39 protein-coding genes and 2 tRNA genes are annotated in these 45550 nt (G+C 48.2%); 4 read left to right on the forward strand and 37 right to left on the reverse strand.

Translation table 11 applies throughout. The features are described from left to right. Nucleotides 1-354: 354 nt before the first annotated feature. The 12 genes from T497_RS0110890 to T497_RS0110945 all read right to left on the reverse strand — a co-directional run bounded on the left by T497_RS0110890 (nt 355) and on the right by T497_RS0110945 (nt 20779). Nucleotides 355-1887 carry a hypothetical protein gene (locus tag T497_RS0110890; RefSeq protein ID WP_028515651.1) on the reverse strand — a complete coding sequence of 511 codons (1533 nt, stop codon included), beginning with the start codon at nt 1885-1887 and terminating at the stop codon, nt 355-357. Further along, nucleotides 1884-2483 carry an RNA polymerase sigma factor gene (locus T497_RS0110895; protein ID WP_028515652.1) on the reverse strand — a complete coding sequence of 200 codons (600 nt, stop codon included), beginning with the start codon at nt 2481-2483 and terminating at the stop codon, nt 1884-1886. Before T497_RS0110895 ends, T497_RS0110890 begins: the two co-directional genes overlap by 4 nt. Nucleotides 2484-3012: 529 nt before the next feature. Further along, entirely contained in the window at nt 3013-3969 is a 957-nt protein-coding gene (locus tag T497_RS0110900) for a TIGR03943 family putative permease subunit (protein ID WP_028515653.1), read from the reverse strand. A gap of 18 nt (nt 3970-3987) precedes the next feature. After that, nucleotides 3988-5163 carry a GTP-binding protein gene (locus T497_RS0110905; RefSeq protein WP_028515654.1) on the reverse strand — a complete coding sequence of 392 codons (1176 nt, stop codon included), beginning with the start codon at nt 5161-5163 and terminating at the stop codon, nt 3988-3990. 424 nt (nt 5164-5587) lie between these two features. After that, nucleotides 5588-6664, reverse strand: a complete 1077-nt coding sequence (locus tag T497_RS0110910; RefSeq protein ID WP_028515655.1) for an alpha/beta hydrolase family protein — start codon at nt 6662-6664, stop codon at nt 5588-5590. A gap of 62 nt (nt 6665-6726) precedes the next feature. Further along, nucleotides 6727-8808 carry an elongation factor G gene (gene fusA / locus T497_RS0110915; protein ID WP_028515656.1) on the reverse strand — a complete coding sequence of 694 codons (2082 nt, stop codon included), beginning with the start codon at nt 8806-8808 and terminating at the stop codon, nt 6727-6729. A gap of 108 nt (nt 8809-8916) precedes the next feature. Then, nucleotides 8917-10461 carry a polysaccharide biosynthesis C-terminal domain-containing protein gene (locus tag T497_RS0110920; RefSeq protein WP_028515657.1) on the reverse strand — a complete coding sequence of 515 codons (1545 nt, stop codon included), beginning with the start codon at nt 10459-10461 and terminating at the stop codon, nt 8917-8919. A 531-nt stretch (nt 10462-10992) separates the two neighbouring features. After that, the gene (locus tag T497_RS0110925) at nt 10993-11751 is read right to left on the reverse strand and encodes a zinc ribbon domain-containing protein (RefSeq protein ID WP_028515658.1); all 759 of its coding nucleotides are present in this window, start codon (nt 11749-11751) and stop codon (nt 10993-10995) included. Between the two features lie 313 nt (nt 11752-12064). Next, nucleotides 12065-12808, reverse strand: coding sequence for a type 1 glutamine amidotransferase (locus tag T497_RS0110930; RefSeq protein WP_028515659.1), 744 nt, complete (start codon nt 12806-12808; stop codon nt 12065-12067). Beyond that, nucleotides 12805-14142, reverse strand: a complete 1338-nt coding sequence (locus T497_RS0110935) for a Mur ligase family protein (protein ID WP_037324952.1) — start codon at nt 14140-14142, stop codon at nt 12805-12807. Before T497_RS0110935 ends, T497_RS0110930 begins: the two co-directional genes overlap by 4 nt. A 19-nt stretch (nt 14143-14161) precedes the next feature. Further along, entirely contained in the window at nt 14162-19930 is a 5769-nt protein-coding gene (locus T497_RS0110940; protein WP_028515661.1) for a DUF3320 domain-containing protein, read from the reverse strand. Between the two features lie 183 nt (nt 19931-20113). Further along, a complete protein-coding gene (locus T497_RS0110945; protein WP_028515662.1) occupies nt 20114-20779 on the reverse strand; it encodes a UDP-N-acetylglucosamine pyrophosphorylase in 666 nt (221 codons plus the stop codon). A gap of 201 nt (nt 20780-20980) precedes the next feature. Here T497_RS0110945 and T497_RS0110950 point away from each other — a divergent pair, with 201 nt between their 5' ends. Next, entirely contained in the window at nt 20981-21883 is a 903-nt protein-coding gene (locus tag T497_RS0110950; RefSeq protein WP_028515663.1) for an SGNH/GDSL hydrolase family protein, read from the forward strand. 74 nt (nt 21884-21957) lie between these two features. On the opposite strand, the gene hisE is transcribed toward T497_RS0110950, so the two are convergent. The 24 genes from hisE to pyrH all read right to left on the reverse strand — a co-directional run bounded on the left by hisE (nt 21958) and on the right by pyrH (nt 43615). Further along, entirely contained in the window at nt 21958-22296 is a 339-nt protein-coding gene (gene hisE, locus T497_RS0110955; protein WP_028515664.1) for a phosphoribosyl-ATP diphosphatase, read from the reverse strand. After that, complete coding sequence (hisI, locus tag T497_RS0110960; protein ID WP_028515665.1) at nt 22296-22646, reverse strand: phosphoribosyl-AMP cyclohydrolase; 351 nt, start codon at nt 22644-22646, stop codon at nt 22296-22298. The genes hisE and hisI overlap by 1 nt, the downstream gene beginning before the upstream one ends. 17 nt (nt 22647-22663) lie before the next feature. Then, nucleotides 22664-23062, reverse strand: a complete 399-nt coding sequence (locus T497_RS0110965; RefSeq protein WP_028515666.1) for a cytidine deaminase family protein — start codon at nt 23060-23062, stop codon at nt 22664-22666. A 3-nt stretch (nt 23063-23065) separates the two neighbouring features. Beyond that, entirely contained in the window at nt 23066-23452 is a 387-nt protein-coding gene (locus tag T497_RS0110970) for an SdpI family protein (protein WP_028515667.1), read from the reverse strand. A gap of 23 nt (nt 23453-23475) precedes the next feature. Further along, the gene (hisF, locus tag T497_RS0110975) at nt 23476-24231 is read right to left on the reverse strand and encodes an imidazole glycerol phosphate synthase subunit HisF (protein WP_019678610.1); all 756 of its coding nucleotides are present in this window, start codon (nt 24229-24231) and stop codon (nt 23476-23478) included. A 14-nt stretch (nt 24232-24245) separates the two neighbouring features. Then, complete coding sequence (locus T497_RS0110980; RefSeq protein WP_028515668.1) at nt 24246-24449, reverse strand: hypothetical protein; 204 nt, start codon at nt 24447-24449, stop codon at nt 24246-24248. A gap of 1 nt (nt 24450) precedes the next feature. Continuing rightward, complete coding sequence (gene hisA, locus T497_RS0110985) at nt 24451-25176, reverse strand: 1-(5-phosphoribosyl)-5-[(5-phosphoribosylamino)methylideneamino]imidazole-4-carboxamide isomerase (protein WP_028515669.1); 726 nt, start codon at nt 25174-25176, stop codon at nt 24451-24453. 2 nt (nt 25177-25178) lie between these two features. Further along, nucleotides 25179-25712, reverse strand: coding sequence for a flavodoxin domain-containing protein (locus tag T497_RS0110990; protein ID WP_028515670.1), 534 nt, complete (start codon nt 25710-25712; stop codon nt 25179-25181). Nucleotides 25713-25716: 4 nt separating this feature from the next. Then, complete coding sequence (locus T497_RS0110995; protein ID WP_028515671.1) at nt 25717-26406, reverse strand: tyrosine-protein phosphatase; 690 nt, start codon at nt 26404-26406, stop codon at nt 25717-25719. Continuing rightward, complete coding sequence (gene hisH / locus T497_RS0111000) at nt 26403-27005, reverse strand: imidazole glycerol phosphate synthase subunit HisH (RefSeq protein WP_028515672.1); 603 nt, start codon at nt 27003-27005, stop codon at nt 26403-26405. The genes T497_RS0110995 and hisH overlap by 4 nt, the downstream gene beginning before the upstream one ends. Beyond that, on the reverse strand, nt 27005-27586 hold the full coding sequence (gene hisB / locus T497_RS0111005) for an imidazoleglycerol-phosphate dehydratase HisB (protein ID WP_028515673.1): 582 nt from the start codon (nt 27584-27586) through the stop codon (nt 27005-27007). Before hisB ends, hisH begins: the two co-directional genes overlap by 1 nt. A gap of 14 nt (nt 27587-27600) precedes the next feature. Beyond that, nucleotides 27601-28659: a pyridoxal phosphate-dependent aminotransferase gene (locus T497_RS0111010; RefSeq protein ID WP_028515674.1), complete on the reverse strand. Its 1059-nt coding sequence runs from the start codon at nt 28657-28659 to the stop codon at nt 27601-27603. 64 nt (nt 28660-28723) lie between these two features. Next, nucleotides 28724-30010 carry a histidinol dehydrogenase gene (gene hisD, locus T497_RS0111015; RefSeq protein WP_196243041.1) on the reverse strand — a complete coding sequence of 429 codons (1287 nt, stop codon included), beginning with the start codon at nt 30008-30010 and terminating at the stop codon, nt 28724-28726. Further along, a complete protein-coding gene (gene hisG / locus T497_RS0111020) occupies nt 30010-30639 on the reverse strand; it encodes an ATP phosphoribosyltransferase (RefSeq protein WP_028515676.1) in 630 nt (209 codons plus the stop codon). The genes hisD and hisG overlap by 1 nt, the downstream gene beginning before the upstream one ends. Continuing rightward, nucleotides 30636-31832 (reverse strand): ATP phosphoribosyltransferase regulatory subunit, encoded by a 1197-nt coding sequence (hisZ, locus tag T497_RS0111025; RefSeq protein WP_028515677.1) that lies wholly within the window; start codon nt 31830-31832, stop codon nt 30636-30638. The genes hisG and hisZ overlap by 4 nt, the downstream gene beginning before the upstream one ends. Nucleotides 31833-31905: 73 nt before the next feature. Next, on the reverse strand, nt 31906-36231 hold the full coding sequence (locus tag T497_RS0111030) for a PolC-type DNA polymerase III (RefSeq protein WP_028515678.1): 4326 nt from the start codon (nt 36229-36231) through the stop codon (nt 31906-31908). A 27-nt stretch (nt 36232-36258) separates the two neighbouring features. Beyond that, nucleotides 36259-37296 (reverse strand): flavodoxin-dependent (E)-4-hydroxy-3-methylbut-2-enyl-diphosphate synthase, encoded by a 1038-nt coding sequence (gene ispG / locus T497_RS0111035; protein ID WP_028515679.1) that lies wholly within the window; start codon nt 37294-37296, stop codon nt 36259-36261. A 110-nt stretch (nt 37297-37406) separates the two neighbouring features. Continuing rightward, nucleotides 37407-38321, reverse strand: a complete 915-nt coding sequence (locus tag T497_RS0111040; RefSeq protein ID WP_028515680.1) for a ribonuclease Z — start codon at nt 38319-38321, stop codon at nt 37407-37409. Between the two features lies 1 nt (nt 38322). Beyond that, complete coding sequence (locus tag T497_RS0111045; protein WP_028515681.1) at nt 38323-39387, reverse strand: M50 family metallopeptidase; 1065 nt, start codon at nt 39385-39387, stop codon at nt 38323-38325. A 26-nt stretch (nt 39388-39413) separates the two neighbouring features. Next, nucleotides 39414-40565, reverse strand: a complete 1152-nt coding sequence (locus T497_RS0111050; RefSeq protein ID WP_028515682.1) for a 1-deoxy-D-xylulose-5-phosphate reductoisomerase — start codon at nt 40563-40565, stop codon at nt 39414-39416. A 104-nt stretch (nt 40566-40669) separates the two neighbouring features. Continuing rightward, a complete protein-coding gene (locus T497_RS0111055) occupies nt 40670-41569 on the reverse strand; it encodes a phosphatidate cytidylyltransferase (protein ID WP_028515683.1) in 900 nt (299 codons plus the stop codon). Then, on the reverse strand, nt 41569-42318 hold the full coding sequence (locus T497_RS0111060) for an isoprenyl transferase (RefSeq protein WP_028515684.1): 750 nt from the start codon (nt 42316-42318) through the stop codon (nt 41569-41571). Before T497_RS0111060 ends, T497_RS0111055 begins: the two co-directional genes overlap by 1 nt. 10 nt (nt 42319-42328) lie before the next feature. Next, entirely contained in the window at nt 42329-42883 is a 555-nt protein-coding gene (gene frr, locus T497_RS0111065; protein ID WP_028515685.1) for a ribosome recycling factor, read from the reverse strand. Nucleotides 42884-42904: 21 nt separating this feature from the next. Then, a complete protein-coding gene (gene pyrH, locus T497_RS0111070) occupies nt 42905-43615 on the reverse strand; it encodes a UMP kinase (protein WP_028515686.1) in 711 nt (236 codons plus the stop codon). Between the two features lie 267 nt (nt 43616-43882). Here pyrH and T497_RS0111075 point away from each other — a divergent pair. The 3 genes from T497_RS0111075 to T497_RS0111085 all read left to right on the forward strand — a co-directional run bounded on the left by T497_RS0111075 (nt 43883) and on the right by T497_RS0111085 (nt 45187). Continuing rightward, a tRNA-Ser gene (locus T497_RS0111075) sits at nt 43883-43971 on the forward strand. Nucleotides 43972-44007: 36 nt separating this feature from the next. Then, nucleotides 44008-44097 (forward strand) — tRNA-Ser (locus T497_RS0111080). A gap of 136 nt (nt 44098-44233) precedes the next feature. Next, nucleotides 44234-45187 (forward strand): glycoside hydrolase family 5 protein, encoded by a 954-nt coding sequence (locus tag T497_RS0111085; protein ID WP_028515687.1) that lies wholly within the window; start codon nt 44234-44236, stop codon nt 45185-45187. A 133-nt stretch (nt 45188-45320) separates the two neighbouring features. Here T497_RS0111085 and T497_RS0111090 read toward each other — a convergent pair. Continuing rightward, the coding region (locus T497_RS0111090) for an IS200/IS605 family transposase (RefSeq protein WP_028515688.1) at nt 45321-45550 on the reverse strand (230 nt) is incomplete at its 5' end.

Genomic DNA, 45550 nt, shown 5'->3' on the forward strand with positions numbered 1-45550 from the left:
AATTATGGGGGAAACCTTTCTGAAGAAAGGTTCCTCTGACGGAGGCGCGCCCCTCTGTCACTGCGTGACATCTCCCCGCACTGCGGGGAGTCACCCCCATACCCCTTTCCAAAGACTTTTATCTGGTTTTTTCGCAGATAGGGCGCTTCTTAAATAAAAAAAGACCTGCAAAAATGCAGGTGCGCCCTATCTGTGAAAAAACAAAACGAAAGTTTTAGGGAGAGAGTTTGAGAGAAGCCCCTTTTTAAAAAGGGGTTCTCTCAATATTAAGCATAAAATTTCTACATGGGTATTATGGTTATTCACGTAGGGCTGTATATTTCTTTCTTTTGTTTTCAGCAAGCTGCCGTAAGCTTATTCTTGTTCTCCGCTCGAAAGTACAAATGACTGATCCGTGCTGAATATAAACGCATTATAAGGCTGACTTGTTTTTTCAGCAGCATTTTCTGCTTGTTTCCGTATCTCCTCTGATTCCAAAGCTGCCTCATGAATCTGTCTGTTTATTTCAGCATTCTTTTGCATCTGCTCCTGTTCTTCCGCGAAAAGGTCGCCGCTGAACTCTACATAATTTGTCGTTTTTTCTGTTTTTTTGCCAAGTTCAGCAAAATCGCCCTCGATATTGCCGCTATGAACGATTATATGCTCATCTCTCCCGTCGATACTGATATCAACAGTCGGATCGCTCTGCGAATCATACATAAAATGAGTGATATAAGGCTCATACATACGCATAGCAGCCTTTATACTGCTGTCAGCAGGCGTTTTAAATGTCTTGACAGCACTGTTTTCACTGAATCTCATGGTCTGCACCTTGTCATCAACAAGAGCTTCATCTGCCAGATTGTAAGGCTCATACCAGCTGAGAGTTTCAGTTAAGTCTTCATATTCTGCCGCATCTGCAAAGAAGTCCTTTCTGTTAAATGCAGACTTGTTCTCTTCAGGCATAGCGTCTGAACCGTCGTAATTCAGCGATGTTTTCCATAGCTTATCAGCTTCGGGAAGTATATATTCTACCAATCCGCCTAATTCTTCATCATAGCAGCTTGTCATCATATCGTAGTAATACTTCTCGCAATCCTCATCATAATTGCAGTACAGCACCTGAGTCTGCAAGGTCTTTACAACATCATCGTACTTGAAGATATGAACGTATGCGAACGAAGCAGCGGTTGCTCTTTTGCCGTCCTCGTCAACGAGCAATGCGTATTTGTCTCCCGTAAACGCATTGCAGGCCGCTCTGTACGCCTTGTAGTCATTGGCTTCAGTGCTTATATCTCCGATAGCCTCGATATCCTTATTTGTAAACTTGGCTTTTGACTCCGCAGCCGCAAGGAAGTTGGATTCATTGTAATCGCCTGTATACTCAACAGCATATATCTGATTTGTAAGAACTCCCTCTATCTCCCTGACGAACACACGGACATTTATATCGTCTGTGTTCTCTGCCTCAAAAGGACAGCTGTATAAAGGAGATATAAGAATATCGTCCTCGATGTACTCGCTGAGGGGCATATCGTAGACCTTATAATCATTGACCTCGGTCTCTCTCTGTATCTCGGAGATCATGTCACGGTACTTCCTGTTTGAATCCGTACCGAGATCAGCCATGAACTCCTGAAAGAAGACAGTCCTCGGCAGAACTCCTATGCAAACCACAGCCGCCGCAGCTATTGATACCCATTTCAATACGGGAACAGCCCTGCGTCTGCCCGTGACATTCTCAAGGTCGCTTACGGTCAGCTCGCTGTCTGAAAAATCCTGATCTGTCTCAGGAAAAGCTCTTGCGGAGATCTTTTCAAAGCAGTCAACGTTAGATGAAAGCTCCGACATCTTATTTCTGAGCTCCTTTTCAAGCTCATCCGCTCCGTTTATTCTGTTATCTTTCACTGCTGTTCACCTGCCTTTTCCTTTAATATGGATATTGCCTTTTGATATCTTGATTTTGCCGTAGTTTCAGGGCATTTCATTATTTTAGCTATCTGTCTGAACGTAAGCTCGGCACAGCAATGCAGTATCACCGTTTCCCTTTGCTTTTCGTTCAGATATTTCAGAAGCTGATTTATGTAAATACTGTCCTCCACAGTCTTTTCAGCCTCGCCGTAGCTCTGTATGATAAAATTCGAGACCTCTCGTTTATGTCTTCGGCGAAGCTCCAATGCAACGTTGCGTGCAATAGTGAGAATAAAGCCCTTTCCGTCGCCCTTTTTCGGCGAGAACTTTTTCACCTGCGTAAGTCTGACAAAGGTCTCGATGACGCAGTCCTCTGCAAGATGATAGTCCGATGTAATACCGAAGGCAACCGCAAAAACGCTGTCCTTGAACATGGTATAGAGAGTATTCAGGCTCTCCTTTGAATTTCGGCAGCTGATAATAAGATCATTTACTGTATTATCCTCTTCCGCAGGCATACTACGTTCCTTATTCAGTACATTAGTAAATATCGCTCCGTCACCTCCGCTTAGTAATTTAGTTTCGGCGTCCATTTTCCTCACTCCTTTCAAGTATCAGAGGCAGGGACAATGCCCTGACTTGCAAGCTCCTCTGAAGCTCCTGATGAAAGCTTTCATAAATAAGTGATTTCAGACGCCGAAAAAGACGAAATAATTTCAAAAAAATTTTCGAATTTTGTTAGCACATCAAAACAAAAATTCTTTTTACTATCCGCAACATGAATTATATCACTTACGCAAATAAAAATCAAGAAAATCATAATTTGTAGGGGCGGATATTATCCGCCCGTTGAAAAAATGTAGGGGACGGTGTCCTCGACGTCCCGTTTAGGGAACGCCTTCGTAACTGCGGGACTTTGCCCCCCCACCAGAGGCGCTGCCTCTGACCTTACCGGTACGTCCCCTCTGTCCTACGGACATCTCCCCATTTTATGGGGAGTCACTCCGCCAAAGGAACAAAGTCCCTTTGGAATCCCGTTCATGGGCTCGGCAAGTTTTTGTTTTAATTTATGATTTATTACAAAAAGCTCCGAAGCATAACCACTTCGGAGCTTTACTATTTTTAATAGAATGTAGCCACAGGCTGCTCGGGAGCCTCTGCCTTTCCGATACTTCTCACAAGAAGTACAGGACCTTTTCCGCGGTAGAGCTTGTGCTTCTGAACGCTTATCACGCCCGAAACAGTCACCCATTCCTTGTTTGCAGGCTCTGCCCCCTCCTCATACTGGGCTACCAGCCAGCAGTACTGGATATCCTCGACACAGCAGGTCATGATATGACGTCCCACCGCAAAGGTATTCACAGGGAACTTCTCATTCTTGGCAGTAAGCGCCTTGAATGTCATGGTCTTGCCGTCATATTTCATAGGCTCCTCCATGATATCTCTGTACCAAAGAGCGAAGTCCTTGTCCTCAAGGGTTATCTCGTCGGCTTCAACATCAAAGGGCAGCGGATCTTCGATATCGTCATAAGCAACCTTGCCGTCAGTATATTCGTAAACTATCTCGGCACGTCTGCTGACGCCTCTTACTACCTTGTGGAACTCATTGGGATCATAGCTCTTTTCAAAGCGGTTGAAAACCACCATTTCAGCGTTATTGAACTTGTCAACAACGAGACTGCGCATATTGGCGTTGTAGTTATTGAATGTAGTCGCGTCAACAAAGCACATTACCTGCGCGATAGTTGTCTCGTCAGGCATAGCCTTGAAGAAGTCGTCCATGAGCCACATACCGTTGTATTCAACGACTACGCGCTCAGCGCCGCTCTCTTTGAGTATCTTCGTAAAGTTCTCCATAGTGAACTCAGATTTATCGTCGATAACGTGAGTAATGACATTCTTCTTTGGCATACGGGAGATATCGTACTCCTCCACGCCCTCCTCACAGATAAGAAGAAGTGTCTTTTCGCCCTTGTTGAAGCGCTTATCCTCTAAGGTCTCCTGTATGAACTTGGTCTTTCCCGATTCAAGGAAGCCAAGGAACAGGTATATCGGGATCAGTTCGTCCTGATTAGGCACAGTCCATTCTCCTTTCTATCAAGCCTTGAAAAGCTCTGCAATAGCCTCTTCGTTTATCTTTGAGCCGATAACGCAGAGTCTGCCGATAGTGCCTGCACAGCCTGTGCGGACATCCGGCACACCGGGAACATAGTCATAGTGTATCCACTGACCGTCAGCACCTGCAACGATACCCTTTGCACGAAGTATCATGCCGTACTTCTCCTCGTTGCCAAGAGCCTCAAGAGCAGACTGTATCTCGTCCATAGTGTAAGTTCTTGTAGTCTCTCTGCCCCAGCTTGTGAATACCTCGTCAGCATGGTGGTGATGATGTTCGTGGTCATGGTCATGATCGTGGCAGCCGCAGGTGCAGTCAGGACCGTGATCGTGGTGGTGGTCATGCTCATCATGGTCGTGATCGTGATGATGATGTTCGTGCTCATCATGGTCATGATCGTGATGACAATGCTCATGCTCGTCATGATCGTGATGACAGTGCTCGTGCTCATCGTGGTCGTGATCATGGTGATGATGTTCATGCTCCTCATGATCGTGGTCATGGTGGTGATGATCGTGATGTGCAGCCTCTTCAAGGAGCTCCTTGAGCTCGTCATCAAGTGTATTCTTCTGTGTCATAGCGTCAACAAGCTGCTTGCCTGTGAGCTCGTCCCACTCAGTAGTAACTATAGGAGCAGCAGGATTCTTCTCGCGGAGGCTCTTTACGCACTCGTCCAGCTTATCCTGCGAAAGACCGCTTGTGTGGCTGAGAATAAGGCAGCTTGCATAGGTTATCTGATTGTCGAAGAACTCGCCGAAGTTCTTCATGTACATCTTGTACTTCTTTGCGTCTACAACTGTAGTGAAGCCGTCAAGCTCTACATCGTGAGCGTTGATGTTCTGAACAGCGCGGATAACGTCGCTGAGCTTGCCAACGCCCGAGGGCTCGATAAGGATACGGTCGGGAGCATAGTCTGCAAGGACCTTTTCCAGAGCCTTGCCGAAGTCTCCCACGAGACTGCAGCAGATACAGCCCGAGTTCATTTCGGTTATCTCAACGCCTGCGTCCTGCAAAAAGCCGCCGTCAATACCTATCTGACCGAACTCGTTCTCGATAAGCACCATCTTTTCGCCCTTGTAGCCCTCCTGAATGAGCTTCTTTATAAGAGTGGTCTTTCCTGCGCCCAGAAAGCCCGAGAAAATAGTTATTTTTGTCATGTAAAACACTTCTTTCTAAAAAATCGTTCAAAGAATATTATATCACGTTGACAAAAATAAATCAAGCCCTATTTAGGCACAAAACGTCTGCGTTTTACCATGATACTTATAAAGAAGTTTTATGCTTATTATTGAGAGAACCCCTTTTGAAAAAGGGACCCTCTGACGGAGGACGTCCCCTCTGTCACTGCGTGACATCTCCCCGCACTGCGGGGAGTCACTCTCAAACTCTCTCCCTAAAACTTTCGTTTTGTTTTTTCTCAGATAGGGCGCTTCATAAAATAAAGAGTCCTGCAAAATGCAGGAGCGCCCTATCTGCGAAAAAACCAGATAAAAGTCTTTGGAAAGGGGTTCGGGGGAGAACCTTTCCTCAGAAAGGTTTCCCCCGATAAATAACTATAAACTTCTGTATAAGCATCATGGTTTAACCCATGCATTTTGTGAAAAAGTCGTCTATAAGGTCGATAAGCTCCTGATTGAAGCCGTTATACAGCTCCTTATCCACAGAAGCATAATACTTTTCCATTTCCTCGTCGGGGATATCCTTGCCGTACTTCTCCTTTAAAGCCTCGTATTTCGGACTAAGCACGTTCTTCTTGTAATCCCTGTACTCGGGAGTATAGAAATAGGAATTATGTCCGTTCCTGCCCTCCTCGGTAAAGACCTTGTACTCGGCATCGGGATTGGTTATCTCATCCTTATGGGCGATAACAGCCGCCTCCTCATAGCCTATGGTCTCGTCATCATTGCCGTGTATAACAAGCACGGGAATATCAGCCTTGTTTATGCCGTCCACAGCCGACCATGAGGAATCCTTGCCGAACTTCATCTTGTTGTATGTCCAGACAAAGGGGTGAAGCAAGATACCTGCCTTGCCGTACATACTGTCGCAGGAGCTTGCCAGCTGCTCATAGGGCGTATTGTAGCCCGACATGGTAATGCAGCCCTTTATATCGTGGTCGAAGTTCAGTACTGCCGCCGCCGCATAGCCGCCCCAGCTGTGTCCCAACACATATGTATCCATTTTTCCAAGCTCGGGATCGCTTTCGGCGAAATCAAGCGCAAGGTCAAGGTCGATCACAGACTGAGCAAGCCCCTTGGAGCCCTCTCCCGCACTGTTTCCGCTGCCTGTAGCGTCATAGGCGAAGATTCGCCAGCCGTCGTCAACAAGCTTTGTCAGCAGCTTCAAGTAATATTCATGTCCGCCGCCTATGCCGTGGGCAAAAACAATAAGTCCCTTGTCGTTGCTGCCGCCGTAGATATAGCCTTTCAGCGTATTCTCACCCGACAAGAAGCTTACCTCCTGACGGGGATAATCGTTTTCATAGTGGTCATAGAAGTATGTAGCTGCAAATCGTCTTTCGGGATAATCGCCGCGTCCGAAATTCTTGTTCATCTCCACGCAGGTGATAACATAGCCTACAACGATAGAAATTATAATAAAAAGCGCTATAAATATAAGAATGGCTCGCTTTTTGCTCTTTTTACCGTTTTTACTCATATCTTTCTCCCCTTATATAAACCAAAACGGCTGCCGCAACCGCGGCAGCCGCCGTATTTTACTTATTCAACAGCACCGACAGATGAGATGACCTCAGTAAGCAGATTTGCAGGGAGCTGCTCATATCTTACGAAATCAAAGGTAAAGCTTCCCATGCCTCTTGTGGTCTGACGGAGATACATTGCGAAGTCGTGCATCTCACGCATAGGAACCTCTGCCAGTATCTGAGTGATACCGCTGCCGACAGGCTCCATGCCGAGAACTCTGCCTCTGCGCTTGTTGAGCTCGCCCATGATATCACCTGTGTTATCGTCGGGAGCTGTTACCTTGAGCTCGCCGATAGGCTCCAGCATTACAGGATCAGCCTGTCTGAGACCTTCCTTGTATGCGATAGAAGCGGCTGTCTTGAACGCCATTTCCGATGAGTCAACGGGGTGATAAGAACCGTCAACCAGTATAGCCTTCAGACCAACAACAGGACAGCCTGCCAGAACGCCCTTCTTGACTGACTCTTCCAGTCCCTTCTGTACTGCCGGGAAGTAGTTCTTAGGAACAGCGCCGCCGAATATCTTCTCCTCGAATACGAGGGTATCGCTTACGCATGGCTCGAACTCTATCCAAACGTCACCGAACTGACCGTGACCGCCTGACTGCTTCTTGTGGCGTCCCTGAACCTTTACCTTCTTGCGGATAGTCTCCTTGTAAGCTATCTTAGGAACTGTAAGGTTGACCTCAACGCCGAACTTGGTCTTGAGCTTAGCAGCTGCGACTTCGATATGCTGCTCGCCGAGACCGCTGAGTATCTGCTCCTTTGTAGTCTCGTCCTGCTCATATGTGAGGGTAGGATCCTCCTCGATAAGACGCTGCATACTTGCGGATATCTTAGCCTCGTCGCCCTGAGCCTTAGCCTTTACAGCCATTGAATAGCAAGGTCTCGGGAATTCCATTTTGCCGAACTCCACAACTCTTGAAGAGTCTGAGAGAGTATCGCCTGTATTTGCGGAGATCTTGGAAGCTACAACGATATCGCCTGCCATTGCTGCTGATACCTCTGTCTGCTTCTTTCCGCAGAGTGAATAGAGCTTGCCTATCTTTTCAGCTGTGCCTGTAGTGGAGTTCATAACGTCACTGTTAGCTGAAAGCTTGCCTGACATAACTCTTATAAATGACATTTTTCCTACGAACGGATCGGCAACTGTCTTGAATACGAAAGCTGAGAGCGGATCGTTCACGTCGCACTTTACCTCTACAACATCCTGTGTAGGAGTGTAAGCCTCGGCTGCGAATACCTCGTTAGGCGACGGGAGAAGCAGCTCTATCTCCTTGAGGAGCATATCTATACCGCCGAGGTCGGCAGCAGATGTGCATACTACAGGAGTGATGATACCTCTGTTCATACCGTCGTGGATACCGTCGATAAGCTCCTTCTGAGTGAAAGCCTCGCCCTCGAAGAACTTCTCCATAAGCTCCTCGGAAGTCTCGGCAACAGCCTCTGAAACAGCGGCTACGAGACCGTCGATACGATACTCGAACTTCTCGGATATCTCAGCTGTAGGCATTTCTGTCTCAACAGGATTGCCCTTAGCGTCGTATTTATAGCACTTCATCTCGATGAGATTAACGTACTCAACTATCTGACCGTTGCTTACAACAGGAACAACTACAGGGCAAACTGTAGGACCGAAAACGGTCTTGAGCTCTGTGAGCACGTTGAAGAAATTAGCGTCCTTGTCGTCAATCTTTGTAACGACGAACATCTTTGACTTACCCTGCTTTACAGCCTCCTCGTAAGCCTTTCTTGCACCTACCTTAACGCCCGACTTAGCGGAAACGGTTATCATAACAGTATCAGAAGCTCTGATACCCTCGATCATTTCAGCAGCAAAGTCAAACAGACCCGGTGTGTCAAGCAGATTAACTTTAAGATCGTTATATTCAAAGGAAGCAAGAGAAGTACCGATTGAAATCTGTCTCTTGATCTCTTCAGGATCGTAATCGCAAACTGTTGTGCCGTCAGCAGTCTTTCCAAGACGGTCGGAAGCTCCAGCCTTGTAGAGTATTGCTTCTGCAAGAGAAGTTTTTCCCGAGCCGTTATGGCCTGCAAATGCTATGTTTTTCACCTTGTTTACATCATATTCTTTCATGACAAAGTTTCTCCTCTTAAATGGTTTATCCGTCCGATATTCACGGCATACAAATATTATAATTCATTAATAAAAAAATTGCAATACTAACATAAAATTTTCTACATTTTATAATATGCGTTCAATAGTTTGTTGTGTATTTTTTACAAAAAGGTCTTCTCCGCATTTACTAAATAGCTTAACTTTCCCCAATGCGCAGAAAATCCCGAAATAAGCCGTCCCCCAGATAAGCCCGAAAAACAGCATAACAGCGAGCTTTTCGATACCGAGCCCGAAAACATGAACAAGAGCCTCTGCAGCCCACATAGTCAGAAATGCCAGTATTACGGGCAAAATCAATGTTCCACAAAGTGCCCGCCGAGCCTTTGCTGCTTTCGTTACCTTTACGAAACGCATACAGTTGCCGAAGATATTGCTTGCATAGTATGATACCACTATGCCGTAAAAGCCGATTTGCGGCACAAAAATAAGAACTGCCGCAATCCTTATGACGTACTCCGCAAGGTAATTCATTGACGAAAAGCTTTGGAGCCCCAGCCCTTTTATTATGGCTTCGAGAACAATCTCCATGTAGATAAACGGCACAACTGGAGCTATTATAGTTATCATAGTACCTGCCAGCTCTCCGCCGCCGAGAAGCTCCCCTATCTGACTGCCGAACCGCATGAGTACAGCCGCCGCAAATACGGAAAACATCAGCGTCCACGCCTTTATGCGCTCCGTAAGTATTTTTATCCGCAGGCTGTTTTTCGCCGCCTTTGCCCGGGCAGCTTCACTGACTATTATCCCCGACATGGAGCATAATACTACCGACGGAAAGAAAAGCGTAGGAATGACTATTGCCTCGAAAACGCCGAATTTTCCCAGAGCGTCCCCTGCTGAGTCACCGTACTGCCGAAGACATACGGGTATCAGCGCGTCATTGGTGCTGCTTAATACAGCCGTCAGAACGCTGCCGCCCATTATCGGAAAGGAAAAAGCGGCGTACTGCCTGAAGCTCAGCGAGCAACGTCCCGTTCCCTTGACTCTGAACCTTAGATAAGCAATGCTCAGAAACAGCAGAGACATGGTATTGCCTGCGATTATGCCACCTATCATAATCCCGCAGACAGCGTCCTCTGTGCAGTTTTTCACTGAACAGGTAGCAGCAATAATGACAGTGCATCTTGTGATAAATTCGGCTATATCGCCTGCTGCTGTGACCGCAGCCCTGCGTGCGGCGTTGAAATAGCCTTTAAGACAAGCCGCCACAGCTCCCGTAACAAGCGCAAAGGGCATGAGCCGCAGGGCTGCGGTCATATGGGCGCCGCTGAAGAAACGGCGGCTTATTGGCTCCGCCAGTAATATCACACCTGCCGATACAGCGGCGCTCAGCAGCAGGCAGAGCTTCACCCCATATCCGAGGATACGATTCACATCACCGCAGGGCTTGCCGAATTCCTCCGAAACAAGGCGGCTTGTGCATAGAAATGCGTTGCCGTTGGAGAGTATTCCTGCAAGTCCCAGAAAAGAGCCCATAAGGCTCAATATACCGATAGCAGACGTTCCAAGCTGTTTGTTTATGAATACGTTGAGCAGCAGTGCTGCGGAGTCGAGAAACAGCTGCATTGCCGTAAGCAGCAGCGTATCGCGGACTACCTTGCTTTTTATCATCACAGTTCCTCCGAGTTTTTTCTACATTTTATGGGAGAAAGACTGTAAAAATGACAAAACGGACGCGCAAGGGGAGCCCCCTTTGGCGGAATCGCAGGTTACCAAATATGAGCCGTTACTTTACGGCTCGGTAGCCCGCTTTTTCCGTTAAGGGGAGCAGCCTAATGTGCGTCCGTTTTTCCCGTTACAAATAAAACTTCCTTGCGTAGGGGGCGATGCCTACATCGCCCCGTTGGTTTACATAACAATTGGTAGGGCTGATGTGGGTGACTCCCTGTAGTACAGGGAGATGTCAGCAAAGCTGACAGAGGGTACGGGTGCCTGTTAGGCATCAGCCCCTACAGTGTGTCATTCGTCATTTTATCGAAATTGCGGTCGGATAATATCCGCCCCTGCTGATCACTATGCACTAATCACTAACTACTATACACAGAAACGTTTGTTCAATACGTAGAATCTCAAAATTATTTTTCTGAAATTCAACGTGTTCGCGTTGAAAAAATCCCCTTTTCGGAGTATATATGAAAGGCGTTATCTCTTTTTGTAGAGAATAAGCTCAGGCTCAGCGCCGTCCTTTCCGTAGGAAGCCACCATAAGAAAATCTGCGTTTGCCAGCACACCGAAGCACCTTCCGTTCTCAGCTTCAAGCTGATTGCCCAGATACGTAGCGTTGTCGTCCAGAAGCTTCACCACACAGCCGCTGGGCATAGGATAGGCAAGATTCACATAGCTGCCCACCAGAGCGTTAAGTTTCTCCACCTTTGGCATACCCTTGATATCAAGCGCATTGAACTCGTCAATGAGCTGCTTTTTGAATTCCTCAAATCTGCCGCCATCCTCGAGCTCCTTATGATTCTTCCAGTAATCAAGCTTTGGCAGCATATCCTTCATATGGACACGCGCCTGTTCCTCAGAAAAGCCATTGGCAGCCATATGCTTAACGCAAACGTTGATAAGCTCGTCCATATCGTGATACGTATAATTACCGTCGGCATAGCACCACTTGCAGTAATTCTCGTTGAAGCTGCCGTCGGTCTCCTTGCTGATAAGCTCGTCCTCAAGGGGCATACCGCAGCACTGACATATCAGCTTTCTCGGCGAGCCCAAAATAGTATTTATCGATACACCGAAGATACCCGACAGAAGCTTCAGCGTTTCCGTGTTGGGCACTGTATCCCCTGTCTCCCAGCGTGATACAGCCTGACGGGTAACGAATACCTTTTCGGCAAGCTCTTCCTGTGACAAACCGTGACTGTTTCTTAGTTCAAGTATAATATTTTTGGTTTCCATATCATCACCTCTGATGTTATTATAACATATCGTGAGAAAAAAACAAGCAACTGTCTGTTGCTTGTTTAAAAGTCATTAGATTATGTAGGGGCGCTTTCCGAGCGCCCGTTATTCCCGTTGCAAATAAAAATGCCATGTGTAGGGGCGAACAGTGTTCGCCCGAAACAAACGCGGTTTGTCATACACGGGCGCAGAGCCTGCGCCCCCTTGCCACGTTGCCGCTCGTAAACTCGCTCACTATTATCAACACCGATAATCGTACATCGCTTACAGCACATTACATGGGCGGATAATATCCGCCCCTACATTGTCCTTACTTTTTAAGAAGCCTGTCCAGCATTACCTGACGGCATTCCTTTTCGAGAGTATCATCGAGAGCTTCAAGAGCGATATGCTCGGTCTCTCCCCTGTTTATGCAATACTCTATCATGTAGTCCGATATCTCGGGATTTTTCGACAGACAGGGACCGTGGAGATAAGTTGCGATGACGTTTTTCTCGCAGTAGCCCTCGGCTTCGCTTTTGGAGCAGTTTCCGTTGCCGAAAAGCACCTTTCCGAAAGGAGCTTTTACTCCCTGAGTCTGACCGCCGTGATTCTCAAAGCCCACCACCTTCACAGGCTTTCCCGTGAGCTTGGTCTCGATGACGATATTGCCGATACAGCGCTTTCTGCGGCTGTTGGGAGCTACAGTGAAATAATCGAAAAGTCCCAGTCCCTTGATGTCGTTGCCGTCAGCGTCACGGTAGTATTTTCCCATGAGCTGATAGCCGCCGCAGATAAGGAACAGGAACGTTCCGTTCTTGTAAGCCTTGACGATACCGTCCCTGCATTTCAGCAGGTCTGCGGAGATATGCTGCTGTTCGAGATCGGCTCCGCCGCCGATGTAGATAAGGTCGTAGGCGCTGAAATCAGGCATTTCTGAATCAATGGAATACTTGTCTATCTGACAGTCGATACCGCGCTTTTTGCAGCGGAAAGCCATGACCTCCATGTTGCCGCTGTCGCCGTAAAGGTCAAGCATATCGGCGTACATATGAAGAATTTTTATAGTTTTCATTTGTTACCTCCATGCTTTGCGATATAGCGTTTCAGAGCCGCTCTTGTGGGCTGTACGGCAGTATAATTTGCGATGACGAACTTTCGGCTCTCGGTGTTCGCAAGCTCCTCGACAGCTTTGTCAAGGTCGGGGCGGACTACTATCTTCGCAGGATCGTATCCGGCAGTCTTTATGCGTACTGCGATATCATAGGCTCTTGTGCCCGAAGTAACAACTCTTGTCACGCGCTCGAAGATACTGAAATTGATATCATATATCCACGAAACGTCCAGACCGTCTGCGATATTATCGTTGAGCACGAAAAGAAGCTCCTTTTCGCCCTGCATTTCGTTCATTACACGGAGAGTCATATTGGCGCCCACAGGGTTTTTGGCAAGATTCAGCGTAGCCTTGCTCTTTCCCAGCATGAAGTTCTCCATACGTCCGTTTTTAACTGTGTAGCTGTTGATAACTCCGTCAACTATCTTCTGGTCTATGCTGTAGAGCTTAGCTGCTGCCGCAACAGCGGTCATATTGTAGACATTGTAAATGCTGTTGAGCTTAGGCGAATAGGTATGACCGCCAGCCGTGAATACAGGCTTTTCAAGGTCGATATCCTTTGCGGTGATGTAGGGCTGATAGTCTCCGAAGCCGCACTTCTTACAGATGAACTTTCCGATGTGGGAGTACTGATAGTACTCATACTCCAGCGGCTCGCCGCAGAACGGACAGAAGCGTCCCTCGGAAGCTTCAAATATCTTCTTTGTAGCAAAGGCATAAGGCTCTGCGTGGAAGTACTTAACGTTCTTGTTGTTAGGATTAGCCCTGCCCAGACGTGCTGTATTGGGATCGTCGCCGTTGAGGATAAGATTGCCCTCAAAGGTCTTGCAGAACCCGTTTATTTTCTGGATAAGAGTCTCCATTTCGCCGTTTCTGTCAAGCTGGTCACGGAAGAAGTTCAGCACCACAAGGGTATCCAGCTTCAGCTGTGAATACACTACAGGCACATGGGATTCGTCAGTCTCCAGAATGAGGTAGTCAGCCTTGACCTTTCCCGACATATCGCAGTATTTCAGCAGCATGGAGCATATTCCCGTATCGAGATTATTGCCCTCCTTGTTGATGATTATCTTCTTGCCGCTGCGCTCAAAGAGCTGTGCGATACAGTTGGTGACAGAGGTCTTTCCGTTTGTGCCTGTTACGGCGATTATGGGGCAGTCCACCTTAAACATTGACACTGCCTTGTGCCGTGACAGATGCCACAACACGATTCCGGGCAGATTTCCCGCATTACGGTGCATAAGCTGTAAAAGCTTGACTATTATCTTTCCTATTAATATCAAAAGTCGTTTCAATTTGATTTACTCCGTTAATTCAATTTCCTGTGTAGGACACTCTTCCGTCCTCGGAGAAGCCTACCCAGCCGCGGTTCTTAGCCGCCTTTATACCAAGAGACACCGATGTCTCCAGCGACGGTGTTATCCTTGTAAAGCCGAAGAGATGAGCTACCTCACGAAGCAGGTCTTCACGCGCCATAGCCACCTGACGGGACATTATCTCCTTTATGCCGACTGCTATCTCCTCGGGAGCAACATCGTCGATATCGCGCTTTTCGTCGTTCTTATAGACGGTGCGGCACTTGTCATACTCCTCGGGCTTCTGCGAGCTGAGCCATACGTACTCGTTCTCGCCTGCCTGAGTAACAGCCGCGTCTGCCTTTGCAAAAGCAGTATCGAAGAGTGCCTTCATATTAGCTCCGGGACGGGATATTCCCCAGCAAGAAAAGGTCTTTTTCGCAAGGACTTTCTTGTTCATTGGAGCCTCAGCCGCAAGTATATCATTGATACACTTGGTTATCTTTGCTGTTGCCGCCTCTGTAAAGTTCTCAGAATTTCCAAGTGCCTTTATCTTGAAGGACTTGAATTCGTCGAAGCTCTCTGCAAAGCCGCTGACTTCCTCGGCCTCGAAAACTATCTCCTGCTTCTTCTTTTCCTCAGCCTTTGGAGCTGAATCAGGATCGCGGAAACGCTCCACAGCCGCGTCAATCTCAGCCTTTATCTTGCCGAGCACCTTTTCCTTGTTATCAAGCCAGTCGATGATATAAACGCTCATAACGTTCCAGCCAAGACCTTTGAGCACACTCGGCTGAGACAGCGTTCTGTCGCTTGCTGTGCCGTTATGGAAGTTAGCTTCATTGCCGCAGTTTATGCCCATGATGTAGCTGTCAGGCTTGTCGGGATTTACAACTGCAACATCTATCTTGTAGTCCGAGCAGCCCACACTGCACTTGCAGTCGTAGCCAAGCTTTTTCAGCTCAGCCGCAACAACTGTCTCAAAGCCCTCGCTGCTGCTGTTTGAGCCTGCCCTTACAGGAAGAGCGCTTCTGCCCTTGGCGGCAAATTCAAGGAATCCCTTGAGTCCCTCAACGCCGTCTGAGCGTGTACGTGAAAGGTCTATCATATCGGGGGTGATGACAGAGAATACTATCATCTGGCACTTTGAACGTGAGATTGCAACATTAAGACGTCTCCAGCCGCCGTCACGGTTAAGAGGACCGAAGTTCATAGACACCTTGCCCTCCTTGTCGGGACCGTAGCCGATAGAGAACATGATAACATCACGCTCATCGCCCTGTACGTTTTCAAGGTTCTTGATAAGTATGGGCTCATACATCTCGTTGGCGTATTCTTCAAGCTTAGGCTCTGCGCGGTAAGCGTCCATGAGCAGGTCGTCGATAAGGTTCTGCTGCGGGAGACTGAATGTAACGACGCCGATACTGAGCTTTCTCAGCTTTTCGTCTCTCAGTCTGCGGCATATCTCCTCAACAACTGCCTGCGCTTCGGCTTTGTTTGTACGTGTGGAGCTCTTGTCGTAGTAGCCCTCAACGTGAACCCAGCTTACCTCCGAGACCTGATCGTCAGGGGACGGGAATGTGTAGAGCTTGTTCTCATAGTACTTGGAGTTGCTGTATGCGATAAGGCTCTCATGGCGTGAACGATAGTGCCAGAGCAGGTGCTTCTGAGGCATTGAAAGTGCAAGACAGTCGTCCAGTACGCTTTCAAGGTCTTCCTTTTCGTAATTCTCCTCGTCAACCTGATTTGACGCAAAGAAGCTTGTAGGCGGCAGCTGTTTCGGATCGCCGACAACGATGACATTCTCGCCTCTTGCGATAGCTCCTACAGCCTCGCAGGTTGGAAGCTGAGAAGCCTCGTCGAAAATGACAAGGTCAAATTTGGGGTAAGACGGATCTATATACTGAGCCACAGATATAGGGCTCATGAGCATTACAGGACACATTCTGCGGAGCAGATTTGGTATGCTGTCGAAAAGCTTACGGATAGACATCATACGTCCGCCCGACTTTATAGCCTTTTGCAGTATGCCTATCTCCGAGCTGTTAGCGGAGCTGCCGGGCGTCGGTATCTTAGCCGAAAGGTCAGCCGCAAGCTCCTTGATAGACAGTGTTGAGAAGTTGTCCAGTACCTCGCCGAATTTTCTGATAGTCTCCTCAAAGAGAGTTCCCTGAAAACGTGAAAGTACGCTGTTTCGTGAGATAGTACCTGTCACCATAGCCTTGCTGATATCGCAGTCAAAGGCAGGGATAAGCTGCTCCGTAGGCACCTCGCCGTTCATGTATGCCTCGGCAACATTGCCGATACCAAGCTCTCTGAGCCTGCTGCATATAGTGACGATACCCGTCCACTCCTTGAGCATTGGCAGCTCGTCGATAACGGCGTCCGCCTTCTGCTGAGCGTCGCTGCCCCAGTTTTCGCCTGTTATGAGCTTGTCCGTGTTGATACCGAAGCTGCCGCGGAGCTGTGAAGCCACATTTTCCAGAGCTGCATAATCCGCAGTTATCTTTGAAATATCGCCGTTTACGCCTGTTGTAAGACTTGCGCAGAGCTTCTGCTTTATCTCGGGCGAGAATGTTGAAGCCGCCACTCTTTCACCCAGCTCCGAGGAACGGGCAACTATGCCCTCTATTGCATTCCAGTCGGCATTCTCGTCAAGCTTCAGAGTACCGAAATACTTCACCAGCTCGGGCTGAGCCGATGTGACCTGAGCTTTGAGAGCTGCGAACTGATTTATCTTGTCGTAATACTGCGTTATATTCTCTTTGGTTACAGTTGAAGCCGATTTCGCATGAGCTGCAAGCTCCTTAACCAGCTTTTTGCTGCCCAATGCCTTGCCTATGAACCACTTGCCCTGTGCGGTTTTCCAGCGCACCAGAGCGTCCGAAGCATTGTAGCCGAGGACTGAGGGCTCGAACTTTTCGAGAAGCTCGTTCTTGACGCTCATAAGCTGCTTTCCCGTGCCCATAAGCGCCTGTGCAGGCTCCTTGAAGCCGTTCCAGCGGCTGTCGGCAATGATATCGGGGAGAAGCTGCTCGCCCTTTGCAGAAGCCGTCATTATCTCCGCAGCAAGTCTGCATTCCTCAAAGGTCATCTCGCTGCTGCCTGTGAATGCTGCTATCTGAGCTGTGTCGCTCTGTGCAGCTGCAAGAGCTGTTTTAAGCTCGCGGAGCTTCGCCTCCATAGCGCCCCTTGTTTCGGGAGTACACTCGGTAAGCTCGCAAACTCCGAGGGCAGTAGTTGTCACGTCGCCGAATTCACGACCTGCCGCAGCAAGGCTCTCCAAGGTCTCTCGCCATGTGGAATAGGAGGTCTCGCTCATGGCGTCAAGCTGTTCATTGGTGAATGTGAACTTGCCGCCGAAGCTGCTGTTATGCTCGTATCTTACAGCCGCGTCATACATGGAGCAGCCGAAGTTGCGCTTCTTGTGTATCTCCTCCATGGTGCCGTTGAGCTCTTTTCGCATTTCAGCTATCTTGTCAGCCTGAGCCTTGTACTCCGCAGGCTTCTTGATACGTCCTACGTTGAGTGTCTCTTCAAGCTGATTGAGCACGGCTCGCTTCTGAGCCTTGTTTGAATGGAGCTCGATACAGAACGGTCCCAGACCGACCTTGTTGAGACGCTTTTCAACAACTGAGAGCGCCGCCATTTTCTCGGCAACGAAGAGTACGGATTTTCCCTGATACAGCGCACTTGCTATCATGTTGGTGATAGTCTGCGACTTACCGCTTCCCGGAGGTCCGTGAAGCACGAAGCTCTTGCCCTGAGAAGCCGCATAAACTGCCGCAAGCTGTGAAGAATCGGCACTGAGGGGTACAACTAAATCAGTAGGAGCTACCTTGTTGTCAAGGTCAAGGGGAGATATGTACAGGTCGTCTCCTGCCCACTCGGTCTTGCCCGAGATAAGGCTTGCCACGACTTTGTTCTTTGCAAGCTCGTCAGCGCGGTTTCGGATATCGTTCCACATGATGAAACGGTTGAATGAGAACTGTCCGATGAAGGCATAGTCCACGATATCCCAGCGGGGCTGAGAAAGTATGCCCTGTCTTACGGTGTTAAAGATAAGCTGCAAGTCAACGCCGTTCTCGTCCTCGGGAACGGGATCAAGTCCCTTTATGTCGATACCGTAGGTCTGGCGGATATACTCCAGCATGGTGATGTTCACCTGTGTGTCCTCGTCGCGCATACGGATAACATAGGACTTCTCCTGTACCTTGCGGATAATATCCACAGGTATCAGCACAAGAGGCGCATAGCGCGGCTTGTCGCTCTTTTCGGTCTCGAACCACTTCAGGAAGCCAAGTGCCAGATATATGGTATTTACGCCGTTTTCCTCGATGCTCACCTTTGCCTGTCTATGGAGCTTCTTCATGGTCTTTTCAAGGTCTGTTTCAGATAAAAAGGTACGCAGGCGGTGACTCTTGAACTCCGACTGGGAGATATTGCTAATGAGGTCACGGTCGTTTTCTATCTCGAATATCTTGCTGTCAGACATCTGCAAGGTCATATCGTTGGGCATCGGCATTACCTTGAAGTCCTCGCCCTTTGATATCTCGTCCTCCAGTACGCCTAAGTCGCTTATCATCAGCTGAACGCTCATAGCTGTTGCACGGAAGTTAAGCAGGCTGTTACGCAGGCTGAGGTCAAGGAGCTTTCTCTCCCACATCAGCTGCTTTGTCACCTCTCTGCCCTCTGCGTTGGCAATGCCCTGCTGGGCTATCTCGTTGGGAGCCGAGGTTATCTCTGATTTCTTTCTTGCGCCGTAGTCCACAGCCTTGAATGTGCCGTTTTCCGATACCTTTGAGGGCACGGGACGGATTCCGCTGGAACGGGTACGGCTTATATCTATGGCAAAGCAGAACTTTGACTCGTCGTCAAGTGCCGATAAAGCATGGCTCTCGGCACTGTCAAAATCAGTGTTCTTACCTGCGGTAAAGTCGGTGCACTCCACAAGACTGAGGGCGTCGATTCCGTGAGCGGCTCTCTTTGTGACTGCCGACATATCGTATTGCAGGCAGTCCGAGAAGGTCTCCTCCTCAAGCCAGCAGCCTGCAAAGGCGTGTCCCTGTATCATTATGATGAGAGGGTTAAGTCCAACAGCTTCAAGGCAGGAAGTGTACAGCACTGCAAGGTCAAGGCAGGTTCCCTGCTTGGATCCAAGGACTGCGTCGGGCATACGTATGCGCTGAGCCTGCTCAAAGCTTGCAGGCGGCATAGCATAGGCGATGTTCTCCTCCTGTAATGCCGCATAAACTGCGCCCATTTGCTGCTTGACTATATTTGGGTTCTTGGACTGATAGCCCGTAAATGCAGGATCGCCGCACCATTTTTGCAGGTACTTTCCTGCCGCAGCCACTATCTCCTGAACCTTTGGGTGATTGGGCGAAACAAAGGCAGCAACGGTCTCGGGCATGAAGTTTATCCCCGACCACTGATCGTATGCAAGAAGCTCTATTGTACGCGTCTCCTCAGCAATGACCTCGTCCCCCTGCAAAGCCTCTATAGTAACACTGCCCACAAGCTTTTCAGTGAGACTGAAAAGATAGTCCGCGTTTAAGATGATATTTATGGGAGCTGTCTCAACGGGCTGAGACGGCTTCAGGTCTACAGGCACTGATTCAAAGGTCTTTGCAAACTCTGGTTCAAACCTTATCCTCAGCTTTACGCTTGTCAGTTCCTCGTCGGTGTTGTTGGTCATGACGATATTTCTGAAAACGGGAACATAGTTCTGCTGCATTGCGAAGTTTATCTGCGCGGTCATATTGCCGCTGAATGTGATCTTGTTCTCCATACGATCCTCCATTCTGCCCCTCGGCGAAAAAATATACACTATTATGATACCACATTTTGCTTTATTTTACAATATTTAACGCAAAAAAAATCAAACAAAAAAGCTCCCGAACGGGAGCTGAAAAAGCATCAGTTAGTCTTTATATCTTTAAAACAGTGTGAGATATCGCCGTCAGAAGCCAGATCACTGCTTGTGAACTATGACTCCGCCTGTCTTGTAAATGCTGTCTGAGGGGATAACTCCTCTTACGCAGCTTGTGGGATAGATGTTTGAGTTTCTGCCGATGATAGTTCCGGGATTGAGTACACTGTTGCAGCCTACCTCAACGAAATCGCCAAGCATTGCACCTATCTTCTTGATGCCTGTCTCTATCTTTTCATCGTCTGACTTTACCACAACATTGGTCTTGTCGGACTTTACATTTGAAGTGATAGAGCCTGCTCCCATATGTGACTTGTAGCCGAGGATACTGTCGCCTACATAGTTATAATGAGGAGTCTGCACGTTATCAAAAAGGATAACGTTCTTCAGCTCTACCGAGTTGCCCACAACACAGTTATCGCCCACAAGTGCGCTTCCTCTGATGAACGCGCCGTGGCGTACTTCGGTATTAGCTCCGATAATGCATGGAGCTCCCAGATATGCTGTGGGAAAAACCTTTGCGGTCTTATGTACCCATACGTTTTCGGAAGGGTTATCGTACTCGTCCTTGCTGAGCGACTTGCCCAGTGTGACTATAAATTCGCTGATACCCTTGAGAGCCTCCCAAGGATATGTGAACTTGCTGAGATAATCCTTTGCCGCTGTATGAGAGAGGTCATAAAGCTGGTTTATTTTTACATTTTCCATTTTTCCTGACTCCTATTCCTGTAATTATATACACAGATATAAATATTATACTCCCCTGCGCTGAAAATGTCAATATAGCAGGAAGTTTTTCTTCACGTTTTTCGTTTAAGCTTTACATTTCAGGAAAAATATGGTAAAATATAAGCGTTCCCTTTCAGGACATTTACTATGAAACTCCGCGTCAAACAGGAAGTGTTGACTATGAAATATAAAATTATCGGTCTGCTGAAAAGTCCTGTGACGGGTATGCTGATATTCCTGTCAGCTGTTCTTATGTTTTCCCTCACCGCCTCATTAGGACTGAATGAGGACTCGGAAGCGGCAGGAAAATTTGCAGTTGCCGCTGTCAGCGCTGCTGCGGATATCGTCAACGACGAGCTGACTACCTGTCCCGTAACTACCTGCACAACGACTACGACTACCACCACGGTTACTACCACTATTGCAACTACGACCTCCCCATATGAGGTCATACAGCCTGACCGCTCCGCAGGTACTTCGCCTAACAGCGCATTCTATCAGGAAAGACTTGCAGTCGCAGGAGATTCTCTTGCACTTGGCTTCTGCTATTACGGCTTCATACCCAAAATGCATAATATTGCGGCAGACTCCGTATCCATGTGGAATCTGGACTACTTCACGTTCAATCACGGAAACGGCGAGCTGGGCTTGGTGGATTCCATTGAAGAAGTCCGTCCGAGACTGCTGTATATGTCCGTGGGTATGAACGATATAAATATGAATTCCTCCGAGAAATACGTGAAGCGCTACCGTGAGGTCATCGACGAGATAATGAAGCGTATGCCCGAGATAAACATCGTTGTGGCAGGCATAACCCCTGTGTGCTCTGAGTGCACTGTGGTCAAGAACAGCATTATCCGCGAGTACAACACGGCTCTTGAAAAAATGGTAAAGGATATGGATTCGCCGCAGGTCGTCTATTTCGACGTTTATTCAGTGGTCTGCGACGATAAACAGGATCTCCGAGATGAGTATTCCTCGGGAGACGGTATGCACATCTATATCCCATGCTACAATGATATACTGACTGCTCTGTTTGATTTCCTCGATACTACGGATTTCAAAAAGCGGTTGGGAGGATAAGGTACATTAAACGGGCTGTCGAGGACGCCAGCCCCTACATAAAAAAGGCGTGATATGATATCACGCCTTTTTTATCATGTATTCTTGTCTACCTCGTGGAACTTCTTGAGGTTGCCGATTTTTTCGTTTCTCTCGTCGAGAACTCTCTCTACCTCAGACCAGTCAAGTCCCTGATTTGCACAGAGCACCATTACGTGATAAAGCAGGTCGTTTATCTCATTCATGAGCTCGTTGTTGTCGCCGTTCTTTGCAGCGATAACTGTCTCGGTAGCCTCTTCGCCTACCTTCTTGCATATCTTGTCAACGCCCTTTTCAAAAAGGTAGCAGGTGTAGGAATTCTCAGCAGCTGTACCGTTCTCGAACTGCTTCTTTCTCTCCTTGATAACTTCAAAAATTTCCTGATAAACTGTCATTATTCATTCTCCTCTGTATTATATATTTCGTTGAAAAAGCAGCTGTAGCTTCCTGTGTGACAGGCAACTCCCGTCTGCTCAACATTCACAAGCAGGGTGTCGTTGTCGCAGTCGCCGTAGATAGAAACTACCTTCTGCAAATGTCCGCTCGTTGCGCCCTTGTTCCAGTACTCCTGACGGGAACGGCTCCAGAACCATGTATAGCCTGTTTCGAGAGTCTTTTTCAGGCTCTCCTTGTTCATATACGCAAGCATAAGAACAGTTTTTGTGTTGACCTCGTAACATATCGCAGGGATAAGCTCTCCCTTTACGAAGAATTTGTCAAGGTCGTTCATGTCTATCTTTATCATTATTTTTACCTTTCGTTTCAATAATCTATCCACCACTCGGGAGTTATATCGCCGAGCTTTATGACCTTGCCCTTGCTGTAATCGAGCATTATCTCGATATCCTTATAGCTTTCAGGCATAAGCTGCACCATAAGCTCACGGCAGGCTCCGCATGGAGCGCCCTTGCCTTCAAAGGGTGGTATGCAAAGCACCTTGTCTATCTCGTTTTCGCCATTGGTTATCATGCTGAATATGGCATTTCTCTCAGCGCAAATACCAAGTGAGGAACAGGTATCAATACATACTCCCGTATATATTTTCCCCGATTTGCTCAGCACAGCTGCCGAGACCTCGCCTGCTGTAACATATTCGGATATGCGGCGCGGCGCAAGAACAGCTTTTGCAGCTGCATACATCTCCTGCCATATCTTGTCCATGGTTCATCGCTCCTCCTTTTCGACAGGTTTACCGTTTTCGTCAAAATTTGCACGGAGCTTCATCATAACTGTGGTCATTGAACAGCTCATAGCAAGCACGATGATAACTGTTGCTGCAAGCGAAACTATAGCTGCTGTTTTTTCACTTGCAAGAAATGCCGTATTCACAGCGGCTGTCGTCAGCACGATACCTGCGATACCTGCTCTTATCCAGTACTTGCCGCAGGTCTTGTTGGCAAACTCCCATGTGTCACGGCTCTTTTTTGCACTCTCAGTCAGCACTCCGATTTTCATTTCGGAATCCTGCGGAGCGTGGAACTTCATATAATAGCCGCCAAACAGAGCTGCCGCAGAGAAAATCACATCCAATATCAGAAAAAACCAAAGCATAGCTCTCACCTCACGTACAAAGCTTATCTGACTATTACGCCCTTACCGCGGCAGTAGTCCTTGACCTCGCCTACGGTGAGCTCCTTGAAGTGGAAAAGTGAAGCCGCAAGAGCTGCGGTAGCTCCTGTTTTTTCAAAAACCTCATAGAAATCGTTTATCTTGCCTGCTCCGCCGCTGGCGATAACAGGTATGGAGCAGTTGTCGCATACAGCCTTCAGCATAGGGATATCGAAGCCCTCCTTTGTGCCGTCTGCGTCTATGGAGTTAAGACATATCTCGCCTGCTCCCAGCTTTTCGATAGTGTGTACCCAGTCGATAAGGTCTATGCCCATGTCCTTGCGTCCGCCGTTTATATAGACTGTCCACTTGTTGTCGGCTATCTTCTTGGCGTCGATACCTACGCAGATACACTGGCTGCCGAAGATATCAGCTCCGTCTTTGATGAGCTGTGGATTCTGTACAGCCTGAGAGTTTACCGAGACCTTGTCTGCGCCTGCTCTCAGCGCCTCGCGGATATCGTCAACGGTCTTGATACCGCCGCCCACTGTAAGAGGTACGAATACCTTTTTCGCAGTATCTCTTACTACGTCGAGGAAAACTCCTCGTCCCTCAAATGAAGCCGTGATATCGTAGAATACTATCTCGTCAGCGCCCTGCTTGTTGTACTCCTCGGCACACTCAACAGGATCGCCTACATCACGGACTCCCTCAAAATTCACGCCCTTGACTACCTTGCCGTTTCTTACGTCAAGACAAGGGATTATTCTCTTTGCAAGCATTATTTCACTTCCTTTTATCCGTTCTTAGCCTTTATATACATTCTTATGGAGGTAAATACCATTACAGGCAGCGATATCAGCACGATAAGACCTAATATACGCCTTACCCAGTCATTGAGCTCAATTTCAGCCATTTTCAATAGTATAATGATGACTGAGCATATACTGCCTGCCAATAATGATATTATCCATGCTTTTGTCGGTTTTACATCATTCATATTACTTCTCCGCATATTCTACGGCTTCTCTCAGGTCGAGAGTGCCTTTGTATATTGACTTTCCGCAGATAGTTCCGTAAAGTCCCATTCCCTTGCAGGCGATTATATCGTCCATTGTGTGGACACCGCCGCTTGCTACGATATTGGCTCTGCCCTCGGTAGCGTCTGCAAGCTTTTTGAGCTGCTCACGGTTTACTCCCGAGAGTGTGCCGTCCTTGGATATATCGGTGAAAATGAAATACTTCACTCCTGATTCTATCATCTTGTTTGCAAGGTCGATATAGTGCACGTCGGAGCTTTCAAGCCAGCCCTCTGTAGCTACCATTTCGTTCATTGCGTCGATCCCAACGACTATCTTCTCACTGCCGAACTTTTCAACGGCTTCGCAGACAAGCTTAGGATCTTTCAGTGCTACAGAACCGAGGATAACTCTTGTGATACCCATATCGAGATACTCACGAATGGTCTGTATACTGCGGATACCGCCGCCAAGCTCTACTTTGAGGTCTGTCTTTTCGGCAACGTCTGTGTATATCTTTGTATTGACAGGTCTGCCCTCTTTTGCGCCGTCAAGGTCTACCATGTGTATCCACTGAGCGCCTGCTGCCTCGAAGCCCTTTGCAGTTTCGAGATAGTCTGAGGCTACCTTTTCAACTGTGGAAAAGTCGCCCTTGAACAGTCGAACGCAGTTGCCGTCCTTTATATCTATTGCAGGTAAAATTATCATTATTATTCTCCTTCTGCTCTGATAAGCTTCAGTAATGGATCCAGATTTTTCTTGTCCGTCCAGTCCACTTTCTTGTCCTTGACCTCCAGCATCGGACGGTCATATTCTTTAAGCTCCGCAGGATCTTTTTTCTCCAGCATTTTGATGTATAGCTTTATCATTGCCTTGTCGGAAAAGCCGAGAGCGTCCATGTTCCATGAACCGCGGTAGTAAAACAGCGGTATGTCTGCAAGCTCGCCGCCGAGATTCTTCTTTTTCAGTATATCCATTACCTCGCCGCTGTGTGGAGCAAGTCCGCAGCAATAAACGAATATCCTCTTGCCCTTTAGAGCTCCGATATTCTTTTTCAGAAATCCTATACCTGCTATCGCAGATGCATAAACGCCGCCGCCAAGAATTATCGTATCGTATTTTTCAACATCTTTTATGTCAGCTTTTTTTGTGTCGATGACCTTGAATCCTGTCTCCTCAGAGAGCCAATGTGCATACTTTGCAGAAGCTCCGTACTTAGAACGACAGAGTATTATTCCGTTCATTTTATTACCTCGTTAGTTTATTTCTTATTATTTCTGCGTATTCAGAGGAAAGTCCCATAGCTTCAAAATATTTTTCCACAGTACCGAAGCGCTCCGCGAAAAGGTCGATGAAGCAATTCATGCTCCTCGGATTGGCAAGAACTATGTTCCTGTCCACCTCGGGGTGAGCGCTGAGGAATGCCTCTAAGTTCTTGTGGTTGTACTCGCGGCTGACGACGTAATTTTCAACGATATCCTCACGCTCTGCGCCGCAGAGCAGAAGAATTATAGCTGACACGACTCCCGTTCTGTCTTTGCCTGCCGTACAGTGGAAAAGAACACCCTCTGCTGCTTCTGCAATGGTTTTCATCACCTTCGGCATACTATCAGCCGTTGCTATGTCCATGTAGGAAAGCGGTACAGCTTCAAGGCTCTCAGGTACGCCGCTGCCCTCGGTTATAGGGAAATGATGATACTCAAATCCCTCAATATCAGCAAGTCCGCAGGGCTTTCTAAGCCGCTCCTCTTCCGTGCGCATATCTATTATAGTTGTGATATGAGCAGCGCGGAGCTTCTCGGCGTCCTCTGCTGTTGGTGCCACAGGCACATCACTGCGCCAGAAAACGCCGCACTTTGTAAACCCTCCGTCAGACGTTCTTATGCCGCCCAGCTCCCTTGTATTACAGGTGCATGAAAGCAGGCTCTTGTATGTCATATAAGTCCTCCGAAGCTGCGAAGTATCTTAAGACCTGTTTCGCCGCTCTTTTCGGGGTGGAACTGTGCTCCGTAAACGTACTTCCCGTCGTAAACAAGAGCAGGAACACGTCCGCCGTACTCAACGTAGGCAGCGATATCCTTGTCCTCGCAGTGTGCCTTGTAGCTGTGAACGAAGTAAACATACTCGTTGTCGCTCACATTTGCAAGCAGCGGACAATCATTGAGCTTTTCAAGCTTGTTCCAGCCCATATGCGGGATTACAAGGTCGGGCTCTTCCATTTTGCGGACGCTGCCGCCGATAAGTCCCAGACCGTCGCACTCCTCGAACTCGTAGCCCTTGTCGAATATGAGCTGCATACCGAGGCAGATACCGAGGAACGGCTTTCTTGCGGCTTCTTCCTTGATAGTGTCCACAAGTCCTGTAGCTTCAAGCTTTTTCATAGCCGCAGGGAATGCTCCCACACCGGGAAGTATCACCGCGTCTGCTGCCTTTACGGACTCCTTGTCGCTGACGAGCTTACTTTCAAGTCCGAGGTAGTCCAGCGCGTTCTTGACGCTGAAAATATTGCCTGCGCCGTAGTCGATTATCGCTATCATCAGAGAACTCCTTTCGTGGAGAGCGTTGAGCCGTCCTTGTTCTCGGTAACGGCTGTTTTAAGAGCGTGTGCAACTGCCTTGTAGACAGCCTCTGCCTTGTGGTGGTCATTGCTGCCATAAAGCAGATTTATGTGCAGTGTCATACCCGAATTGAATGCGAATGCTCGGAAGAACTCCTCTGTCATGCAGAGGTCATAGTCTCCGCAGCTCTGATTTGTAAAATCACAGTTGAACACAAGGAAAGGTCTGTTGCTCAGGTCGAGACTTGCCATAGCAAGGGACTCGTCCATAGGGATATAAGCCGTACCGTAGCGGACTATGCCCGACTTTGTGCCGAGAGCCTGTCCCAGAGCCAGTCCCAGAGCTATACCTGTGTCCTCAATGGTGTGGTGACAGTCAACGTGCAGGTCGCCCTTTACCTTGACGGTCATGCTGATACCGCTGTGTACCGACAGCGCTGTGAGCATATGGTCGAAGAAGCCTACGCCTGTGTCGATATCAGCCTTTCCCTTTTCGTCAAGAGATACGGATATCTTTATCTGAGTTTCCTTGGTAACTCTTTCAATTTCAGCCTTGCGCATTGCAGCCGCCTCCTTTATTTTCTGAAGTAGTTTTCAAGCACTTCCATAAGACGTGCATTTTCCTCGGCGCTGCCCGATGTGATTCGTATAGCGCCCTTGAATTTTCTTATTGCGATTGAATTGTCCAGCATGAACTGATATATCTTGTCGCATTCATCTGTCTTTATGAATACAAAATTGGTGCATGGCTCATATACTTTATCAAAGCAGCCGTACTTCTTATCCAGTGCTGCGATGTCGCTGTAGAGCTTCTTTGTATTTGCAACTATAGTATTGCGGCAGTCCGCAAGATACTGCTTCTCGCTGAGTATATCCGCAACTATCGTCTGTGCCACTGTGTCGTTGTTGTATGGAGACTTGGCTGCGCGGATGGCATTGGTTATAGTCTTGTTTGCAACTGCAAAACCGAATCTTACAGCCGCCATGCCGATAGCCTTTGAGCAGGTCTTGAGGATAATAAGATTGCTGTAGTTGTTTACCTCGTCAAGGACAGACTGGTCCCAGAAGTCCATATAAGCTTCGTCAAGAATAATGAGAACGTCTTCAAGAGACTCGATTATCTTTCTTACAGAAGCTCTGTCCAGACCGAGAGATGTGGGGTTGCAGGGGTTCGAGAAGATAAGTCCCTTTGCGCCCTTTTCCTTGCAGAAAGCAATGAGCTTGTCAGGGTTTATTGTCAGGTCGGCTTCTTTCTGATAGGTCTCAACGTTTACCTCATAGAGCTGTGCGTAAAACTGATACATTGAGAAGTCGTAGGACACGTTCACTACTGTGTCCCCTGCCTCAAAGAAGCAGCCCTCGATAATGCTGATGAGCTCGTCGGAGCCGTTTCCTGCGCTGATAAGCTCCTCGGGTATGTTGTAGAGCTCCGCAAAAGCCTTTGTGGGAGCCTTTGCAAGGCAATCGGGATAGCGGTTGAAGTCTATCTGCGAAATGCTCTTTGCTATCTTTGCCTTTAAGCTGTCGCTTAAATTGAAACAGCTCTCGTTTGCGTCAAGTCTTATATCATAGTGTCCTGTTATGGGATCGTAGGGCACTAAATTTACAAGCTTTTTATTCAGTTTGTAACTCATATTTTATCCTTTCCAAAAAAACACCTATAGGGCAGCTGTATTCCAAGCCGCCCCATTGCGTGATTTAGTCTTCAAATCTTACCTTTATGGCATTGGCGTGAGCTGTAAGTCCCTCACGCTCTGCGATAAGAACGATGTCGTCCTTAGCCTTTCTGAGGGCGTCCTCAGTATAATATGTGTAAGCAGTACGCTTTGTAAAGCTTGCAACTCCGAGAGGAGAGAAGAAACGAGCTGTACCGCTTGTTGGAAGGACGTGGTTAGGTCCTGCGTAATAGTCGCCGAGTGGCTCGGAAGCATAGTGACCGAGGAATATAGAGCCTGCGTTGTCAAGGCTGCCGAGAAGCTCGAATGGGTTCTCCATAAGGACTTCAAGGTGCTCGGGAGCTATCTCGTTTGCCAGCTCTACGCACTTTTCACGGCTGTCGGCAATGATAACTGCGCCGTAGTCCTCAAGGGACTTCTCGATAATGCTCTTTCTGGAGAGATACTCCTTCTGACGGTCTATCTCCTTGATAGTCTCGTCAGCAAGCTTCTCGCTGGTTGTTACCATTATTGCAGAAGCAAGCACGTCGTGCTCTGCCTGTGACATAAGGTCGGCAGCTGCGAACTTGGGATTTGCTGTATCGTCAGCAATAACAAGTATCTCGCTTGGACCTGCTATCATGTCGATATCAACTACGCCGTAAAGAAGCTTCTTGGCTGTAGCTACATAGATGTTTCCGGGACCTACTATCTTGTCGCACTTTGGTATCTCCTCTGTGCCGTATGCAAGAGCTGCGATAGCCTGTGCGCCGCCCGAGAGGAACACTCTGTCCACGCCGCAGATAGCTGCCGCAACAAGGATATCCTTGTTCGGTGTACCGTCCTTCAGCGGAGGAGTTACCATGATTATCTCCTTGACGCCTGCAATTTTAGCAGGTATAGCGTTCATAAGAACGCTTGACGGATAAGCAGCCGTGCCGCCGGGAACATAGAGACCTACTCTGTGCAGTCCGCGGATACGCTGTCCCATTATAACGCCGTTATCCTTGGCAGAGATAAAACTCTGCTCCAGCTGTCTCTGGTGGAAATCGGCAATATTCTCCTGTGCATTCAGAAGAGCGTCAACGAACTCCTGGTCTGCCTCTGTGAGAGCGTCGTTGATGACCTCGCGTGGTACTTCGTAGTACTGGGGCAGATTGCCGTCAAATTTGAGAGTATAGCCCTTTACAGCTTCGTCGCCATTCTCCTTGACGTTCTCGATTATCTCGGAAACGACTTCTGTGACCTTCTTATTGGTCTCGCCGCTTCTCTTTTTAAGGTCACTGAGGAATGCAACTTCGTCAGTGCCGTTTGCAAATATCTTCTTCATCAGAGATTCTCCTCTATAAGTGTAATAAGTCTGTCTATTTCAGCGTGTCTCATTTTAAGGCTAACGGTGTTTGCGATAAGTCTTGCGGAGATAGGTGCAACGTCCTCGATGACTTCAAGTCCGTTCTCCCTGAGAGTAGTACCTGTCTCAACTATATCAACGATACCGTCAGCAAGTTCAAGAAGCGGTGCAAGCTCAACAGAGCCCTCTATCTTGATTATCTCGGTATCCATGCCCTTCTTCTCAAAGAAGCTTCTTGCTACATTCGGATACTTTGTAGCGATAGTCTTTATGCCGTAGCCGCTGTAGAAGTCGTAACCTTTTTTAGTTGCAAGAGCGAACTTGCATTTGCCGAATCCAAGGTCCACAAGCTCATAGAACTTGCCTTTCATCTCCATGATAGTGTCCTTGCCCACAACGCCCATGTCGCACACGCCATGCTCAACATAGGTGATAACGTCGTTTGCCTTGGCAAGTACGACTTCAAGATTTGCGTCAGGTACGGGAAGTATGAGCTTTCTGCCCTTTTCACGTACAGCTGTGCAGTCGAAGCCCAGCTTTTCAAGGAGACCAACTGTGTCCTTTTCCAGTCTGCCCTTTGTAAGAGCCATTCTTATAGGCTTGTTCATATGTTTACCTCCTTGCTCTCGCCGTCGATAACGACTACCTTTGCTATCTTCTTCTCCATAGCGTATTCACGGACACTTTCAAGGTCGTCGAAGAGAGCGTTCTCAACGATAAGTCCCTGCTCACGGAGCTCCTTTGCAGCCTTGAGAGCAGCTACCTCGCAGCCCTCCTCGGCAAATACGATAACGTCAGCCTTTGGCTCGGCAGGAAGAACGTCGCTCTTTTCCATGAGCTTTGCAACTGCGTTGATATTTACCGCAAAGCCGATAGCAGGAACGTCGTAGCCGAACTCGGAGATAAGCTTGTCGTAGCGTCCGCCCGAGAGAACCTCCTCGCCGTGTCCCTGTAAATAGCCCTTTATGATAAGACCTGTGTAGTAGTCGGTCTTGTTTACCAGTCCGAGGTCAACGGTGATAGTACCGTCGCCGCCGCAGAGCTCGGAAGCGTCTGCGTAAATATTTCTCAGCTCGTCAAGGATACGCTTGATATTGTCATCAGGCATAAGCTCCTCAGCCTTTTCAAATACTTCCTCGCCGCCGAAGAGCGCAGGAAGCTTCTTGAGGGCATTTGTAACAGGTGAATTGCCGAAGCTGTCAAGCAGGTCGTTGAGAGCAGGGAAATTCTTATTCTCGATGAGCTTTCTGATGTTTTCCTTGTCATTTTCAGAAGCGTCCAGCTTGCTGACAAGCTCCTTGAAAATACCGATATGACCGAGTTCAAGTGAGAACTCCATGCCGAAGGAGCTGAGCGAATCAACAGCTGTTGATATTACTTCAAGGTCAGCCATTTTAAGCTGAGAGCCGATAAGCTCGATACCTGCCTGTACTACCTCGTCGCTTCTGCCTTTAAGTGAGGGCTCGGTGGTGTAAACAGCCTGAGCGTAGCAGAGCTTCAGCGGAAGAACTGCGTCTCTCAGACGAGTCGCAACTATTCTTGCGATAGGCATTGTAGTATCGGGGCGCATAACGAGAAGTCTGCCCTTGCTGTCTGTCAGCTTGTACAGGTTCTCCTGCGGAAAATAGCGTGAATTAAGGTTGAATACGTCAAAGAACTCCAGACCGGGAGTGATAGTCTCACTGTAGCCGCTGCTTCTGAAAAGTCCCATGAGAGTATTCTCTATATTTCGTCTTACTATGCACTCTCCGAAGAGCAGGTCCTTTGTACCCTCGGGAGTGATAAGGTCGTAATTTTTCATAGTAACCTCCTTGGTAATCACTTTAGTCTGCTAACATGATAATATGATAACATATTACTAAGTAAAAGTCAAGTTAAAAGAAAGACATCTGTGTGGATTCGGGTAAATCACCAAACGCACCTATGCTTTTCAACATATCAATTGTAGTTTTTGACGCTCCGCTCTCGGACTGGAATTCCTCTATTGACATGAATCCGCCCTTTTGCACAGTCTCGTAAATGCCCTTGGCAGCGTTGTCTCCGACGCCGCTCATAGCTGAGAAAGGTATCCTCAGCTTACCGTCCTCTACAAGATAGTCGGTAGCGTGGGACTTGAACAGGTCGATAGGCAGGAACTCATAGCCGCGCGACATCATCTCGTTTGTAATGAGCAGGATATCGTAGAGTGCGCTGTCCTTGTTGGTCTTGTCGTTGCCCAGAGCCTTTATCTCCTCTATCTTGGCACGGACTGCGCCAATGCCTTTGACAGCAAGCTCTGCGTCGAAGTCCTCGCCTCTTACGGAGAAGTAGGTAGCATAATACTCCAGCGGCATATGGAGCTTGAACCAGCCCAGCTTGATAGCCGCGATAACGTAAGCCGCCGCGTGAGCCTTAGGGAACATATACTTTATCTTCAGACAGCTCTCGATGTACCATTCGGGTACGTTATGGTCGCGGAGCATTTGGATGATCTCAGGTGTGAACTGCTTTGGCGCTTTTCCCTTACGAGTCCACTCCATTATCTGGAAAGCCATTTTCGGCTCGACGCCCTTATATAATAAGTAGGTCATAATGGAGTCACGGGTTCCGATAACGTCGGAAATGGTGCATACGCCGTTGTCGATAAGGTCCTTGGCATTTCCAAGCCAAACGTCGGTACCGTGAGAAAGTCCCGATATCTGCAAAAAGTCGCTGAACTTAGTTGGTTTTGCGTCCAGAAGCATCTGTATGGTGAAGCCCGTGCCCATTTCGGGGATACCGAGACTTCCCGTCTTACAGTAGATGTCCTCTGGTGTAACTCCCAGCACGTCGCAGTTTGTACACATACGGATAACGTCGGGATCTGACGTGGGAACGTCCTTTATCTTGATACCCGTCAGGTCTTCAAGGTGCTTGTACAGGGTAGGAACAACGTGTCCCAGCTCGTCAAGCTTCAGTATGGTATCATGGAGGGAGTTGAACGTGAAGTGAGTTGTGATTATCTCGGAATCCGCAGTATCAGCAGGGTGCTGAACGGGAGTGAAGTCGTAAACGTCGTAGTCCGACGGTACAACGACCATTCCGCCGGGGTGCTGACCTGTGGTCCTCTTGATACCTGTACAGCCGATAGCAAGTCGGCTCATTTCCGCGTTGTTCAGCGTGATACCGTTATCCTCACAGTACTTCTTAACGTAGCCGTAGGCGGTCTTTTCCGCAACAACGGAGATAGTTCCCGCCTTGAAAACGTTGGATTTTCCGAAGAGCTTCTCTGTATAGCGATGAGCCCAGAACTGGTACTCATCGGAGAAGTTAAGGTCGATATCAGGCGCTTTATCGCCGTCGAAGCCAAGGAAGGTCTCGAAGGGGATATCGTGTCCGTCACGGTTCATGTCCTTGCCGCAGTCGGGACACTTTTTCGGCGGCAGGTCGAAGCCCGAGCCGTATACACCGTCCAGCAGGAACTCGCTGTGCTTGCAGTTGGGGCATACATAATGGGGCGGCAGAGGATTTACCTCCGAGATACCTGCCATTGAAGCCACGAATGAAGAACCAACGGAACCTCTCGAACCAACGAGATAGCCGTTCTCAACGGAGTTCCACACCAGCTTCTGGGCGATGATATAGAGCACGGAGAAGCCGTGCTTGATGATAGACGAAAGCTCACGGTCAAGGCGCTTGTCGACCAGCTCGGGGAGCGGATCACCGTATATCTCATGGGCTTTGTCGTGGGTTATCTTAACCAACTCCTCCTCTGCTCCCTCGATAGTGGGAGTAAAGGTTCCCTTTGGTATGGGGCGGACTACCTCTATCTGGTCGGCAATGGCATTGGTATTGGTGATAACTACTTCCTTTGCCTTGTCCTCGCCTAAATACGCAAACTCCGCCATCATCTCCTCGGTAGTTCTGAGGTAGAGAGGAGCCTGCTCCTCGGCGTCCTTGAAGCCCATGCTTGCAAGGATTATCTTACGGTAGATAGCGTCCTTGGGATCAATGAAGTGAACGTCGCAGGTAGCGCAGGTAGGAAGTCCCAGTCTGTCGCCCATTTCAACGATATAGCGGTTGAAATCGCGGAGCTCCTCGTCGTCCTTCGCCACGCCGTCGCGCACCATGAACTTATTGTTGCCTATGGGCTGAATCTCAAGATAGTCGTAGAACTTAGCAAGATCGTCGATGTAGTCCTGCTCGCGGATATCCAGCATAGCCTGGAATATCTCGCCGGCCTCGCAGGCGCTTCCGTAGATAAGTCCCTCGCGGTGCTCGATAAGTCTCGACTTAGGTATAAGGGGCTTTTTATAGAAGAATTCAAGGTTGCTAAGGGATACAAGTCTGTAGAGATTCTTCAGACCTGCCTGATTGCGGACAAGTATGATAAAATGGTAGCTTTTCAGCTTCTTTGTCTCTATCTCGTCCACAAGGATATTGAGCTGCTGTATGGACTTGAAGCTTCTTTCACTTTTCAGTCTACCGATAAGCTCAATGTATATCTTTGCCAGCATGAGAGCGTCGTCTGAGGCTCTGTGGTGGTCGAATTTTCCAAGTTTAAGCTGTTTTGCCACAAGGTTCAGCTTGTGACGTCCCATTTCGGGGAGCATGGACTGACACATGATAAGCGTGTCTACCCATGTGTATTCAAAATCAATGCTCTGCCTTTTGCAGACCTGATTTATCATGTTTGTATCGTAACGGGCGTTGTGAGCCACAAGAACAGGCTTGTCTCCGCAGAACTCCATGAACATACGGAGCGCCTCTGCTTCGTCGGGAGCATTTGCAACATCGGCGTCGCTTATGCCTGTGAGCTCCGTTATCCTCTCGGGAATATGAAATCCAGGGTTGACCTTGGTATTGAAGCTGTCAACTACCTGTAGATTTTTCAGCTTGACAGCGCCTATCTCGGTGAGCCTGTCGTTGCGGAAGCTGAGTCCCGTAGTCTCAACGTCGAATATGATTATCTCGTCATCAAAGGAGCGGTCATCACTGCCGTAAACTGCCATATCACGCTCTATATCGTTTACAACGTATGCCTCCATGCCGTAGATGACCTTGAAGTTCTTGGGCATATTGTACATACAGTCGGGGAAAGCCTGAACGTTGCCGTGGTCGGTTATCGCCATAGCCTGATGTCCCCAGCTTGCCGCCCTGTTGATAAGTGTAACAGGATCGGTAACAGCGTCCATAGCGGACATATTGCTGTGGCAGTGGAGCTCAACGCGCTTTTCGGGATAGTTGTCCATTTTGGGTATGCGCTTTACCTTGATAAGAGAATTTGCAGATATAACGATGTCTCGTGCATAGGAATCGTAGTCCAGCTTGCCCGATACAAGAAGAGTAGCTCCGCTCTTTATGGAGCCCAGCTTCATCTCCTCGACTTCCTCGTTCTTGGCAAATATCTTTATTTTAAGTGAGCCGCTGTAGTCGGTGATATCATAGGTGACAACGGTCTTTTCGTTGCGGACTTCTTTGAGCTCCGAAGCAAAAACGTCGCCCACAACGACAACCTTTTCGCCGAGGTGCTGTACAGCCTCGCATATCGGTATGGGCTTTTCGCGTATAGCCCTGCCCTTCACTATCTCGGCAGATTCCGCGTCGAAGTCCTTATCGAGAGCCGTAACGTCAAGTGTGGCTGTAGGGATAACGGACTTCATTTCCTCGTTCTTTATCTCGTCGGGAGTCTTATCGGGGATAAGCTGACTGCTGTAGTCGGGCATATCAGCTTCAAGGCGCTCTATCATCTTGTCGTACTGCTCCACGCTTACGGAGGTATCGCCGTCGAGGACTACCTTGACTCTTACGCCGAACTGATTGTATATCATTCGGGAAAAGCCTGTGCAGAAGTTGAACTTGTCCAGTATATCACGTCCACCGTGAACTATCCTTATGCGGAGCTCGCCGTTGCCGAGAGAAACGTCAGCGTCGTCGAGAAAGCCGTTCACCACAGGGATATCACGCTTTAACAGCTTTATGAGCTCGCCGTAGCAGTCCATGCCGAATTTCTCGGAGGGATAACGGCAGGCAAGACGCACCTGCTCCACCTTTATGGCAGCTTCCACTGCTTTTTCAAATGCGAATACATCATCACTGGGGACTACCTCGTCGAAATGTGCATGAAAACGGATAGATTCAAGATTTTCACTGTATGTGAGCTTGAAAATCTCTCCGTTCATTACGCTTTCGGGGAGCTCCGATATGTATTCCTTGAGAAATTCGGATATTTTTATCTGCATTATAAAACTCCAGTCCAAATGAATTGATCAAAGCTTGTCTATCTCCGCAAGAAGCTCGGAAACTATGTCCTCTTCCTTTATCTTACGCTGTGTCCCGTCCTTTTTGAATATGATAGCACAGCCGTCGCCGCCTGCGATACCTACATCGGCTTCGCGGGCTTCTCCGGGACCGTTTACTACACAGCCCATAACTGCAACTGTTATATCCTTGTCCATGTCCTTGACAGCTTCTTCAACCATTTTTGCAGTATTTATAAGATCGATACGTGTTCTGCCGCAGGTCGGACATGAAACTATCCTTACGCCGCCGCGCTTGCCGATACTTTTGAGGATATCCTTAGCGGCAGCTACCTCACGGACAGGATCGTCAGTAAGGGATACTCGGATCGTCTCGCCTATGCCGTCGCAGAGCAGAGAGCCGATACCAACAGCGGACTTGATAAGTCCCATGCGCTCTGTGCCTGCTTCTGTTACTCCGAGGTGGAGCGGATAATTACACTTCTGTGCAGCAAGTCTGTATGAAGCGATCATCTTGTTTACGTCAGATGACTTTATGGAAATAACTATATCGTTGAAGTCGAAACGCTCCAGCATAGCTGCGTGTCCCATAGCGCTCTCAACAAGAGCCTCGGGAGTAGGAGAGCCGTACTTGGCAAGTATCTCCTTCTCAAGTGAGCCCGAGTTTACGCCGATACGGATAGGAAGATTCCTTGCACGGCAGGCGTCAACTACTGCCTTTACTCTGTCCATGCCGCCGATATTCCCGGGGTTTATGCGTATCTTGTCAACTCCAGCCGCCGCGGACTCGATAGCCAGCTTGTAGTCGAAGTGGATATCTGCAACGAGAGGCATCTTCACAGCCTCCTTGATAGCAGGGATAAGCTTTACAGCCTCCATATTCGGGATAGCTGCGCGGATTATCTCGCAGCCTGCCTTTTCAAGCTCCACAGCCTGCTTAACGCTGCCCTCGATGTCGTCCGAGCGCATATTCAGCATGGACTGGATATATATATGCTTTCCGTCGAGGACGCAGTCCCCTACCTTTACAGGTCTGACATTTCTCATGATATCTCTCCTTACTATGTAATCGGTGAATAACGCTTAGTTGTTATTCTTGTGGTATTTCACGGGCGGCGGAACGCCGCCCCTACACTGCTTTCCAATAAAATTTACTCTCAAAGCGTGAGCTTTGCTCCGTCCTCAGTTATAACGACTTCGGGGAAAAGCTCCTTCAATTCTTCCTCATAGACAGAGGGCTCCTTTTCAGCAGGACTGTAATGCGTCAGCCACAGCCGCTTCACGTTTGCTTTTGCTGAAATGTCGCAGGCGTCCTGCATGAGCATATGACACTTTTCGTTCATGGACTCCTTTTTCTCGGGAAGTCCGTACATACCCTCACATATGAAAAGGTCGGAGCTCTCGGCAAAGCCTGCCAGCTCCGCTATCGGAAGTGTATCCGTGGTATAGGTTATCTTGATAGGAGCTCTCTTTTCTCCCGTTACTTCCTCGGGAGCTATGCTCCTGCCGTCATCAAGGGTGACAGTCTCACCTGCGTGAAGCCTTTTCCAGTACTCCACAGGGATATTCAGCGCCTTAGCGTTTTCAGGCAGGAAAGGGGGCTTTTTTTCAAGAATAAGGCTGTATCCTATACAGCCGACTCTGTGAGATAAGGGCAGAGTCCTTATTTTCAGCATGGGTTCTATCATATCCGCCGAAAACTCAGAGGGCTTGTCCTCGGGAAGTCCGTGGAGCCTTACCTCATAGGGCAGAGCTCCGCAGACGCTCATAAGACTTCGCAGAACAGGCAGACAGCTCTCAGGAGCGGCTATGTCAAGGGGCTCGGTACGGGAGCTGTTCCCGATAGAAAGCAGCAGTCCCGGAAGTCCCGTTACATGGTCTGCATGGCAGTGAGTAATGAGCAGGAGCTCTATCCTGCTCATTTTAAGTCCGTGCTTTGCAATGGCTACCTGAGTACCCTCGCCGCAGTCGATGAGGACTGCCTTTCCGTTATATTCGGCATACAGACTGGTTAGGAATCTGTCCTTCAAGGGCAGCATTCCGCCTGTTCCCAATAAGCAGATATCAGGCATTTCAACCTCCTGTAATAAGTCTTGCTATATCGTTGTAGGTTGCGAATATCATTACTCCGAAGAGGAGCACCATGCCTGCAAGATGTACGTAGCCCTCGTGCTCGGGCTTTACAGGCTTGCGGCGTACAAGCTCTATAAGGCAGAACAGCAGACGTCCGCCGTCAAGTCCCGGTATGGGAAGAAGATTGAATATACCGACATTGATAGTTATAAGCGCTGTCATGTATATCAGCTTGTAGATAGCGTCAACAATGGACTCGTTGTTCTTGGTCTGCTCGCTGATAGCCGTTACAACGCCTACAGGTCCCGAAACGTCCTCCTTGTGGAGCTGACCTGTCAGCATCTGTTTAAGTGACAGTCCAACGATATGACTCATAGACATGAAGATATCTCCCGAGCCCTTGATAACCGTGAGAGGAGTCTTATCCTTGTACACAACGCCGAAGTCGATAACTCCGCCGCCCTCAGCCTTATCCTCGAAGAATACATCGTTGAGAGTGACCTTCTTGCCGTCGCGCTTTACGACTACCTTGTGTCCCTCATTGCTTGTAATGGAATCGAAGATGTAGTTGAGGTCGAGGGTGCTGTATATCCTTGTGCCGTCAACGGAAATGAGCTTGTCGCCGTGACGGAGTCCCGATTCGTAGCTTTCGGCAAAATATGTCACTGTGCCGTCATCGTTGCGCTGACCGCTGAAGCCCTTGATAGTAGTTGTAGGCACCTGCTCCATCATGCATACAAGTATCATCAGCATGACGATACCCAGCACGAAGTTCATTGCCGCGCCTGCCACAAGAACTATCATACGTTTCCAGAGCTTTGCATTGCGGAAGCTTCGCGGATCGCTGTTGGTGGAATCCTCGCCCTCCATTGCGCAGTAGCCGCCTACAGGCAGAGCTCTCAGTGAATACTTGGTCTCGCCTTTCTGCTTCTGGAGAAGCTTAGGTCCCATACCGACTGAAAACTCCAGCACCTTTATGCCGCTGAGCTTGGCGCATATAAAATGCCCGAATTCGTGAACTGTAACTATTAGTCCGAATATAAGTATCGCAATAATAATACCCATGTTGCCTGTTCCTTTCTTAATACAGCTTATTCAGCCGCGATGCGCTCCCTGACGTATGCTCTTGCCGCAGTATCGGCTTTCATAACGTCATCATAGCTCTTTATCTCAGAGAGCCCGAACTTATCGAGAACCGACGATACCATTTCGCCTATCTCTATGAAGCGTATCTCGTCATGGAGAAATGCCTTTACTGCTTCTTCATTGGCTGAGTTTACCAGACATGGATAAGCTCCGCCGCGCTTTATAGCTTCGATAGCCGCTGACAGACACTTGAAGGTGTCGTAGTCGGGCTTCTCGAATGTGAGCTTTCCGTAATCCGTCAGTGAAAGACGTCCCGTAGGACAGCTCATTCTGTCGGGATAAAGAAGAGCGTACTGTATCGGTATCTTCATATCGGGAACGCCCATTTGTGCTATCACCGAGTAGTCGTTGTACTCAACTGCCGAGTGAACGACGCTCTGGCGGTGCACAACTATCTCTATCTGGTCGGGAGTGAGGTCAAAGAGCCATTTAGCCTCGATGAATTCAAGTCCCTTGTTCATAAGTGTAGCAGAGTCAATGGTTATTTTATTACCCATTTCCCAGTTCGGGTGGTGGAGAGCCTGAGCCTTTGTTACGCTTTTCAGCTCCTCGTAGCTTCTGCCGAAGAACGGTCCGCCCGAAGCAGTAAGGATTATCTTGCTGAGCTGTGAGCGCTTGTTGCCCTGTAAGCACTGGAATATAGCCGAATGCTCGCTGTCAACGGGGTATATCCTTACGCCCTTGTCAGCAGCCGCTTTCATTACAAGCTCGCCGCCTGCAACGAGTGTTTCCTTGTTTGCAAGTGCAAGGTCCTTTCCTGCGTCTATAGCTGTAAGTGTGGGAAGAAGTCCTACCATGCCTACAACTGAATTGAGGACGATATCAGCTTCATCAAGAGAGGCAAGCTTGCAAAGTCCCTCCATGCCGATGTAGAGCTTCACGTCAAGGTCGGAGATACGGCTTTTCAGCTCGCCGTACTTCTCCTCGTTATAGATACAAGCATATGCAGGACGGAATTTCCTTATCTGCTGCTCTAACGCCTCAACGCTGCTGTGAGCTGCAAGGGCAGCGACTTTGAGTCCGTGCTTCTCGCAGACCTCAAGGGACTGCGTACCGATAGAGCCTGTCGAACCGAGTATCGACACCGTTTTATTCATTATATTTTCCCCTTTTCACGGAAATAACTTCCGAATGGTTATTTTGTCAAAGTCCTTTATAAAATGCGAAAGGGACTATCCGTGAATAGTCCGTTTCAGAAATATCACTGTACGCCGAATATGGCGATAAATGCATAAAATGTAGGCAGCACGAAAAGAACGCTGTCAAAGCGGTCCATAAGTCCGCCGTGTCCCGGCATTATCTTTCCGTAGTCCTTGAAGCCTATCTGGCGCTTTACCATAGAAGCAGAAAGGTCGCCGACTGTGCCGATAACAGCACATACTATGCCTGTTACGCAGGCGATAACCGCACTCTTTACCGAAAAGCCATAGTAAACGGAGAATGCCACTGCATAAACAACAGCTGTAGTCACGATACCGCCCACAAGTCCTTCAATAGTCTTTTTGGGGCTTATCTCGGGACAGAGCTTATGCTTGCCTATGGCAACGCCTGTGAAGTATGCTCCAGTATCTGCTATCCATGCGCCGCAGAGTCCCATAATGAGCAGGAAAAGACCATCTTGGCTTCCAAAGCTGTCAAATTTGAGCATTGAAGTCATAGCCTGCGGTACAAGTATCATTACAGCAAGCACGAAGAATACCTGCTCATAGCGTATCTCCTTGTGCTTTCTGAGCCATGTTACGAATATAACGAACGCTGCCGCTAAAACAAAGCAGAACAGTATCAGACTATAGAATGTTTCAATTGAAGCGGACAATCCGCTTTCTGAAGTATATATTACTTCACTACGCAGATTCATAGAGTTCACTTTATACTCCGCCTCGCCGAAAACATAATACAGCATGGGTACGGCTATACCGCATAACTCGGCTGCAATAAGTATCGGGAAACACTTGTGGAGCTTTACCGCACGGATAAGCTCAAAGAGCATTACTGCTATGATAGCTGCAACTGCTATGGGCAGAACAATGGTGTCATGGAAATACAGCACTGCTCCCAGCAGTACAACGCCCACTGCTCCCGAAATGATTCGTGTAAGCATCAGACACCTCCGAAGCGGCGGTTTCTGTGAGCGTACTCGATGATAGCCTTGTCAAGCTCCTCGGGAGTGAAATCAGGCCATAAAACGTCGGTGTAGTAGAACTCCGCATAGGCGCTCTGCCATATGAGGAAGTTTGATATTCTCTGCTCGCCGCTTGGACGGATAAGCAAGTCAACATCGGGATAACCTGCTGTGTAGAGGTAATCCGAGATAGTCTGCTCTGTTATATCCTCGGGGCGTATCTCGCCCTTTGCAGCTCTTTCGGCAAGAAGCTTTGCGGCATGAGTTATCTCGTCACGTCCGCCGTAGTTTACAGCCATGAGAATGGTCATCTCATCGTAATCTGCGGAGTCAGCCTCCAGCTTTTCCATTTTTTCGCGTATATCGTCAGCGAAGGCGCTCTTGTCGCCGAGGAACACCATTCTTGTATTCTCGCTGAGGAAGTTTCTTACGTCTGCAAGATAGTCACGGAAAAGGTTCATGAGAGCTCCTACCTCTTCCTGTGAGCGCTTCCAGTTCTCGGTTGAGAACGCATAGAAGCTTATGGTTTTAAGTCCGATGTCCTTGCAGTGACGAACTATAGTACGGAAGTTCTTAGCTCCCTCACGGTGTCCGAGAGAACGTGGCAGACCGCGCTTCTTAGCCCATCTGCCGTTGCCGTCCATGATAAATGCCACATGGTCGGGGAGCTTCTCGGGGAGCACCAGTTCATTAGATTCAGATTTGTCTTTTTTTCCAAATAATGCCATATTTCACCAATTATACAGTCATGATCTCTTTTTCTTTGTCTGCTACCATCTTGTCAACTTCAGCACACATCTTGTCGGTAAGGTCCTGAACCTTCTTCTCGCAGTCCTTGAGGTCGTCCTCTGTGATCTCGGAGTTCTTCTTCATTGCCTTGTACTTCTCCATAGTGTCACGTCTGACAGAACGAACAGTTACCTTACACTCCTCGCCGTACTTCTTGATACTCTTGCAGAGCTCCTTACGGCGGTCCTCAGTGAGCTGAGGGAAAGCAAGACGGATAACGTTGCCGTCGTTTACAGGCTGGATACCGATATCTGAAGCCTGTATAGCCTTTTCGATAAGCTTCAGTGTGGACTTATCCCATGGCTGGATAACGAGAATTCTTGCCTCTGATACGGATACTGCTGCCATCTGGTTAACAGGTGTGGGAGCTCCGTAGTAATCTACCATTACCTTGTCGAGAACACCGGGGTTAGCTCTTCCTGCACGGATAGAAGCAAACTCGTTTCCGAGGGCATTGAGGCTCTTGTTCATTTTTTCCTTAGCGATGTTAAGCTGTTCTTTCATGATAGTGATTCCTTTCGTTTATCAGTCCTCGGATACTACTGTTCCGATATTAGCGCCCATTACGGCGTCATAGATATTGTCGGGACGGCTGAGATCGAATACCAGCATCTTCATGTGGTTGTCACGGCACATAGCGGCAGCAGTGCTGTCCATTACGCCGAGGTCTTCGCCGATGACCTGTGAGAAGGTAAGAGTATCGTACTTCTTGGCGTCGTCAAATTTATGCGGATCCTTGTCGTATACTCCGTCAACGAGAGTAGCTTTAAGGAGTATATCTGCGTCTATTTCAACTGAACGGAGAGCAGCTGCTGTATCTGTTGAGAAGAATGGGTTTCCTGTGCCGCAGCCGAAGATAACTATCCTGCCCTTGTCAAGATGTCTTACAGCTCTGTTGCGGATATAGGGCTCTGCAATAGCAGCCATCTGAAGAGCTGTCTGTACTCTTACTACACAGCCAAGTGATTCAAGTACATCTGCAAGTGCAAGTGCGTTCATTGTTGTAGCGAGCATTCCGATATGGTCTGCACGGGTACGGTCCATAGCTCCGCTGGAACGTCCTCTCCAGAAGTTACCGCCGCCGACAACTACAGCTACCTGAGCGCCTGCGTCAGCACACTTCTTTATGCTCTGACATATCTCTGTAACTACGTCATAGTTGAGACCTGTCTTTTTGTCGCCTGCCAGAGCCTCGCCGCTGACCTTTAATAAAATCCTTTTATACTTTGGTTCCATATAAGCACCTCACAAAAAAATATCTATAGTATATTTTACACTAATTTCATAATAATGTAAAGTATATTCTTTCAAAAAAATCATTTTTAACGAAAAATTTTACAGGAATTTTTCATTTTCAGCGGAGTATTTTTTCTCAACATATCCCATTGTATATTATGCACCAAAATGTTGAAAATTTATCGTCACGATTATTTTTTATTTTTTCTTGACAACTCCCCCTCACCGTGGTATAATATAAAAGCTGATTAATTCGGCAGTAAAAATGGAGAGGTATCGAAGCGGTCATAACGAGGCGGTCTTGAAAACCGTTTGACTTAACGGTCACGTGGGTTCGAATCCCACCCTCTCCGCCATTATTTTTTATCGGTGAGTTTCTCGCTCGTCGGTTTGCGGATTTACCCAAGTGGTGAAGGGGCTCCCCTGCTAAGGGAGTAGGTCGGGAAACCGGCGCGAGAGTTCAAATCTCTCAATCCGCGCCATACCTGCATTCTACGAATGCAGGTTTTTTATTATCTTAATTTCACCTCGTACATCATGAATTTATTATTTTTCACATAAAACAAGTATAGTTTTCATAGAAAATATGCTATACTCTTTTCAAAGGAGGCGATCAGCATGAAAAAAATGATCGGATTCAATAAGGGCGTAAACTTCGGCGGCTGGCTCTCACAGTGCGATTATTCAAAGAAGCACCTCGACACCTTTATTACTGAAAATGACTTTAAAATTGCTGCTTCATGGGGCATAGACCATATCCGCGTCCCATTTGACTATAATATCCTCGAAAACAAGGACGGCTCTTTCAGCGAGGAGGGCTTTGCTTACCTCACCATGGCTGTAAATGCCTGCAAGGCAAACGGACTCAACATTATCCTTGACCTTCACAAGACCGCAGGCTTCTCCTTCGACTACTACGGCGAGGACGAGCACGGATTCTTTGACAGCGAGCAGTATCAGGAGCGCTTCTATCGCCTTTGGGAAGAGGTCGCAAGACGCTACGGCAAGCTTGTTCCAAATGTGGCATTCGAGCTTCTCAACGAGGTAACTGACGCAGAATTCATCGACGCTTGGAACAGGATCGCTAAGGAATGTATCCGCCGCATAAGAGCTATAGCTCCCGATATCATCATACTTGTGGGAAGCTACTACAACAACAGCGCAAGCACAGTTCAGTATCTGGACGAGCCCTACGACGAGAACGTATTCTACAATATGCACTGCTATGAGCCCCTGAAGTTCACACATCAGGGCGCTTACTGGACAGACGCTATCATTCCCGAAGAGCGTATGGCTTTTGAGGCAAGCGAGACCTCTGAGAAATACTTCGAGGAGCTTTTCTCAACTGCTATAGCCAAGGCTGAAAAGCACGGCACAGGTCTTTACTGCGGAGAGTACGGCTGTATCGACGTTATCCCCCCTGAGGACACCGTCAAGTGGTACAGAACTATCAATGCCGTATTCAGAAAACACGACATTGGCAGAGCCGCATGGAACTACAAGCGCATGGACTTCGGTCTCTCAGATGACAGACTCAAGGGCGTACATGACGAGCTCGTTAAATTACTTTAATACAATCAAAACCACCCGTAAAACGGGTGGTTTGAGGAAGCCCTAGAAGGGCTTGATACGGACACTGCCCCTTAAGTGGGCTGAGAAAGGTCTGCCAACTGCATTTCATTCTCAGCTCCCCCTTAAGGGGTTTTTACTTCTTCTTATACTTTTCTCCAGTGAACGGGTCTGTTGTTTCAAACAAACTTAACTGGTCTGTCATAATATCTTCTTGCAGCTGGTTCTTTATATACTCTTCAATTTTCTTAGCATTCTTTCCTACTGTATCAACATAATATCCTGTACACCAGAAATGTCTGTTACCGTACTTATACTTCAGATTTGCATGTCGCTCAAATATCATCAATGAGCTTTTTCCTTTCA

The sequence above is a fragment of the Ruminococcus flavefaciens MA2007 genome, assembly GCF_000621845.1.
In the GTDB taxonomy this organism is placed as follows: Bacteria; Bacillota; Clostridia; order Oscillospirales; family Ruminococcaceae; genus Ruminococcus; species Ruminococcus flavefaciens_E.

Excerpts from the sequence above, each read along its gene's own strand:
- T497_RS0110895 (WP_028515652.1), bottom strand. The coding sequence starts at position 2,483 with ATGGACGCCGAAACTAAATTACTAAGCGGAGGTGACGGAGCGATATTT.
- T497_RS0110905 (WP_028515654.1), bottom strand. The coding sequence starts at position 5,163 with ATGACAAAAATAACTATTTTCTCGGGCTTTCTGGGCGCAGGAAAGACC.
- T497_RS0110910 (WP_028515655.1), bottom strand. The coding sequence starts at position 6,664 with ATGAGTAAAAACGGTAAAAAGAGCAAAAAGCGAGCCATTCTTATATTT.
- fusA (WP_028515656.1), bottom strand. The coding sequence starts at position 8,808 with ATGAAAGAATATGATGTAAACAAGGTGAAAAACATAGCATTTGCAGGC.
- T497_RS0110920 (WP_028515657.1), bottom strand. The coding sequence starts at position 10,461 with ATGATAAAAAGCAAGGTAGTCCGCGATACGCTGCTGCTTACGGCAATG.
- T497_RS0110925 (WP_028515658.1), bottom strand. The coding sequence starts at position 11,751 with ATGGAAACCAAAAATATTATACTTGAACTAAGAAACAGTCACGGTTTG.
- T497_RS0110930 (WP_028515659.1), bottom strand. The coding sequence starts at position 12,808 with ATGAAAACTATAAAAATTCTTCATATGTACGCCGATATGCTTGACCTT.
- T497_RS0110940 (WP_028515661.1), bottom strand. The coding sequence starts at position 19,930 with ATGGAGAACAAGATCACATTCAGCGGCAATATGACCGCGCAGATAAAC.
- T497_RS0110945 (WP_028515662.1), bottom strand. The coding sequence starts at position 20,779 with ATGGAAAATGTAAAAATAAACCAGCTTTATGACCTCTCTCATACAGCG.
- T497_RS0110950 (WP_028515663.1), top strand. The coding sequence starts at position 20,981 with ATGAAATATAAAATTATCGGTCTGCTGAAAAGTCCTGTGACGGGTATG.
- hisE (WP_028515664.1), bottom strand. The coding sequence starts at position 22,296 with ATGACAGTTTATCAGGAAATTTTTGAAGTTATCAAGGAGAGAAAGAAG.
- hisI (WP_028515665.1), bottom strand. The coding sequence starts at position 22,646 with ATGATAAAGATAGACATGAACGACCTTGACAAATTCTTCGTAAAGGGA.
- T497_RS0110965 (WP_028515666.1), bottom strand. The coding sequence starts at position 23,062 with ATGGACAAGATATGGCAGGAGATGTATGCAGCTGCAAAAGCTGTTCTT.
- T497_RS0110970 (WP_028515667.1), bottom strand. The coding sequence starts at position 23,452 with ATGCTTTGGTTTTTTCTGATATTGGATGTGATTTTCTCTGCGGCAGCT.
- hisF (WP_019678610.1), bottom strand. The coding sequence starts at position 24,231 with ATGCTTGCAAAGAGAATAATCCCTTGTCTTGACGTAAGAAACGGCAAG.
- T497_RS0110980 (WP_028515668.1), bottom strand. The coding sequence starts at position 24,449 with ATGAATGATGTAAAACCGACAAAAGCATGGATAATATCATTATTGGCA.
- hisA (WP_028515669.1), bottom strand. The coding sequence starts at position 25,176 with ATGATAATTTTACCTGCAATAGATATAAAGGACGGCAACTGCGTTCGA.
- T497_RS0110990 (WP_028515670.1), bottom strand. The coding sequence starts at position 25,712 with ATGAACGGAATAATACTCTGTCGTTCTAAGTACGGAGCTTCTGCAAAG.
- T497_RS0110995 (WP_028515671.1), bottom strand. The coding sequence starts at position 26,406 with ATGACATACAAGAGCCTGCTTTCATGCACCTGTAATACAAGGGAGCTG.
- hisH (WP_028515672.1), bottom strand. The coding sequence starts at position 27,005 with ATGATAGCGATAATCGACTACGGCGCAGGCAATATTTTCAGCGTCAAG.
- hisB (WP_028515673.1), bottom strand. The coding sequence starts at position 27,586 with ATGCGCAAGGCTGAAATTGAAAGAGTTACCAAGGAAACTCAGATAAAG.
- T497_RS0111010 (WP_028515674.1), bottom strand. The coding sequence starts at position 28,659 with ATGAGTTACAAACTGAATAAAAAGCTTGTAAATTTAGTGCCCTACGAT.
- hisD (WP_196243041.1), bottom strand. The coding sequence starts at position 30,010 with ATGAAGAAGATATTTGCAAACGGCACTGACGAAGTTGCATTCCTCAGT.
- hisG (WP_028515676.1), bottom strand. The coding sequence starts at position 30,639 with ATGAACAAGCCTATAAGAATGGCTCTTACAAAGGGCAGACTGGAAAAG.
- hisZ (WP_028515677.1), bottom strand. The coding sequence starts at position 31,832 with ATGAAAAATTACGACCTTATCACTCCCGAGGGTACAAAGGACCTGCTC.
- T497_RS0111030 (WP_028515678.1), bottom strand. The coding sequence starts at position 36,231 with ATGCAGATAAAAATATCCGAATTTCTCAAGGAATACATATCGGAGCTC.
- ispG (WP_028515679.1), bottom strand. The coding sequence starts at position 37,296 with ATGAGAAATGTCAGACCTGTAAAGGTAGGGGACTGCGTCCTCGACGGA.
- T497_RS0111040 (WP_028515680.1), bottom strand. The coding sequence starts at position 38,321 with ATGCCTGATATCTGCTTATTGGGAACAGGCGGAATGCTGCCCTTGAAG.
- T497_RS0111045 (WP_028515681.1), bottom strand. The coding sequence starts at position 39,387 with ATGGGTATTATTATTGCGATACTTATATTCGGACTAATAGTTACAGTT.
- T497_RS0111050 (WP_028515682.1), bottom strand. The coding sequence starts at position 40,565 with ATGAATAAAACGGTGTCGATACTCGGTTCGACAGGCTCTATCGGTACG.
- T497_RS0111055 (WP_028515683.1), bottom strand. The coding sequence starts at position 41,569 with ATGCTTACACGAATCATTTCGGGAGCAGTGGGCGTTGTACTGCTGGGA.
- T497_RS0111060 (WP_028515684.1), bottom strand. The coding sequence starts at position 42,318 with ATGGCATTATTTGGAAAAAAAGACAAATCTGAATCTAATGAACTGGTG.
- frr (WP_028515685.1), bottom strand. The coding sequence starts at position 42,883 with ATGAAAGAACAGCTTAACATCGCTAAGGAAAAAATGAACAAGAGCCTC.
- pyrH (WP_028515686.1), bottom strand. The coding sequence starts at position 43,615 with ATGGAACCAAAGTATAAAAGGATTTTATTAAAGGTCAGCGGCGAGGCT.
- T497_RS0111085 (WP_028515687.1), top strand. The coding sequence starts at position 44,234 with ATGAAAAAAATGATCGGATTCAATAAGGGCGTAAACTTCGGCGGCTGG.